The following is a 57,671-nucleotide window of genomic DNA, read 5'->3' on the forward strand; positions in this document are numbered from 1 at the left end:
TGCAACAGCACGTTGCCGAAGTCGCGGCTTATCAACATAACGATCCTACCGGTATTCCGACGCATCAGAATGCCCAAGCCACCCATCTCGATGGCAACCACAACACCGCCGAAGCTAAGGCGGCACAACAGGCTGCTTTGCAGCAACACGTTGCCGAAGTTGCGGCCTATCAACATAACGATCCTACCGGTGTTCCAACGCATCAGATTGCCGAAGCCACCCACCTCGACGGTAATCACGAAAACGCAGAATCCTTAGCGGCGCAGCAGGCAGCTTTGCAACAGCACGTTGCCGAAGTCGCGGCTTATCAACATAACGATCCTACCGGTATTCCGACGCATCAGAATGCCCAAGCCACCCATCTCGATGGCAACCACAACACCGCCGAAGCTAAGGCGGCACAGCAGGCTGCTTTGCAGCAGCACGTTGCCGAAGTCGCGGCTTATCAACATAACGATCCTACCGGTGTACCCGTTCCAGTTACCACAATGATTAGGAATTCAGGGGGTTTACCGCAGAGGCCGGTTTCAGTTGAACAGACTACTGTTGTTTCTCAACAACCTGTCGTCCAACAAGTCGTTCGCTCCGCCTATTACGACCAACAGGTAGCCGCACTGAATGCCGAAGCTGAGCAGAACCATGCAGAAGTTCTGGCTGAATCCCACAGCCGTGCAGTTGCAGATGCTCAAACCCTGGGTCAGGCAAATGACTACACAAACAAGAAATTCAACGATCTGAAATCTGAGGTTGATGGCAATAAGAAAGAAGCCGCTGCCGGTTCTGCTTCTGCTATGGCTCAGGCCAATATTCCTCAGGTGCAGGAATCTCAGCAGTTCGCGGTCGGTGCCGGCGTCGGTGGCTACGATTCAGAGAATGCAATTTCCGTCGGTGCTTCATTCCATGCAAGCCGTTCTACTATCGTGAAAATGTCAGTTTCCGACGATTCACAAAGTAACTTCGGCTACGGTGCTGGCGTGAGCGTCGGCTGGTAACAAATTCAGGGGGGACTTGTCCCCCGTCTTTCCACTCCAGGTAAAACAAAATGAAAAAACTTTTAGTTATTGCCGCCCTGACCGTCCTTGCAGGCTGCTCCACTCAGGCGTCCAGAATGGCGGATTGTCAGTCACAAGGCATTTCAAAAGACACCTGTTACATGGCCGAACAAAACCGTCAGACAGCCATTCAGAGCGTTGCGCTCAAACAGGCGATGGAAAACTCGGCGAAGCAGTATGCTCAGGCAACCAAGAAAATTGTGCATGCCCGCATTAAGGGGATTGATGTCAAAATCTTTCCCGCTGATAAGCAAGGATACATTGAAGGGACTGCAGCATATCTTGATGAAGATAACGCGGATGCTCAGGTCTATCGCAAAGGTATTTTCACAGCGATTTATTACAAACGCACCCACAAGCTGGTTTTGATGCGTGACGGACAGATTTACGGAAGGACGCCAATATGAAGAAACACCACACTGATCAGTTCAAACATCTTGCGCCCGAGCAGCAGTTTACGTGTCTCAAAATGTTGCAACGCGTTGAAGAAACCACGCTGGATCATGGCATCACTGGCGTTGCGGTGTCGGTCATGATGAAAGATGGGCATATGGCCACACTCAGTAAATTCATCGCGCAACCCGATGAAGTTTCAGTGCTGGTCAGCTGGGAAAGCGATAAAAGCAAAGTTCTCAATAATAATTAAATACGGAAATTCAGGTTTTGATGGATGTTATCGATCTTACCCAACGCCGGAATTCATCTACCGGCGTTTTGTTTTTGCATAAGTTTAAAGATGAGGGATACGTCTACCGGCTGAATATTTTGCAGGTTGAAAAACTGACAATGCGCTTGATTAAACTCAGTCATTTGAGCTACTTCGCCAGCCTTACCGGTATTCACACGTCAAAAGTATTCACGGATAAAGTAGTGGCTGCTCATAGTCTTTGCGAATTTATCGAACACGCCACTGGCGCGAAATGCACAACTGATATTTTAAAAGACGCTCAGTAACAATCTTGCCTGTTATCTCCCCTTCTTCCGCCAAACCCGCACTTCTGTCCTACTATGTAGAGGTGCGAAACGCGCCTTCCTGCATTTTTGCCCTAATTTATTGATGAGCCTGTTCAAAAATTTGCGTTTGTAACTCACGCCCTATACGCGGACGATGAACTCTCTTGCTCATGACTACCGCAATGCACGCGCAGGAGTAAATATGGGATTTTTAAGCGAATTTTTCGCCCGTATCTCTGGCTCTAAACCAGAGCGTGATACGGAAAAAACATCACCTAATGAGGAGTTGAAGATGGCGAAAGTACTGGTTCTCTACCACTCTATGTACGGTCATATTGAAACGATGGCGCAAAGTGTTGCCGAAGGCGCACGCAGCGTTTCAGGTGTTGAAGTCACAATAAAACGCGTCCCTGAAACAATGCCTGAAGAAGCGTTTAAGGCTGCCGGTGGCAAGTCTGGTCAGACGGCAGAAGTCGCTTCTCCCGCAGAACTTGGCGATTACGATGCTATCATTTTCGGCACACCTACCCGCTTTGGTAACATGACCGGCCAGATGCGCACTTTCCTCGACCAGACCGGTGGCCTGTGGGCAAAAGGCGCACTGGCAGGCAAAGTCGCCAGCGTATTCAGTTCTACCGGCACTGGCGGCGGTCAGGAAATGACCATCACCTCCACCTGGACCACCCTCGCCCATCACGGCATGATCATCGTGCCGATCGGTTACACCACGCCTGAATTGTTCGACATTTCACAGGTTCGCGGCGGCACACCTTATGGCGCGACCACTATCGCCGGTGGCGATGGATCACGTCAGCCAAGCGCAGAAGAACTGCGCATTGCCGTGCATCAAGGCAAACACGTGGCCACAATCACCAGCAAACTGGTGGGTTAATTTTTTAAAAACTCCCAAAAAAAAGGGTTCGGCATAAATTGCCGAACCCTTTTAGTTCTTACGTTTTAACGCTTATTTACCACGCGACGCAATGATGTTTTCTGCGACATTGCGTGGTGCCTCGGCATAGTGGTTGAACTCCATGCTGTAGGTTGCACGACCTTGCGACATCGACCGCAAGACGGTGGAGTAACCGAACATTTCAGATAACGGCACTTCGGCTTTGATGATTTTGCCGCCGCCGCCCGCGATCTCTTCCATGCCCTGCACCGTCCCGCGACGCGACGACAAATCGCCCATCACGCCACCGGCGTACTCTTCCGGCGTTTCCACTTCGACTTTCATCATCGGTTCCAGAATCACCGGATCTGCACGTTTAGCTGCCTCTTTGAAACCAAAGATCGCCGCCATTTTGAACGCCATTTCCGAAGAATCGACCTCGTGGTATGAACCGAAGGTCAGCGTCACTTTGACATCCACTACCGGATAACCGGCCAGAATGCCGTTGTTCAGCGCTTCCGTAACCCCTTTTTCTACCGCCGGGATATAGTCGCGCGGCACCACGCCACCTTTTGTGGCATCCACAAACTCAAAACCTGTGCCTGCCGGCAACGGTTCGAGCGTGAAGACCACATGGCCGTACTGACCTTTACCACCGGACTGCCGCACAAATTTGCCTTCGACATCTTTCACCGTTTTACGTACCGTTTCGCGGTATGTGACCTGCGGTTTACCGATGTTAGCTTCCACACCAAACTCGCGTTTCATACGGTCGACAATGATTTCCAGATGCAATTCACCCATTCCGGAAATGATCGTCTGGCCGGATTCCTCATCAGTACGGATGCGGAACGACGGGTCTTCGGATGCCAGCCGTGACAGCGCGATACCCATTTTTTCCTGGTCAGCTTTAGTCTTCGGCTCGATGGCCTGCGAAATGACCGGATCCGGGAACTCCATACGCACCAGCGTAATGATGTCCGTCGGGTCACACAGCGTTTCACCGGTTGTCACGTCTTTCAGCCCGACACAGGCGGCAATATCCCCGGCACGGATTTCATCAATCTCGATACGGTCATTCGCGTGCATCTGCACGATGCGCCCGATACGTTCTTTCTTACCGCGCACCGGGTTGTACACGCTGTCGCCTTTTTTCAGCACGCCGGAATAAACGCGGACAAACGTCAGTTGCCCGACATACGGGTCGGTCATCAGCTTGAACGCCAGCGCCGAGAATTTCTCGTCGTCATCGGAATGACGGAACACTTCATTACCGTCTTCGTCAGAACCCGCCACCGGTGGAATATCCAGCGGAGACGGCATCAGTTCGATCACGGCATCGAGCATTCGCTGCACGCCTTTATTCTTGAACGCACTGCCGCACAGCATCGGCTGGATTTCACCGGCGATGGTGCGCAGACGCAGACCTTCGGTAATTTCATCTTCGGTCAGCGTGCCTTCTTCGAGATATTTATCCATCAGGGCATCGTTGGCTTCGGCAGCGGCTGAGACCATTTTCTCACGCCATTCTTGCGCCAGCGCCTGCAATTCTGCCGGGATCGCTTCATAGGTAAAGGTCATACCTTGCGTCGCGTCGTCCCACAAAATGGCGCGCATTTTGCGCAAATCCACCACGCCGGTGAAATGCTCTTCTTTGCCGATTGGAATGACAATCGGCACCGGATTGGCTTTCAGGCGATCGACCATCATCTGGCGAACGCGGAAAAAATCTGCCCCCTGACGGTCCATTTTGTTGACGAACGCCAGACGCGGCACTTTGTATTTATTGGCCTGACGCCATACGGTTTCAGACTGTGGCTGCACGCCGCCCACGGCGTCGTACACCATCACCGCACCGTCGAGAACGCGCATGGAACGTTCCACTTCAATGGTGAAATCCACGTGCCCAGGGGTATCGATAATATTGATACGGTGCTCATCGAAAGAGTGATCCATCCCGCGCCAGAAACAGGTCACGGCAGCGGAGGTAATGGTGATCCCGCGTTCCTGTTCCTGAGCCATCCAGTCTGTGGTCGCACCGCCGTCATGCACTTCTCCCAGCTTATGATTCATGCCGGTATAGAAAAGAATACGCTCGGTGGTGGTGGTTTTACCTGCGTCGATGTGTGCTGAGATACCGATATTGCGGTAGCGCTCGATTGGCGTTTTGCGAGCCATATAACGTCCTTACTGGTTGATGGCTAAGTTGGCGGAGAGTGGTTTTCACGTCCCGTCACAAAGTAATGAGTACTAAACTTCTTAGTGCGAAGAGTATACTACAATTGTACGTGTATATTCGTACAATTATTTTATTCTATCGATGAAATTGGTCAGAGCCCGTCGCGTTGTACAGCAGTGGAGCGATAGGCTATATTGCGCGGCCCCCGATGAGTGTCGTTAAAGTAAAGGAGCAATATGATAGCCAACCACCCTGAGCGCGAGCAGATCCGCCTCGAAAATGTTCTGACTGCACTGGGTAATCCGTTACGACTGGCCGTGGTGCGAACGCTGGCGAAAGGCGGCGAGCATCCTTGCGGAACGTTATTACAAGGTCTGTCGAAATCAACACTCACCCATCACTGGCGCGTACTGCGTGACAGCGGTGTTATCTGGCAGCGCCCGGACGGCCGTGCCAATTTGCTTTCACTGCGCCGCGAAGATCTGGACGCCCGCTTCCCAGGCCTGCTCGATTCGCTGCTCAGTGCAATAGAATCTGATGGCATTACGCTGGAATCCACCCAAAAACACATTTCTGAACAGCATCTTTAATTTGCGGCCAGCTGGGTTTTCACAAGACTGCAAAACGTATTGATTATAGCCGATGAATGGCTGTCTTCCCGCCGCGCGAGATACAGCGGCGCACTGAGTTGCGTGGCCGCATCCAGCGGCAGAAATACCACGCCATCGCCGCCGAGGCGGGTCATAGACTCCGGCACAATTGAAATTCCCAGCCCTGCGCCGACCAGACTCAGACACGATGTCAGCCGCGGCGCTTCCTGCACAATATGCGGACTAAAACCTGCGCGGACATACGCTGCCAGTATGGCGTCGTACAACCCCTGTCCGGCACGACGGCGGTACAATACAAACGGCTCATTGCTGAGATCTTCAAGCTTCAGCGGTTTTGCACACTTTTGCGCTGCCAGTTTGTGTCCGGCCGGTACTGCCACCCACATCGGTTCTTCCAGCACTTTTTCCATTTCTAATTCGGGCATATCTTTGACCCGCATACGCACAAACGCCACATCCAGTTCTCCCGCCACCACTGATGCCAGTAATTCACCGCTGCCGCTTTCCTCAAGCAGCGTGCTGACCGCCGGATAAATCTCCCGGTACCGGCGTAGCAGCGCGGGCACAAAAGTGTGCAGCGCGGCGGAACTGGTGAAACCAATACGCACGCGCCCCTGCTCTCCCTGTGCGGCACGCTGCATTGCGGAGCTGAGCTGTGCGGCCCGCGCCAGCACCGCACGCGCTTCCTGCAATAACACTTCGCCCGCTTCGGTCGGGATCACGCCACGCGGTAAGCGTTGCAATAAAGGTACGCCAAATTCCTGCTCCAGCCCCTGCAACAGGCGGGTGAGTGGCGGCTGCTGGATGAACAGCAGTTCTGCGGCACGGGTAATGCTGCCTGCTTCCACCACGGTCACGAACGCATTCAGACGCTTCAGCTCAATCATATCCATACCCTCAGGGTATATTTAGGCATTAATAAAGGCATTAGACATCATGGCACATCCCCGCGCATGATCCTTAACAGAATTTACGCCTCTGGCGTCTTTGAATTACATTTGAGGGAGAGTGTGAAAATGTCGGCACAAACGCAGGATAAATTAATGCTGGATACAGAAGATGGGACCGCGCCGCAACCCGATTGCGGACAACTGTTTATGGGCTTTTTCGTCCTTGGCCTGACCGGTTTCGGCGGTGTACTGCCGATGGCGCGACATATGCTGGTGGATAAACGCCGCTGGCTGACCGGCGATCAGTTCACCGAACTGCTGGGTCTGTGCCAGTTTTTACCGGGCGGCAATATCATTAATTTGTCCGTCGCGCTGGGGATGGAATTTCGCGGGCTGCGCGGTGCTCTTTCGGCCATTCTCGGTCTGATCCTGGCACCGACAATTTGCGTTGTCCTGCTCGGCCTGGTGTATGCGCGTTATCAGAATGAACCGCTGGTAGAACATTTGTTTGCGGGAATGGCGGCGGGGGCGGCCGGTTTACTGTTATCCACCGGCATAAAAATGCTGGCGCCTTTGCGGGGGAAATGGCTGCAACTGGCGCTGGTCGCCGCCGGCGTCATCGCTATTGCAGGATTTCGCATCCCGATGCTGCCGGTCATGCTGGTGCTGGCACCGGTCAGTATTTTCATCTGCGCCAGGAGTAAATTCTGATGGCCGTTTTACTCTCACTCGCCCTGCTGTTTACCGAGCTTTCGCTGCTGGCGTTTGGCGGCGGTAATACCATTTTGCCGGAGATGCAGCGTGCCGTGGTGCAGGTGCATCACTGGATGAGTGCTCAGGAATTCAGCGCCCTGTTCGCACTTGCGCAGGCCGCACCCGGCCCGAATATGATGATCGTGCCGCTGATTGGCTGGCAGGTCGCGGGATGGTCCGGCCTGCTGGTGTCTTCGCTGGCGAAGTTTGGTCCCTCTTCTATTGTCACCCTGATCGTAATGGGCGGATGGAAACGTTACAAAAATCGTCCGTGGCGCCAGGTCATTCAGCGCGGTCTGGTGCCGGTGACCGTCGGGCTGGTGGTATCGAGCGGATTGTTAATCGCCAAAGCCTCCGCCACTACGCTGACGCTGGCGGGCGTTATTGCCCTGTGTACCTTGCTGGCGCTCAATAAACGTATTCACCCGTTATGGGTGCTGGCGGTCGGCGCAGTGCTGGGAATGGTGCTTGGCTGATAACAATTGAGAACCTGATCGCAATATCAGTCAGGCAAATAGGTTATTCCTTAAGAATTAAGTTTCTATATTTATCAACCCTTTATAGACACAAAATAATTAAGGATGATGATGAAAATCAAACCTCTGAGCCTGACTGTTTCTGCCCTGCTGCTTTCAACCCCTGCCGCTTTTGCTGATACCGCTCAGCCTGAACTGAGTCAGCGGGAAGTTACATTGCTCACCGTTGACGGGTTGCAGTTCAAAGACCTCAATCATTCCGGCAAACTCGAACCTTATGAAGACTGGCGGCTGACGCCGGAAGAACGCGCGGCCGATCTGGTAAAACGCATGACACTGGAAGAAAAAGCCGGGGTGATGATGCACGGTTCCGCACCGACGGCCAACAGTCCGATCGGTGCCGGAACACATTATGATATCGCGGCAGCGGAAAAAATGATTTCCGGCGCTAAGGTCAACAGCCTGATCACCCGTCTTTCTGCCGAAGATCCGGCGCTGATGGCGGAAGAAAATAACAAATTGCAGCAGATTGCTGAAAAGACCCGGCTCGGGATTCCGGTCACAGTCAGCAGCGACCCGCGTAACTCGTTCGAATATCTGATTGGCGCGAGCACTTCTTCCGGCAAATTCACCCAGTGGCCGGAAACCTTAGGGCTGGCGGCGATTGGTAATGAAAAACTCACCCGTCGTTATGCCGATATTGTACGTCAGGAATATCTGGCCGTCGGTATTCGTGAAGCCCTTTCTCCGCAGGCCGATCTGGCGACCGAACCGCGCTGGGCGCGAATCAGCGGTACTTTCGGCGAAGACCCGACACGGGTACATAACATGGTGCGCGGCTACATCGAAGGGATGCAAAACGGCGGCGATGGCCTTAATTCCGGCAGCGTAATTTCGGTGGTAAAACACTGGGTCGGTTACGGCGCAGCGGAAAACGGCTACGACAGCCACAACGTCTACGGCAAAAACGCCGTCTTCCCCGGCAATAATCTCAAAGAACACATCTATCCTTTTACCGGCGCGTTTGAAGCCAACGTCGCCAGTGTCATGCCCACCTATTCCATTTTAAAAAACGCGTCGTTCGAAGGCAAACCGCTGGAACAGGTCGGTGCCGGATTCAGCCATCAGTTACTGACAGATATTCTGCGCGGCCAGTATGGTTTTAAAGGTGTGATCCTCAGCGACTGGCTGATCACCAGCAACTGCGAAGACGAATGTTTGAACGGTTCGCCGGCGGGCAAAGAACCGGTACCCGGCGGTATGTCCTGGGGCGTTGAAAACTTGACGCCGCAGCAGCGTTTCGTCAAAGCCGTGAAAGCAGGTGTAGATCAGTTTGGCGGCGTGACTGACTCACAATTGCTGGTGAATGCGGTGAACGAAAAACAACTCACATCGCAGCGGCTGGATGAATCCGCAGAGCGGATCCTCGAGCAGAAATTCCGTACCGGATTGTTTGAAAATCCGTTTATCGATCCGCAGAACGCGGTGAAAACCGTCGGGCGCGCAGACTGGCAGAAAGAAGCCGACGCCGCGCAACGTCATTCCCTTGTTTTGCTGCAAAACACCGGCGATCTGTTACCGCTGAAGAAAGGCAAAAAAGTGTGGTTGTATGGCATTGACCCGAAAGCCGCACAAGACGCAGGCTTTACCGTGGTTGATGCACCCGAAAAAGCCGATATCGCTCTCATTCGCGCCCATGCGCCGTACGAACAGCCGCATACAGCCTGGTTCTTCGGCAAGCGTCACCATGAAGGCTCGCTGGCTTTCACTGACGATAATGCCGATTATCAGGCCATTGTAAAAGCCAGCAAAGCGGTGCCGACGGTGGTGACCGTGTATCTCGACCGCCCTGCCATTCTCACCAACGTGAATGACAAAGCGAAAGCGGTCATCGGTAATTTCGGGGTCAGCGATGCGGTGCTGTTCAGCCGTCTGACCAGCAGCGAAACCTATACCGGTAAACTGCCGTTCGAACTGCCTTCTTCTATGGAAGCCGTGCTGAAACAGCAGTCGGATATGCCGCACGACAGCGAAGATCCGCTGTTTGAGATTGGCTTTGGTCTCGCCCGTTAACGTCTGTGTTTAACTGTTAACCCGCGCCAGCACAAAACCGTCCCAGCCTTTGCTGCCGACGGTTTGCAGCGCGGTGGCGGACAAACGCGGTTCCTGCTCAATCATCTCAATAAAGCGGCGAACGCCCTGCACACGGGCGTCGTCGCTTTGCGGATCAACCACCGCGCCGTCCCGCACCACGTTGTCACCGATAATTAATGTACCTGGCTTCGAAAGCTTCAGCGCCCATTCCAGATAAAGCGGATTACTGGGTTTATCTGCATCAATAAAAATCAAATCAAACGGCGCTTCAGCCGTAAGCGTCGGTAAGGTTTCTGACGCCGGACCGGTGTGCAACGTAATTTTGTCCTGCAAACCGACGAGATCAATATTGGTCTGTGCAATCCGGGCATGATGCGCATCGGCCTCCAGCGTCACAACTTTGCCCAGTGCGGGCAGTGCGCGCGCCAGCCAGATTGTGCTGTAAGCGCCGAGCGTGCCGATTTCCAGCACCTTCTGGGCGCCGGTAATTTGCGCGAATAATGCCAGAAGTTTTCCCTGATTAGGTGCCACATCATGCGCGGGCAATCCGGCCTGATGATTATTGTCCAGCACCTGCTGTAATACGGGATCGTCTTCCACCAGATGGCCGACCAGATAGTTATCCACTTCGGTCCATTTTTGACTGTATTCCTGCGAACTTTCCGGTTTCATGTTGTCTCCTGCGGTGAACTTTTTCGATTTTAAAAAACTCACTTTTAAAGCTAATCCGTTACGGCGGTTTTGCCCGCCTTTTCAATGAAATTCTTCAAATTTCACGCTTCTTTAGTCAGACACGATAACCATTCCTTAAGTGAGGTTGTTTGCAAAACAACCAAAAAAACCCTTTCTTTCATAAGGATGAATATGCGCCACTTCACAGTTTTTGGAGAAAGTTCCCTTTAATTTGCAAAATAATAATGATAACAATTATCATTAAGTTTAACATTCGTCTCGTTTTCGTCAGGCCAGTACGCATGTCTGTGTCTCGGCTTTCGTGCGGAACGCTGTTGGCTTTTTGGGTTTATTACACACGCATCAATTAATCACCTGATGATTTATCAGGTTATTTATAGGGACTATGAATATGTTGTTGGCTTTCCCCCTCAAACGCTCGGTGCTTATGTGCGCCATGGCGCTGGCCGTTCCGGCTGCATCAATGGCTGCCGAAGATACGGTCGTAGTCAAAGCCGCACCTGCTGATACCGCAGATGCCCCGACGCAGGGTTACAGTGCAAAAACCAGTAAAAGCGCGACCAAAACAGATCAGCCGCTGATCACGACCGGTCAGGCCGTTTCTGTTGTGACCCGTCAACAAATGACGGACCAGAACGCCACCACGGTTAACGCTGCACTGAACTACACGCCGGGCGTATTCACCAACTTTGCCGGCGGCGCAACGCGTTATGACACGATTTCCCTGCGCGGTTTCCACGGCGGTGACGTCAACAACACCTTCCTCGATGGCCTGCGTATTCTCAGCGATGGCGCGACTTACAACTCCATTCAGGTTGATCCATGGTTCCTTGAGCGTATTGATGTGGTGAAAGGCCCGTCTTCTGCGCTTTACGGCCAGAGTATTCCGGGCGGTGTGGTGGTTGAATCCACCAAGCGTCCGCAGTTCGCTGAAGAAGGTCACTTCCAGCTTTCCGGCGGTACGCAAAATACCAAAGGCGGCGCGTTCGATTACACCAATGCGATCAACGATCAGCTTGCATTCCGTCTGACCGGTATGACCCGCAGCAGCGATACGCAGTACGATCACCAGCGCGAAGAGCGTTACGCGATTTCTCCACAGTTGCTGTGGACGCCGGATGAAAACACCTCGCTGTTACTGCGCGCTTATCTGCAAAAGGATCCGTCCGGTGGTTACCACGCCGCAGTCCCAGCTGACGGCAGCCTGTACGGCCAGAAACTGAGCCGTGGTTTCTTCGATGGCGAAAGCACCCGCAACCAGTTCAAACGCTGGGAACAAATCTACAGCTACGAATTCCAGCACGCGTTTAACGACGTGTGGTCATTCCGCCAGAACGCCAATTACACCCATTCTAATACCGAACTGGATCAGGTGTATCAGGCAGGCTGGAACGCCGACCGTACTCTGATGAATCGCTACTATTCTGGCGAGAAATCTTCTCTGGATACGTTCGCTATCGACAACCAGCTGGAAGCCGATTTCGCGACCGGCGAAGTGGCGCATAAAGTGGTACTCGGTTTCGACTATTCCCACTTTATCAACGACGTAAAATCTGATGGTGCAACCGCTGAGATGCTGAACCCGTATACCGGTGTTGGCGGCGATGCACTGAATTACTACAGTCATTCACGCGGCAAAAACCGTTACGAGCAGATGGGCACTTATCTGCAGGACGAAATGAGCTGGAACAAATGGTATCTGACCCTGTCCGGCCGTTACGACACGCTGAAAACGTCCAGCCGCAGCTATGAAAGCATTTACGGCACGCAAAGCAACAGCGAACGTAAAGACGAACACTTCAGCAGCCGCGCTTCCCTGCTTTATGCATTCGACAACGGCATTTCTCCGTACGTCAGCTACAGCCAGGCGATGACGCCATCTGCCCTGCCGGGTCAGGACGGCACATTGCTGAAACCGATGCAGAGTGAACAATACGAAGCGGGGATCAAATTCCAGCCGGTCGGCACATCCGATATGTACACCGCAGCGCTGTATGATCTGACGCAAAAAGACGTGGGCAACCGTGTCGTCGTGGGCAGCTACTACGAGCCGGCAGGTAAAATCCGTTCACAGGGTCTGGAGCTGGAAGCCAAGAAACAGGTTACTGAACGCTTCAACGTGATGGCCGGTTATACCTACAACAAAGTACGTATCCGTGATGCGGCGCAGAACAACGGCAACACGCCGTATGTGACGCCTAAGCAAATGGCTTCCATCTGGGGTCAGTACAATACGCCGGTGGGTGTGGATCTGGGACTGGGCGTTCGTTATATCGGCACGCAATGGGCTGATAACGAAAACACCCAGCACATGCCTTCCGCGACGCTGGTTGATGCTTCACTGCGTATGAATCTGGTGCAGTTTAATCCGCAGCTGAAAGGCGCGTATGTGCAGCTGAACGCCAACAACTTGCTCGACAAAAACTATGTCGCAGCCTGTTACGGCACCAGCTACTGCTACTGGGGTCAGGAACGTACCGTGGTTGCTACAGTAGGTTATGATTTCTGATTTACTCCTTCCCCTCTCACGAGGGGAAGGCTGGGATAGGGTGTGGGTTTACTACGAACTTAACCCTCGTGTTATCTTTAATATCCCACCCCAACCCTCCCCTTCGCAGGGGAGGGAACCGTCCGAATACATCTATTCGTCTGACAAATCTAACCGTGTCTTCAGCGCCTTCCGCGCACTTTCCAGCAAGGCATCGGATATCTGCCGATCCGGTTCACATCGCGCCAGCGATAAACTGCCCATCAGCTCTGCACTCACCGATATCGCCGTAGTTTGCGGATCATCAACACCTATCTCCGTCAGCTGGCGAATAATCATTCCCCGGATACGTTCGATTCCCCTGGCGAATTCCACCTGGCAAGGGGCCGGCATGCGTGGTGTTTCTGAAGCCAGCGCCGAAACCGGACAGCCTTGCGCGCGATTGTCGCGATGCCAAGGAGAAAGGTAAAAATCAATATAGCCCGCCAGCTGTTCCGGTGCGGCCAGTCCCTGATTTTTTTTCTCCCAGCGCAGCATCACCTGATTAAACATCTGTTCTATTGCTGCTTCGATTAGCGCCTCTTTCGACGCAAAGTGCGCATAAAACCCGCCGTGCGTCAGCCCGGCCTTGCTCATCACACCCGCCACACTGACCTGCAACGGCCCTTTGGCGCGGATAGCTTTCGCCGCTTCTTTCACGATCCGCTCGCGGATTTTAGGTTTATGTTCACTTTCGTAGCGCATAGTAAGGCCCTGATAATCAGAAAATTGCCGTCATAGTTTACCTGACCGCATCGGTTAACGAAACGCGGGCATCCACCGATAATCCCGGACGCAGCGCCGCCAAATCCGGCTGACCGGCATCGAGGCGAATGCGCACCGGCACCCGCTGAACAATCTTGGTAAAGTTACCCGTCCCCGGCTCAAACGGCAGCAACGCAAATGTCGAACCGGAACCCGGCGCGAGACTGTCGACTTCACCGTGAAACGTCACGCCTGGCAGCGCATCCACATGCACATCCGCCCGTTGTCCCGGCTGCATCCTGCCGGTCTGCGTTTCCTTGAAGTTGGCCGTCACATAAATCCCCTGCTCCGGTACCAGCGTCATCAGCCGCTGACCGGGCGTGACATAATCACCCACCTGCACCTGACGGTTACCCGCTACGCCATCAACCGCAGCAAAAATAGTGGTGTGATTGAGATCCTGCTGTGCCAGATCTTCTGCCGCCTGTGCTTTCATCACCGCCGCATTTGCCAGGGCCAGTGCCGCTTCAATTTCAGCCCTTTTGGCATGCGTGACCGCTGCCTGATTTTGCGCCACATCCAACATCGCTGCGGCGTGCGCCGAGGTCTGTTCCGCGGTCACGGCTGTCGTTTTATACCGATCTGCATCATTGCGAGACGTCGCACCACTGACCGCCAGAGACTGATAACGCTGTTGTTCTGCTTCGGCGTGTTGCTGTTCGGCACGTGAGGAACGGATCGCCGTGCGCGCCGCTTCAATTTGCGTCAGAGCCAGCTGTTCCTGTGCCTGCTGACTAAGTAACGCCGCCTGCTGCTGCGCCACCTGAGCGCGGGCATCTTCGAGATCCCCGCGTGCCGCGTTCAGACGTGCAGTAAATTCTTCACTGTCGATCAGCACCAGTTTATCCCCCGCATGAACCCGCTGGTTATGGCTCACCAGCACTTTGGCCACAAACCCCTTCACTTTTGGTGCAACGGTGGTTGCATCCGCCGTCAGATAGGCATCATCGGTGGATTCTGCCGCAGGCGCTGCCAGCAACCAGGCGGCACCGCCCAGGGCAACAGCCAGTGCAATGCCGCTGACTACAAAGATCCGCTTCGACCGTTTACGGGATTTTTCTTCCGGGACCGGGATCCCTTCGCCTGCTGTGGCTTCACTCATTTTCATTCTCACTCATTGCATGATGGCCATCATATTAATATGACACTCATCATACAAACAAGCCCCGGGATATCACAAAAATGTCTGCCACCCTGACTCCAGCCGCGACGCTCTCGCCTGCGGATTACCCGACATCACGCAAGTTTCTGATTTTCAGCATTATGGCGTTTGGCATGTTCCTGGCGCTGATCGACATTCAGATCGTCGCCGCTTCTTTAAATGATGTACAGGCCGGACTTTCCGCCGGTCCAGATGAAATCAGCTGGGTACAAACGTCGTACCTGATCGCCGAACTGGTGATGATCCCTTTCTCGGCATTTCTCACGCAGGCCCTTTCCACCCGCTGGCTGTTCAGTGCCTCCGCCGCGCTGTTTACGCTCAGCAGTATCGGCTGCGGATTGTCGTGGAATATTGAATCGATGATCTTCTTTCGCGCCTTACAGGGATTCACCGGCGGCGCGATGGTGCCGACCGTATTTGCCACCGGCTTTGCCATGTTTCAGGGTAAACAGCAGGCGTTGATCCCGGCGATCCTCGGCATGGTCAGCGTACTGGCGCCGACGCTCGGTCCGACGGTCGGCGGCGTAGTCACGCAACTGCTCGACTGGCGCTGGATTTTCTTCATCAATATTCTTCCGGGTATTCTGGTGGCGACCGGCGCGGTACTGTTTATCCATGTTGATAAAGCCGACTTTTCGATGCTCAAACGCATCGACTGGGTGCATTTACTGTCTATGGCGATAGCACTGGGTTGTCTGGAATATGTGCTGGAAGAAGGTCCGCGCAAAAACTGGTTCAGCGATCCGCAAATTCAGATTTCCGCCTGGTTCTCGCTGGTGGCGTTTGTCCTGTTTCTCGAGCGTTCCTTTTATTCCAAAAACCCGATCGTGCGCCTGACCCCTTTCCGCGACCCGACGTTCACCTTCGCCTGCCTGTTCAATCTGGTGGTCGGCTTCGGACTTTACGCCTCGACCTATCTGACGCCCGTTTTCCTGGGGCGCATCCGCGATTTCAACAGTCTGGAAATCGGTACGACGGTGTTTGTGGTCGGCGTCGGCCAGTTTTTCAGCACTATTATTGCTGCCAGACTCATCGGGCGCGTTGACCGCCGGTTGCTGATCGCCGTGGGATTATCCGGTTTTGCTCTCAGTCTGTGGCTAACCACCACCGTCACCCCGTTCTGGGGATCAGATCAGTTTTTCTGGCCGCAGGTCGTGCGCGGCTTATTTATAATGTTATGTATCGTACCGAGCGTGAACATGGCGCTGACCGCGTTTCAGGGGCCGGAACTGCGTTACGCGTCGGGACTGTTTAATCTGATGCGAAATCTTGGCGGTGCTATTGGTATTGCTACCGTCAATACCTGGTTGCAGGACTGGACAAGGGTGCATGCGGCCCGTTTCGGCGAAAATCTCGGACAATACGGCTATACCGCGCAGGAAGTGATTGGCTCCCTGGCGCAGAAGATTGGCCACCTGACACCGGATACGGCGCAGGCATTACTGATGGCGAAAGGTTTGTTTGGTGCGAAGGTTGCCGCGCAGTCTCTGACCCTGGCGTTTAATGACATTTTTCAGGTGATGGCCTGGATGTTTCTGGCGGCGTTGATCATGGTGCCGTTTTGCCGTAAATGAGCAAATAAATGTAAAGAAATGTGGTGTATGCATCAAAAAATGCGGTTGCTTAAGGGAACTTTTCCAACAAGATGAGAAAGCTTTGGCCTGTTTGAAATAAATCCTTATAATTAGCGGCCCTGTAAGGCGATTCGTTACATATCCTGAGTCCCTTTCAAGTGCTATGTGCAAGTACACTATCTCTCCGGCCGGTTTCGAGCGCGTCGGGGGGAATCAACATTCTGACAACAACTGCCAGTGTGGCATTAACGACCAACGAAAATATGAAAATGAGCATTCGCGCAATCCTTACCCTGGTTTTGGCAGTTGCTGCATATAGCCAGGCGTCTTTTGCTGTGGTCTACCCTCTGCCGGCCAATAATGGTCGTCTGGTCGGTGAAAACATCACAGTCACTGTTCCTCAGGGCAGCAGCCTGCCACTGGAACATTTCGCAGCACAATACCAGATGGGTTTGAGCAACATGCTCGAAGCCAACCCTGGCGTTGACCCGTTCCTGCCAACTCCAGGCACCGTGCTGACCATCCCTCAGCAGCTGATCCTGCCGGATACCCCGCATGATGGCATCGTGATCAACAGCGCTGAAATGCGTCTGTATTACTACCCGAAAGGCACTAACACCGTAGTGGTTCTGCCAATCGGTATCGGTGAACTGGGCAAAGACACCCCGATGAACTGGGTTACTACCGTTCAGCGTAAAAAAGCCGGCCCGACCTGGACTCCGACTGCGAAGATGCATGAAGAATATGCTTCCCGCGGCGAATTCCTGCCAGCAGTCTTCCCTGCTGGCCCGGATAACCCAATGGGTCTGTACGCGCTGTACGTTGGCCGTCTGTATGCCGTTCACGGCACCAACGCCAACTTCGGTATCGGTCTGCGCGTGAGCCACGGTTGTGTGCGTCTGCGTGATGCCGACATCAAATGGCTGTTTGACAACGTGCCGCAAGGCACCCGCGTTCAGTTCATCAATGAACCTGTGAAAGCGACCGTTGAGCCAGACGGTAAGCGTTACATTGAGATCCACAACCCGTTGTCTTCTAACCAGGAAGAGTTTGATTCCCAGCAGCCGCTGCCAATCACTCTGACCGGCAGTGCGAACACTGTGGCGATGGATCCTGCTGTTAACCAGACTGTGGTTCAGCGCGCAATCGAGATGCGTTCCGGTATGCCGGTTCAGGTCAACTGATTACGCCGTTGACGTTGTTGTGAAAAAGCCCCGATCTTCGGGGCTTTTTTTTTGCAAAGTGCCGATGCCAAGGGCGGCTTCTCAGTTGCACTGAAAGCTGGCCGAGAACGTTTGGGTTTCTTAACAAGGGTTATCACGCGCCCTCTCGCGCCGAAACCGACCAAAGGGGAAAGGCTTGTCCCCTCTGAACGCCCCGCGCCTGTCATTAAACCGTCACAACTCTCCCCTAACCTTCTGGTAACAAAAAATATCCATATGTGTATTTTTATTTCCGATGGTTCTTAAAAGGAGTTTTGACAATGCAACAATCTGTTTCTCTGATCGCCCGCGCCGTGACTGCCGCCCTGCTGCTTTCCACTTCTGCCACTGCCCTCGCCGCTGAAACTGACACGCTGACTGTCCGCGCGGCGAAGGGCGTGCTGACTGAACCGGGTGGCGCACGTCGTCTGAGCGGTGATCAGACCGCAGCATTGAAAGCCTCGCTGTCCGACAAAACGGTGAAAAACGTGATTCTGCTGATTGGTGACGGCATGGGTGATTCTGAAATCACCTCCGCGCGTAACTATGCAGAAGGTGCGGGCGGCTATTTCAAAGGTATTGATGCCCTGCCGCTGACCGGTCAGTACACCCATTATTCTCTGGATAAGAAAACCCAGAAACCAAGTTATGTGACTGATTCTGCTGCTTCTGCGACCGCCTGGACCACAGGGGTCAAAAGCTATAACGGTGCGATTGGCGTGGATGTAAACGGTAAAGATCACCAGACCATTCTCGAAATCGCCAAAGCTGCGGGTAAAGCCACCGGCAACGTCTCCACCGCAGAATTGCAGGACGCCACGCCAGCCGCACAAATCGCCCACGTCACCTCACGTAAATGTTACGGACCGGAAGAAACCGCCGGGAAATGTGCCAGCAACGCGCTGGAAAACGGCGGACGCGGTTCTATCACCGAACAGTTATTACACGCTCGTGCGGATGTCACACTCGGCGGCGGCAGAAAATCCTTTAGTCAGCTGGCCACAGCGGGTGAATTTAAGGATAAATCGCTGAAAGAACAGGCGCTGGCGCAGGGTTATGTGTGGGTGGAAAACGCGGAACAACTCAGCGCCATTACGCAGGCTGATCAGAAAAAACCGCTGCTGGGCTTGTTCTCCGAAGGTAATATGCCGGTTCGCTGGCAGGGCCCGAAAGCCACTTATCACGGCAATATTGATAAACCTGCCGTGATCTGCCAAGCCAATCCGCAACGCACCGCAGAAATCCCGACGCTGGCAGCAATGACCGAAAAAGCCATTGACCTGCTTAAAACCAATCAAAACGGTTTCTTCCTGCAAGTTGAAGGCGCGTCGATTGATAAGCAAGATCACGCCGCCAATCCATGCGGGCAGTTTGGTGAAACGGTTGATCTGGATGAAGCTGTGCAGAAAGCGCTGGAATTTGCCCGTCAGGACGGCAACACACTGGTTATCGTCACTGCCGACCACGCACATTCCAGTCAGATTATCGAAGCCGACGCCAAAGCACCGGGTCTGACGCAGACGCTGACCACCAAAGACGGCGCCCCGATGACCATCAGCTACGGCAACTCAGAAGATGATTCGCAGGGACATACCGGGACTCAACTGCGTATCGCCGCGTTCGGGCCACATGCAGCGAATGTTGTCGGGCTTACCGACCAGACGGATTTGTTCTATACCATGCGGGATGCCATGGCGATCAAGTAATGCAGCAGAGCCGCTGCATTTGGGCGGCTTTTCAAAAGCTTAAAATTCTAAAACCTTGGGTTGCCACCCAAACTGGCCGTAGGGTCAAGGTCGTGGGCTCGCCGCCCACACTGGCCCAAAGGGTTTTAAACGAAACCCTTTGGAATCCTGCGTTTTTTTACCTGCACGCTTCGCTCGCTGGCTATGTTTCAGTTGCCGCAGTGACAGGCTGAAATCTTGCCGCTGCGCGGTTCCTTCTCTTGGTCCTTGAGCCATGGGTCTCCAGGCCGCTCCGTTCAGCAAGATTTCTGAATCGCCCGGACGATCTTAAAATCAAAAACGGAATGGATTTATCTTTTAGATAAGTATATTGGCGTGCTCAAAAATGGCACCGAATGAACGGTTCGAGACCATAGGCTCGAAGCCTGAAATTCGGGGATCGCGCAGCGATGACATTTTGCGCCACTCACAATTGCTTCGGAACATGTCCGTCGTTCCAGCGACAGCGCGCAGTGAAAGAGCCCGGGGGGTCTTGGGGGGTGGCGGCGATAGGCCGCCCCCCCAAGTCGGTGTGGGCCGACGCCCACGACCTTAAGGCCAATTTGGGTGGCAACCCAATGCCTAAACCTTAGTGCAATAAATTATCTAACCTGTCGTCATCAATCCCGTCCGGCTCCAGATGCGCCGTTACATCCGCGGACTTAAACAGTTTGCTCACCGCCATTTCAGCTGCATCACCGATATCGTGCCCGATATCAACCGTCAGATTGCCGTCTACTTCAAGGTGGAACTCAACAAATACGCGGTCGCCGCCGTTGCGGGTACGGATGTCATGCACACCGCGCACGCCTTCGACGCCTAATACCGCCGCTTTGATGCGTTTACGATCGTCGGCGCTCAGTTCTCTGTCCAGCAATTGAGTCAGTGCGTCTGCCGCCATACCGCGGGCGTTCCAGAGCATATAGAAGGAAATCAGCAGCGCGCCGATGGAGTCAGAACGCGTCCAGCCAAAATAACGCTCGAAAATCAGCGCCAGCAGCACGGCGATATTCACCGCGACATCCGTGACGTAGTGCGCGCGGTCAGCGGCGATGGCCGTCGAACCGGTGCGTTTCACCACGTACGTTTGCATCAGCACTAAACCGGTGGCGGCGATTGAACTGCCGATGATGACCCAAATCCCGAGGCCGAGTTGCGCCAGCGGTGCGGGGTTAATGATGCGTCCGATAGATTCACCGCCCAGCACCAGCCCGGCTCCGCCCAGCAGCAGCGCCTGAACAAACGCCGCCACGGCTTCGGCTTTACCATGTCCATAACGATGACCTTTATCCGCTGGGCGGATGGCGTAACGCACGCCGATTAACGTCACCATTGAAGCCAGCACATCGACCAGACCGTCGGCGGCGGAAGTCAGCAACGCAATCGAGCCGGTGGCTGCCCAGGCCCAGACTTTGACGCACACCAGAACCAGCGCCACACACAGGGAGACCAGCGAGGCAATACGCGTCAGGCCTTTATAGGAAGGCGCCGGACGGCTCATGATTGACTCCTGTGGAGCAGATTTTTTTGGGAAGTGATCACAAGAATTTCCTGAAGCTAAGAATCAAATTTATTTGATAAATACAAATACCAGCTCCGCAGTATAACCCATTTCGTACTTTTAAGACCTTCCCTATGGTTTGGATCTTCGTGCCCTCACTAAGGTTTATTGACCTATATTTACTTGCATTTACATCAATACAATCTAGCTTAAAACATGATTTCTTTGTTCCGGCGCGCGCGCTCCGATAATCAGATGAGCATTATGACAAACGAAAAAAATAACCAGCCTTCCGCGTCCGAAGACGCACAGTCAGAACTCGATTCCAGCCAGGTAAAATCAGGAGAAGGTCACAAACAAGACGCTAAAGATCAGAAAGAGTCCGGGAAGGAGAATCAGGATAATGATGAAAAGCGCAAAGGTCCGGGCAAGAAGCCGCTGATCATCCTCGGGATTGTCGTGGTAGTGATGGTAATTGTTGCGCTGGTCTGGTGGCTGATGACCAAAGATCAGATAAGCACCGATGACGCCTTTACCGAAGGCGATGCCGTGACCATCGCGCCGAAAATCGCTGGTTATGTCACTCACCTTGCGGTGAAAGATAACCAGTTCGTCAAAAAAGGCGATCTGCTGGTGGAAATTGACCCACGTGACGCCACCGCGCAACGTGACCAGGCACAGGCGCAGCTCGGTCTGGCCGTCGCTCAGTTGCATCAGTCACAGGCGCAGTATGACCTGGCGAAAGTGCAATATCCGGCGCAACTGGCCCAGGCGAAAGCTCAGCAAACTCGTGCGGAAGCCAATTTACTGAATGCTACCGCTGATTTCCGCCGCCAGCGCGGTGTCGATCCGCGTGCGACCACGCAACAGAATATTGATACGTCCAATGCGCAGGTACGTTCTGCAGCGGCGGATCTGGAAAACGCCAAAGCGCAGGTGCAGGTTGCCGCGCAGGTGCAGCTGAATATCCGTCAGGCGGAAACTAACGTCGAAGCCCGTCAGCAACAGGTTGAGCAGGCGAAAGCCCAGCTGGAAACCGCCACGCTGAATCTTTCCTATGCGCAGGTTCGCGCACCGTTCGACGGCTATGTGACCAAGCGTAATGTGCAGCTCGGCACGCTGGTTCAGGCCGGGACTTCGCTGTTCTCCGTGGTGTCGAAAGATATCTGGATCGCCGCGAACTATAAGGAATCTCAGCTTGAACGTATGCGTCCGGGCAATAAGGTGGAAATCACCGTCGATGCCTTCCCGGACATCAAACTTCAGGGTCATGTGGACAGTATTCAGCAAGGCACCGGTTCACGCTTCTCAGCCTTCCCGGCTGAAAATGCCACCGGTAACTACGTGAAAATTGTTCAGCGCGTGCCGGTGAAAATCGTCATCGACAGCGGTCTAGATGAAAACCATCACCTGCCGCTGGGCCTGTCTGTCGAACCGACGGTGACCGTCGAATGAATGAAGATCGCAGCTACTGGAAACCCAAGGCCAATCCGTGGGCAGTTGCCGCCGTTGTAACCATTGCGGTGTTCATGGAAATCCTGGACACCACCATTGTTAACGTGGCGCTGCCGCACGTCGCCGGTTCGTTGTCTTCCAGCTACGACGAATCCACCTGGGTTCTGACGTCGTATCTGGTGGCCAACGGCATCGTGCTGCCGATATCCGCGTTTCTCAGCCGTGTAATGGGCCGCAAAACTTACTTCCTGATTTGTATCGGTATGTTCACCGTCTGCTCGTTCCTTTGCGGGGTCGCCACTGAACTGTGGCAGATGATTCTGTTCCGCATCCTGCAGGGCTTTTTCGGCGGCGGTTTGCAGCCGATCCAGCAATCGGTGCTGCTCGATTACTTTAAACCGGAAGATCGCGGCAAGGCGTTTGGTCTGTCCTCGATTGCCATCATTGTTGCGCCGGTTGTCGGCCCGACGCTGGGCGGCTACATCACCGATAACTTCAGCTGGCGCTGGGTGTTCCTTATCAACATACCGGTGGGGATTATCGCCCTGTTGGCGATTTATCAGCTGCTGGAAGATCCGCCGTGGGAGCGCAAAGCCAAAGGCAAGCTCAGTATTGATTACATCGGTATCGGGCTGATTGCGCTGGGCTTAGGTTGCTTACAGGTGATGATGGACCGTGGTGAAGATGATGACTGGTTTAATTCCGGCTTTATCGTCACGTTTGCCGTACTGGCCGCGACCGGTATCGTCGGCGCGATTTACTGGCTGTTATACGCCAAAAAGCCGGTGGTCGATTTGCGCTGTATGAAGGATAAAAACTTCGCCGTTGCAGGTCTGCTGATGGCCGGTATGGCGATGATTTTGTACGGCAGTTCGGTGGTGATCCCGCAACTGGCACAGCAGCAGCTGGGATACACTGCCACGCTTTCCGGGTTGGTGATGTCGCCGGGCGCGATACTGATCGTGTTGTCTATCCCCCTGGTGCTGAAACTGATGCCCGTGGTGCAGACGCGCTACATCATCGCGTTCGGTTTTTTCCTGCTGGCGGCCTCGTTTATCTATTCGGCGACCCTGACGCCAAATGTCGATTTCACCACGCTGGTGATGTATCGCAGTGCGCAGTCGATAGGCCTCGGTTTCCTGTTCGTGCCGCTGACGACCATCGCGTTCATCACTATTCCGCAGAAGATGAACGCGGACGCCGCCGCGCTGTTCACCATGTTCCGTAACGTCGCGGGTTCGATTGGTATTTCGCTGGCAACCGCCGGTGTGACTGAGCGAACGCAGGCGCACAGCGCCCATATGGCGCATAACATGTCGCCGCTCAACGAACAGTTTAATCAGGCGGTCAGCAAAAGCGCGGAGGCTATCCGTGATTTCGCCCATATCGTCGGCGACCCGATGCAGCTGGCGACCGTGCGGATGTATCAGGAAATGATTTCGCAGTCGCGCATTCTGGCATACATCGACGTGTTCGGTTATTGCGCCATCGTCGCCGTTATTTTGATCCCGTTTTGTTTCCTGCTTTCGCCCGTTAAGAGCGAAGGTAATGCCGGAGCACATTAAGTTGATTACGACCCGGAAGTATAAAAAGACTCATGTTATTGCCCTTTCGGCCCTTGCGGTTGCACTGGCCGGTTGCTCCGTCGGCCCGGATTATCAGAAACCTAATCCGGTGACGCCATCTGCCTATAACGATATGACGCAACCGAAAGACAAAGACGGCGCGTCCATCGCCCTGCCTTCGGAGCCGAATCCGTTATGGTGGAAAGCATTTAACGATCCGCAGCTCGACAGTCTGATCACCCGCGCCATTGCCGGGAATATTTCGCTGCAACAGGCCGTTTTACGTATCGCCGGTGCCCGTGAGCAGGTGAAACAAGCCGAAGGCGCGTGGCTGCCGTCGGTGCAGGGTAGCGCGAAAATGACCCGTCAGCAGCTCGGCCTGAAAGGTATTCTCGATTCCAGTGGGGCATCGCAGCAACTCAACGATCTGAGCCCGGAAGCCTCCGGTGCTATTGATACCGCCACGAGACCGGTGAATTTGTATCAGGGCAGTTTCGACGCCAGCTGGGAGCTGGATTTATTTGGCGGCACCCGCCGTCAGGTCGAAGCCGCGAATGCGCAGACCCGGTCTTCCATCGAACAACGCAACGATGCGCTGGTGTCGCTGGAAGCCGAAGTCGCCCGCACCTACCTTCAACTGCGTGGCGCGCAAAGCGTGACGGACGCCATCGAGACGCAAATCGACGTGGCGCAGCAGACGCTGGATCTGACACAGAATCGTCAGCAAAACGGACTGTCGCCGCAACTTGATGTGGAAAATGCCCGGGCGCAGTTAGGTTCATTGCGCGCTCAGCTGCCGCAATATCAGGCGCAGGAACGTCAGGCGATGAACGGTCTGGCAGTTTTACTCGGTCAGACGCCGGGTTCGCTGGATGCTGAGCTTTCCGCGCCGAAACCGATGCCTGCCCTGCCCGCTGCCGTGCCGGTCGGCGTGCCTTCCCAGCTGGCGCGTCGTCGCCCGGACGTGCGCAAAGCCGAAGCTGATTTACATGCGGCAACCGCCAATATCGGGGTTTCCGTCGCACAGCTTTTCCCGAGTATTTCACTGACCGGACAGTTCGGGATGCGCAATACCGACGTCAGTTATCTCGATAACTGGAGCAGCCATTTCTACTCATTTGGCCCGCAGATTTCCCTGCCGATTTTCCAGGGCGGACGTCTGGTTTCCAGCGTGCATCTTTCCCGCGCGCAACAGGCGAATGCGGCGCTGAATTACCGCCAGACCGTGCTGACGGCGTTGCAGGATGTTGATAATGCGCTGGTGAATTACCGAACTGATCAGGATCAGGTCAGCGGTTTAGATCAGACCACTGAAGCGTTGCAAACCGCGTTTGATCTGGCGAGTGACAGTTACCGTCAGGGGCTTTCGACGTTCATCAACGTGCTTGATGCACAACGTCAGCTGGCGCAGGCGCATCAGCAATCTGCTGAGGCGAAAGTGAAAACCAGCACCGATCTGGTGTCATTGTATAAAGCGCTGGGCGGCGGCTGGGAGCCGTATCAGAACGTCGATTTACCGACTTACACGGTATTTGGTCCGGCGGCCACACCGGATGTCAAAGTACAAACCACGTCCGGAGTGACACCGTAACGTATATTTCCTGAAAGGCTTAATGCGAAGAGATAAAATCTGACGGCGTGGACGAGGCAGGCAATGAAAAGTTCTGCCTCATTCGCGCCACTTCGCTGACCGGCGTCAGTCCGAATAAGCGTTTAAATTCGCGACTGAACTGCGACACACTCTCGTATCCCACCTGCGCGCTGGCCGCCGACGCGGTCAGATTATTTCGCAGCATCAGCAATCTGGCCTGATGCAAACGGGTGGACTTGAGATACTGCATCGGCGACGTATCCGTAACGGTTTTAAAGTGACTGTGAAACGTCGGCAGACTCATTCCCGCTTCTTTCGCCAGCGCATTCACATCCAGATGCGCGTCGTATTCTGCGTGTAATTTACGTAACGCTTTCACCACTTTGCCAAACTGCCCCTGCATGGTCAGCGCACTGCGCAATGTCGCGCCCTGTGCGCCGGTCAGCACGCGATAGTAAATTTCACGCATCATCGCCCTGCCGAGGATTTCTGCATCCAGCGGCGACGCCATCACCTGCAAAAATCGCAATACCGAGGCGCGCATCGCGTTATCCATTAGACTCGACACCATACTTTTCGGCGATTTCACCTGCGGCGGTTCAAAAGCATCCAGTTGTAACATCAGTTCAGCGGCCAGACTAAAATCCAGCCGCAGGTAAATCGCCAGCATAGGTTCAGCGGCGCTGGCCTGCGTTTCCATGGTGAACGGCACCGGCACCGATACCATCAGATAATGTTGGGCGTCATACAAATAGACATCATTGCCTAAAAATCCGCGCTTGCTGCCCTGCACCACAATCACAATACCCGGCTCGTATAAAACCGGCGTACGCAAAAGCGGACGGTCAGATCGCAAAAAACGCACATCCGCCAGCGCCGTGAGATTATAGCCTTCATCGGGCGTAAGCTGATTCAAAAGCGCGATCATCTGCTCAGTGTCTGTCAAAGCCGGAAACGTCATATCAACCTGAAAATACATAGCGGAAAGTGAATTCAGTGTCGCACCGGGAACCGGCTGCGTCCAGATACCTCATAGGAACAGGCAAACATCAGAGAGGATCCGGGCTACGCTTCTCCGACTCTCCGCCCTATTCTGCAAGTCCGCTTTTACGGAGGAGTTTGTATGAACCAGTCAAAATTATTCTTTATCACCGGCGTCAGCAGCGGATTTGGCCGCGCGCTGGCGCAAGAGGCTCTTAAAGCCGGACACCGTGTGGTCGGCACGTTGCGTAATCTACAAGACTGCACAGATTTCGATGCGCTGGCGCCGGGTCGTAGTTTTGGCCGCGTGCTGGATGTCACCAATTTCGATGCTATCGCCCCGCTGGCTGCGACTGTGGAGCAGGAAATCGGAGCCGTCGACATCCTGGTCAATAACGCCGGTTACGGGCATGAAGGGATTTTGGAGGAATCGCCGCTCAGCGAAGCGCTGCATCAGTTTGACGTCAATGTCTTCGGCGCGGTGGCGGTCATCAAAGCGTTTCTGCCCTATTTTCGCCCGCGTCGCGCCGGACATATTCTGAACATCACCTCGATGGGCGGATTTATCACCCTGCCCGGCATCAGCTATTACTGCGGCAGTAAATTCGCCTTGCAGGGGATTTCTGAAACGCTGTCCAAAGAGCTGAAGCCGTTCAATATTGCCGTCACCGCCATTCAGCCGGGGTCGTTCAGAACCGACTGGGCTGGACGCTCAATGGTGCGCTCTGCGCGCAGCATCAGCGATTATGACGATAGTTTCGGTCCCGTTCGCGAAACCCGTGAAAAACGCAGCGGTCACCAGCCGGGGGATCCGCAAAAAGCCGCGCAGGCTATTTTGCACCTGGTGAACTCGCCTGAACCCCCCGCTTCTCTTCTGCTGGGCAGCGACGCGGTGAAATTCGTCAGGGAAAAACTGCAACAAATGCACGCCAATATTGATGCGTGGGAAGAAGTGAGTCGTTCGACCGATGGCTGAAACAATTTTTTGCGAAACGCTTTTTGCTTAAACTCTCTTTTAAGATTCCCGGTCAGCGCTTTTCTATCAGACTGCGCTATTCTGTTCAGACACTGAAATCATCCTGCCTGCGGGCAGGATTTCCGTCTGAATAACAATCGGGTAAAACAATGAACTCCATTTCTAACGAAGATAAAAAACCCAGCTGCGATTCAGTGATCAACAGCGTGGCTTACCGCAACGGTAAGCGTTTGCAGGATGTCACGGTCGAAGACATCAGCGAAGTATTGAAAGAGCCGGATACTTTCGTCTGGCTGGGGTTATGGCAACCTGAAGATGCCTATATGCGCAGCATTCAGGAAGAATTCGGCCTGCACGACCTGGCGATTGAAGATGCGCTGACCGCCCATCAGCGGCCAAAAATCGAGCAGTACGGTGAATCGCTGTTTATCGTTACGCACACAGCCCAGAAAGTGAATGAAACCATCGAGTACGGCGAAACGCATCTGTTTCTCGGTAAAAACTTCCTGATTACCATCCGCCACGGCGCGTCATCGAGCTATAAAGAAATCCGCAAACACGCTGAAGAACGCCCTGAAATGATGAGCAAAGGGCCGGGCTACGCGCTGTATTGCGTGCTGGATTCCATCGTTGATAATTATCTGGAAATTCTGCATCAGTACACAGAGCAGTTTGATGCCATTGAAAAAATGATGTTCCAGAACACCTTTAATCAGCAGGCGGTTCAGCAGGTTTACAGCCTGAGGCGTGACCTGCTTTCACTGCGCAACGCCGCCGTGCCGATGGAAGATATCTGTAATCAGCTCAGTCATCACTTTGAAGAACTGGTTCCAAAAAGCCTGCGCGCTTATATCCGTGACGTTCAGGATCACGCCAATCAGGTGATCCGCACCACTGACGATATGCGCGAAATGTTATCGAACGCCATGCACGTCAATCTGGCGCTGGTATCGGTGCATCAGAACGAAGTGGTTCAGCGACTGGCGGGCTGGGGAGCGATTCTGGCAATCCCGACGGTCATTTTCAGCCTGTACGGCATGAACTTTAAAAACATGCCTGAGCTCAATGACTGGTGGGGATACCCGGTGACGCTCGGCGTGACCGTCGCCGGTTGCGCATGGCTTTACTGGAAACTCAAACGTTCCGGCTGGCTGTAAGGTAATTATTACCTGAAGCCACAGGTTAATTAACATGCGAATAACAGAACCGCTGTTATTCGCAATCTTTAATTTTCCTGACAATTAAGTTGGCGCTTATTCTGTTTCTTTCTTTCCTCTTCACATTATTTCCTTATATACTCGGCCACATCTTCCTTACACAAATAATATTCATCATGTCAGTACGTTTCGCGATTTCACAGTTTATGCATTCACTGCGCTTGCCTGGCAAGCGGGTCAGTGCGTTGCTGTTCGCGTTGTGCTGGCTGATTCTGAATTCCCAGCTGGCGCTCGCCAGCCACCAGTGCAATATGCGCCCGCCGGTGGAACCTACCGCGATGTCGCATAACATCACCATGCAAATGCCTGATTCCCCTGAGCATATGCAAAGTCAGTCGGTGCTGTGTGAGAAGCATTGCGTACCGGAAAGAACCCAGTCCGACAGCGGTTCTGCCCCGGTCGTTGCCCTGCCGGTTGTCCCGACATTAGCCATGATTACCGTCGATGCCAGCACTGCGGTCACCACGGCTGACTGGGTCGCACCTCGGGTTATTGCGCCTCCCGCCGAAGTCCAGTTCTGCCGATACAGAGAATAGCCCCTGCTGCCTGAGTGTTTTTTGCGCTCAATATTCAATGAAATGTATTTGCCATTTATAGGTAAAAACAATGGCTGATTTTATCTGATGACAGTATTGGAGTTATTCCCATGCGTGCAATTTTCAATTTAATTTTCGTTAGTCTTTTCTTTATTCCCTTTTATTCCTTCGCAGATTCTATGCCGATGGAAAACGCCCCTGTGGCAATGCAGCAAAATACCCAGACGTATGAGTCCGAAGGCGTGATCACTCAGTGGCAATCTGACCGCGTGAGCATTTCCCATCACGCCATTCCTGCGCTGAAATGGCCGGCGATGACCATGAATTTCCGTCTGCCGCCTGAAATAGCCACCCGTTCCCTGCCTGCCGGAACACCCGTCGCCTTTAGCTTTGTCAAAACTGAAACCGCTTATCAGTTGCAGACTCTGACACCGCTGAAACGCTGACCGGGAGTTCCATCATGTTTAACTTACCGCGTCACCCGGGGGTGACGTGGCAATGGCTGCTGGCTTTTGTGCCGGTCAGCGCCTTTGCCACACCTGTGACTTTGCCGCAGGCGCTGGTCGCCGCGCAGGATTATTCCGCCGAGCTTTCCGCCAGCCGCCATCAGATCAATGCACTGGATAACCGTGCGGATTCGGCGATGCAGCTGCCGGATCCGAAGCTGAAATTTGGTATCGAAAACGTGCCGGTCAGCGGCGGCAATACCGACCGCTTTACCCGCGAAGGTATGACGATGGAGCGTATCGGCATCATGCAGGATTACGTCAGCAGCGATAAACGCGAGCGCAAAGCCGATACGCTGCGTGCTGAATCCCGTCAGGTCGCCGCCACCAGCGAGAGTATCCGGGCACGTTTACATCGCGATGCTGCGCTGGCCTGGATGGAACTGGCCATCGGCGAGCAAAACGTCAGCCAGATACAAAAACTGGTGGATGAAAGCTCTCGTCAGATTGGCGTCTCACGCGGCAGTGTCAGCAGCGGAAGTTCGCTGCCTGCTTCCGTGCTGGATGCCCGGCTGACGCTCATCAGCATGCAGGACAAACTCACCCAGGCGGAACGTGATGTTCAGCTGGCGCGTACCCGTTTAAGCCAGCTGACCGGTATCGACCAGCCGGAGATCAACGGCGCTGTTCCGGACGTGATCGCCCTGCCGGTTCAGGTTTCACAGTCGGGCAGCGTGGAACAGCATCCTGAAATTATTCAGGCACGGCGTGAGGCGGAAGTCGCGCAGGCAAAATCCTCGCAATCGGCGATTGCCGCACTGCCGGATGTCGGCGTAGAGGTGTATTACGCTCACCGCGCTGACAGTTATGAGGATCTGGCGGGAGTGATGTTTACCGTCGATCTGCCGCTGTTTACCGCGTCGCGTCAGGATAAAGATCACGCCGCCGATCAGTCGATGGCGATGGAAAGCAACGACCGGCTGGCGCAACTGGTGCGCGACCATCAGGCGCAGCTGACCAGTTTGCTGGCGCAGTATCAGGCCGCCAGCACGCTCTGGCAGCGGCAAAAAAATGACGTAATCCCGCTGCAACGCCAGCGTATCAGCGTAATTCAGGCGCAGTACCGCGCCGGAAAAAGCAGCCTGAACGAAGTCCTCGACGCGCGCCGCTCCCTGCTGGACAGCCAGCTGGCTGAACGTAATGCCGAACTTGCGGTGGCCCGTTACTGGGTCGCCCTGCGCTATCTTGCGCCACAGGAGAATCAATAATGACGGGTACGAAAACTTACAGCCTGCTGGCTGTCGCCATTGTGGCCGCACTGGCCGCCGGTTACGTTGCAGGCCGCCACAGCCAGCCTGCAAAAACTCAGGCTTCAGCCGTTCCCGCCGAACGCAAAGTGCTGTACTGGTATGACCCTATGACGCCGGATCAGCGTTTCGATAAGCCGGGTAAATCACCGTTTATGGATATGGATCTGATGCCGCGTTATGCCGATGAAGTGGCGGATGACGGCGGAGTCACGGTCAGCGCCCGCCAGCAGCAAAATCTCGGCATGCGCAGTGAAAAGGTACAGCGCCGGAAGTTATCCGCCCCGCTGAATGTTTACGGCACGGTCAGCGCTGATGAGCGCAGCCTGCGTATGGTCGCAGCGCGGGCGAACGGTTTAGTCGAAAAGTTGTATGTCGCCGCCAGCCAGCAGCCGGTGAAAAAAGGTCAGAAACTGGCGACGCTGTGGATACCCGACTGGACCGCCGCGCAGCAGGAATATCTGGCGGTGCGTCAGCTGGGTGACCGCAATCTGTCAGCCGCCGCCCGCCAGCGTCTGGCCTTGCAGTTTATGCCGGAAGACGTTCTGCGCCGCGTCGATAAAACAGGTCACCCGCAAACCCGCATCGACGTGCTCGCGCCGGAAGACGGTTATCTCAGCCAGCTTTTCGTGCGCGAAGGCGCACAGGTCAGCGCCACTCAGCCGTTGTTCGAACTGACCAGCCTGAAACAGGTGTGGATCGTGATGGATTATCCGCCTTCCGCCGCCGGGCAGATTCAGACGGGCAGCAAAGTTACCGCCAGCACCGACAGCCAGCCGGGGGAAGTATTTCACGGCACGGTCAGCGAATTACTGCCGGATGTCGATGCCGTCAGCCGCACGCTGAAAGCCCGCGTGGTGATGGATAATCCGCGGGAGAAACTGCGTCCCGGTATGTACCTGAATTTGTCGCCGGATATCTGCGCCCAAACTGACGTTCTGGCGATTCCACAAGAGGCACTTATCCAGACCGGCAGCCGCAATAGCGTGCTGCTCGACGACGGCAACGGGCATTTCACTGCGCAGCCAGTGACCACCGGCGCGACGCGTGATGGCTGGACGCAGGTGCTTTCCGGCCTCGAAGAAGGTCAGTCTGTTGTCACTTCCGGCCAGTTCCTCATTGATTCCGAAGCCAGCCTGCGCAGCGCGTTGCCTGCTCCCGCCACGCCACCACAAGCGCATCAGCACGGAGGTGATTTATGATTGCCGCCGTGATCCGCTGGTCGCTGAAAAACCGGCTTCTGGTTCTGCTCGCCACGCTGATGATGGCGGGCTGGGGCATCTGGTCATTGCAAAAAGCACCGCTCGACGCGCTGCCGGATCTCTCTGACGTACAGGTGATCGTGCGCGTCAGTTATCCGGGCAAAGCGCCGCAAATCATCGAAGATCAGGTGACGTATCCGCTGACCACCACACTGCTGTCGGTGCCCGGCGCGAAAACCGTGCGCGGCTTTTCGATGTTCGGCGATGCCTACGTTTATGTGCTGTTCGATGACGGCACCGATCCTTACTGGGCACGTTCGCGCGTGCTGGAATATCTGAGCCAGGTGCAATCCTCGCTGCCCGCCGGAGCCAAAGCCTCGCTGGGCCCGGATGCCACCGGCGTCGGCTGGATTTATGAATATGCGCTGATCGACAAAACCGGCAAACACAGCCTCGAACAGCTGCGCGCCCTGCAGGACTGGACGCTACGTTATGACCTGAAAACCGTGCCGAATGTGTCTGAAGTTGCCAGCATCGGCGGCATGGTGCGCCAGTATCAGGTGGTGGCGGATCCACAGCGGATGCGCGCCCGTGGCGTAACGCATCAGCAGTTAGTCAGCGCATTGCAAAATGCCAATCAGGAAAGCAGCGGTTCGCTTCTGGAAATGGGCGAAGCCGAATACATGGTGCGCACTTCCGGCTATCTCAAAAGTCTGGAGGATTTCAACAATGTGGTAGTGACGGTGAACAGCGGCATTCCGGTGCTGCTCTCGGATGTCGCGACCGTGCGCACCGGGCCAGAACTGCGGCGCGGCGTGGCGGAACTCAACGGTGAAGGCGAAGTGGCGGGCGGCGTGATTGTCATGCGCTCAGGCAAAAACGCGCTGGAAACGCTGAAAGCGGTGAAAGTTCGGCTGAACGCGCTGGCCCGCACACTGCCTGCTGGCGTGGAAATCGTGCCTGTCTATGACCGCCAGCCGCTGATCGAACACGCCGTCGAAACGCTGTCGCACAAACTGCTGGAAGAATTCGTGGTCGTGGCGGTGGTCTGCGCACTGTTCCTGTTCCACTTCCGCTCAGCGCTGGTGGCGGTTATCACCCTGCCGCTTGGCATTCTCGGCGCATTTATCGTCATGCATTATCAGGGGGTCAGCGCCAATATTATGTCGCTCGGCGGTATCGCAATTGCCATCGGCGCGATGGTCGATGCGGCGATTGTGATGATCGAGAATATGCACAAGGTGCTGGAGCAATGGCGGCACGACCATCCCGGCCAGCAGCCGACGTCTGCCGATTACTGGAAAGTGTCTGAGCGAGCAGCCACGGAAGTGGGTCCTGCGCTGTTTTGCAGTCTGCTGATCATCACCCTGTCGTTTATTCCGGTGTTTTCACTCGAGGCACAGGAAGGCCGGATGTTCTCACCGCTGGCATTCACTAAAACCTACGCGATGGCGGTGTCTGCCGGGCTGGGGATTACGCTGGTACCGGTGCTGATGGGCTATTTTATTCGCGGAAAAATCCCTGATGAAAACGCCAGCCCGATCAACCGCTGGCTGATTGCCGTCTATCAGCCGGTGCTTACGGCGGTGCTGAAACACCCGAAAACCACGCTGTTATGCAGCGGCCTGTTTCTGCTGATATCGCTGTATCCGCTGGCGAAACTTGGCAGTGAATTTATGCCGCCGCTCGATGAAGGCGACCTGCTGTATATGCCCTCGACGCTGCCGGGGATTTCTGCCCGTGAAGCCGCGCATTTATTGCAGCAGACGGACCGGTTAATCAAAACCGTGCCGGAAGTCGCCAGCGTATTGGGTAAAGCCGGACGCGCCGACAGCGCCACCGACCCCGCGCCGCTGACCATGATCGAAACCACCATCCGCTTTAAACCCCATGACCAGTGGCGGCCGGGCATGACGCCGGACAAACTGGTGACCGAGCTGGATAACGCGGTGAAATTACCCGGCATCGCCAACGTCTGGGTGCCACCTATCCGTAACCGTCTCGACATGCTGGCGACCGGTATCAAAAGTCCGGTAGGCATCAAGGTAAACGGCAATAACATCGCGCAAATCGAAGCCGTTGCGCAGCAGATTGAGCATATCGTGAAGCAGGTGCCTGGTGTGACCTCCGCACTGGCGGAAAGGCTGGAAGGCGGACGTTATGTCGATATTGATATCAACCGTCGCGAAGCTGCACGTTACGGTGTCACGGTTAGCGAACTGCAATCGCTGGTCTCGACGCTGGTCGGCGGGGAAAATATCGGCGAGACGCTGGAAGGCCGTGAGCGATATCCGATAAATCTGCGTTATCCGCGTGAACTGCGCGACAACGTACAGTCGCTGCGTGATTTACCGGTGCTGACCGCTTCCGGCGCGCAGGTGCCACTGTCGGCGCTGGCGTCGGTCAACATCACCGATGGCCCGCCGATGCTGAAAAGCGAAAACGCCCGTTTGTCAGACTGGATCTATGTGGATTTACGCGGCCGCGATTTGAAATCTGCCGTCGAAGATATGCAGCAGGCGGTGAATCAGCAGGTGAAATTGCCGGAAGGCGTGACGGTAAGCTGGTCGGGGCAATTCGAATATCTTGAACGCGCCACGGCAAAACTGAAAATTGTGCTGCCGGTAACGCTGCTGATCATCTTCGTACTGTTGTATGTCACGTTCAGCAGCGTGCGCGATGCCCTGCTTATCATGGTGACGCTGCCGTTCGCCCTGACCGGCGGGGTCTGGCTGTTGTATCTGCTGAACTTCAATTTATCGGTCGCCGCCGCCGTAGGTTTTATCGCCCTGGCCGGTGTCGCCGCTGAATTCGGGGTGATCATGGTGCTGTATCTGAATCAGGCGGTGCAGCGCCAGCAAGCAGCCGGTAAAGAGATGACCGAAGCTGAATTGTGCGATGCCATACACCACGGCGCGGTATTGCGCGTGCGACCAAAAGCCATGACCGTCGCGACCATTATGGCGGGGTTGCTGCCGATCATGTGGGGCGGCGGAACCGGTTCAGAAGTGATGCAACGCATTGCCGCACCGATGATCGGCGGGATGGTGAGCGCCCCGTTGCTGTCGATGCTGGTGATCCCGGTGGTTTATTTGCTGGTGCACAGGAGGCGGGGAAACAAAAATAAATAGTTTTTTCAGTTGCACTGAACGCTGCTGATGTCAACACCTTGGGATTGCAGCCTCAGGTCTGCAACCTCTCATTCAGCAAGCTTTCTGAAACGCCCGTACGATCTTAAATTCAACGGCAGAATGTTTTTATCTTTGCTCCTCCCCCTGCGAAGGGGGAGGAGCTGACCGGATGATTCATTGGATTTTACTCCTCCACCGGAACAACCCTCACTGCCGGTTTTTCCAAAATCATCGTCTGCGTCTGACTCAGACTGATCCCCGCTGCGCGCAGCATTTTGAGGATTTCATACAGCAAATCACTGCGCGTGCCGCTGACCATGCGCGGGCTGTTTACGTAGCCCGTCACGCTCAGCACAATCCCTGTCGGCCCCAGCTCTTTGAAACTCACCGACGCCGGTGGATTTTCCAAAATGGCTTCATGCAGATTGTAGGCTTCCAGCAGCAATGTCTTCACCTGTTCCGGATCGATATCCAGCGGGAAAGTCAGCGCGATAGTCGCCACGCCCTGCGCGTTACCCATCGTGGCGTTACGCACGTTCTGCGAAATCAGCTGGGAGTTCGGCACAATCACGGTGGATTTGTCGCTCAGCTGAATTTCAGTGGCGCGGACATTGATACGACGAATATCCCCTTCCACGCCGCTGATGCTTATCAAATCACCCACTTTTACCGGACGCTCAGTCAGCAGGATCAGACCGGAGATAAAGTTCTTCACAATCTCCTGCAAGCCAAAACCGATACCGACCGACAACGCACTGACGATCCACGCCAGTTTGTTCCATTCGATGCCCAGCGACGACAGCGTCAGCAGGATAATCAGTACATAGCCCACGTTGGTGAACAGCGTCACCAGCGAGGCACGCATACCGCGATCCATCATGGTTTTTGGCAGGAAATCGTTATCGAGCCAGCGGCGTGCAGAACGCAGAATATACCAGCCGACCACCAGACACAGCACCGCGTTAACCGCGTGCGCCGGAATGATGTTCATGCTTTCCAGGCCCTTTCCGCCCCAGATATCGACAATTTTCGCCAGCAATTCCAGCGGCGTAGTCGTTCCGAATGTGCCGTTCAGCAGCGCAACGGCGGCCATCAGCAGCAGCGCGGTTTTGCCGATTGCTGAGAACAAAGTCGCAGCCAGCGACAGATGGCGATCATTGACGCTCAGCGTGCCTTTGAGGATTTTGCCGCTGTGTGTAGTCGGCGAGAACACGCTTTCGCAGAGATCGACAACAAAGTGGATCAGCAGATACAGGCAGCTGACCACCAGACCAATCCACAGCAGTTCGAAGGTGACGAAACGCGCCAGCGGGATGTAACCAATCAGCAGCGCCATCAGAATGACAAACGCCGTCAGGCTGATGACCAGATGGATAAGCCCTGCCAGCGTGGAACGCGCTTCGGTCTGCTCGCCATCGGCTTTCATTTTACGACGCATCCGGTTCACGCGAACCGGCGCAATCAGGCAGTTGAGCGCCACCAGCAACGCTGCGAGTCCGTTACCAAATAACGTAGCGGCAACGCTGGCACCGACCAGATTATTCAGCTGTTCGATGATACCGAACAGGAAGATAAAGCCCGCCAGCAGTATCGGAAACGACGCCAGCGTTTTAGCCAGCGGATCCGCAATCCCCGGCAGACGCCAGGACGGATGATTGTTCGAAAGCAGCGCAATGCCCAGACCGGCTATCACTGCCGAGAAATAAGTCAGCTCGACCAGTTGCCCGGCAAACTCAATCACCCACGGTGAGGTGTCCGGCAGGCGGGTGAAAATATACCCCAGCAGCTGGACGCTGATCCCAAGCGTCAGCGTGGTACTCAGCGTGGTGAAACAGGCGAGGAAACTGCGACGAAAACGCCCCTGCGGCAACCAGCGCGGCAGGATCCAGTTCATCGGTTTATCCAGCAGATATCGCCCCGCCAGACCAATCACCAGCGCCAGCAGCAGGTAAATTGCGGTCCCGATGCGCCAGTCATCACTCCATGCCTGAGTCCAGGCGTCTTTAACCTGCGAACCAAAATCATCAAAACGCGCCGCATCGTTATCATTCGGATTGATAAGCGGTGCCCAGAAATTGCCGCCAAGAATACTGCCGGTGTTGAGCGCAATTTGGGTTTTCAGCGCGTCACGGCGTAAGCCTAAAATCTGCGAGGAAAGGTTACGAGCGCCCACGCCAATCGCTTTGGTCTGCTCAATTTGGGTGGTCAGCAGGGTTTTGCTGTTATTGAGCTTGTTGCGCTGGCTGATTACCTGCGGCGTTTCCGTCAGGGTACCCGGCGCAGGGGCTGGCCCCAGTACATCAAGCTGTGCCTGAACCTGCGTCAGCTGCGGTTCCAGCGCCACGGTCAGTTTATCGGCGTCGTCAGCCAGCTTGATGGCTTCGTCACTCAGACCGGTGAATTTCTTATCGGATTTAGCCGCAGAAACCTGCTGTTTAAGCGAATCCAGACGTTTTTGTAACGCCGGTAAAGCGGTGCTGGCATTCACTTTAACCGGTTGTTCAGCCGCTGGCTGGCCGGTGCTGTCGTCCGCGTAACTCAGTACCGGCGTCAGGAATAAACATGACAACAATGCCAGCAACAACGGCACTCTTAACATTTTTTGCATAGAAGGATGATTCCGGGAGCTCGAAAAATTATTGTTTTAGAAAAGCGGGAGAAGAATACTCTTTCTTATTAAGAAGAATAGTAGGGATTGTCTGTTTGTTTCACTGTATGAAAACGGACAGCCCGCAGAAGGGGCTGTCCGTTTTCAGATCAGTCTTTTTTACCCAACATCTGGCGCAGGATCGCTGCGGAATCCGCTGGCTGAAGCGCCAGAATTCCTGAATAAAGGCTGATGGAAATTTCGCAGACTTTTTCGCGATCCACATCAGGTTTGGTCAGATCGCTGAACATCTGCAATTGTTCGCCGTACATATTTGCCAGCGCCTCGCGTACCGGGGCCATCATCTGCACCACTTTTTCGGTGCTGACGGCATCAGGTTCCGCGGTCTGCCCGTTGCCGGTCGCCAGCAGTAAATCGTTCATGGTGTTGAGATCTTTCTGGAACAATTCCGGAGGCAAAACCTGCGTGGTGTTAATGCCGCCGCTGACCTGCGGATAAAGGAATTTAAAGCAGCTGCCATCTTTGCGCGCCTGCAATGTCTGCATTTCTTCCAGATTGACCTGCATCGCCTCGTTCACATTGGCGTCCGGCGCGTGGGTGATACGCTGCGAGAGCAACACGGACACCATAGGTTTCACGGTGTCGATGGCTTCCTGCTGCGTCTTGCCCTCTTTCTTCATGTTCAGAATATTACTGCGGATCTGCGCGTACAGCGCCGGTTCCTGCATTTTGATGGTGTTATACAGCGGCAGGGCTTCCAGCGCCTGATCAATTTTCTGCTCTTCGTCCGCACCAGCCAGACGCGGTTTGATCACCCCGCCCCACAAAATATTGCCGCCGACGATCAACACCAGAAATAAAACGACCGCCGGGATACGCCCGATTTTGCCTTTTTTGTGTAACGCCCCAAGCAGCGAGCCAACCACCACGCCGCTGATGCCCCACACCATCACTTCTGTCCAGTTCATAATCCGTTGCCTTCAGAAAAATTAATGACTTCCAATTTGTGCGACCGCATCACGGCTGGCATCAATACGCGCCTGCCCGTGTAGCTCTGTCAGTTTGCCCGTCCGCATTTCCAGCAGGCGGTCAGCGTGTTCAAAATAGTGATCATCGTGGCTGATTGCCAGCACGGTTTTCCCCATATCACGCAATTGCGGCAACAGCTCACGATAGAACGTCCGGCGGAATTGCGGATCCTGATCTGCCGCCCATTCGTCGAGCAACAGGAAATCACGCCCTTCCGCCGCCGCCAGCAATAACGCCACTCGCTTGCGCTGCCCTTGTGACAGTTGCAGGTTGGTTACTTCGTTGCCGCTGAACTGCAGTTTTTCTTTCATTTTCAGACGTTGCAACCAGTCTTCCACAATCTGAGGATCCGGCTGGCCGCCCTGCGGGCCGATCAGCTGCCCAAACAGGTGGAAATCGGTAAAGACTGCCGAGAAAATCTGGCGATACTGTTCGGCATTTTCTGCAGTGACCGGCACGCCGTCGAGAAGGATTTGCCCTGAACGCGGCTGATACAGGCCGGTCAGCAACATTGCCATCGTGGATTTTCCGCTGCCGTTGCCGCCAATCAGGAATACCAGTTCGCCACGGGTGATGGTCAGATTCAGCGGGCCGACGCCAAAACCGGCGCCTTCTGCTTTGCCCTCATAGCTGAACATCAGGTCGCGCAGTTCCAGCGTCTGCCAGGCTTTTGCCGCCACAGCGGGCGTAAACGCTTCGTTGTATTCCGCCAGTTTCAGCGATTTCAGTTTGCCAAAGGCAACCTGCGCGCTGAGCAGCGTCGGCAGTGCACCGACAGCCTGCAACATCGGTGTTCGCAGGAACAGCAGCGTCAGGGAATACGTCGCCGCCACTTCGGTATTGGACCACCCCATGCCATTGGCCATAAAGAACACCAGGCCGATAGCGCCCAGCATCATGATATTCGACCAGTTCACGGCACTCAGATGGAAGGTATCGGCGCGGATAATATGGTGGCGGTATTCTTCGGCATCTTTACGGTAAACCTCGTCAAACAAATGACGCGCCCGCTCGCGGTTCAGCGCCAGCTCTTTGCGTCCTTCAATCACTTTCTGATAATCGGTTTGCAGTTTGTCTTCTGCATCGCGCACTTTCGCCAGATGGCGGTAAACGTGTGACACCAGCTTAAAGCCGCCAAAGATAGTGATCACCAGCCAGATAACCGTCACCAGCAGCATTTCCGGCGACAGCCACGCCAGATATCCGGCGCAACCGATGGTCAGGATAATTCCCTGCACCAGTTCCGGCAGGCGCACGAACGCCAGCGTGATATTGCGGATGTCGCTGCCCAGACTGGCAAGCAGTTGCGCGTTACCGATTTGCTCGATGCGCTCGATATCGGTATCTAAAATACGTTTGATGAATTGTCCGCGCAGGCGGTAAATGAAGTGGTGGCCGAGCACAGTCAGGGCCAGCTGGGAGCCTAATGTCACGGCCATCAGCAGCAGTAATAAACCGAGAAATTCCGGCAGAACAATTAAGGAAGCCTGCGTGGTTTCAATCAGTTTCAGATTAATAAATGCGATCAGGCCAATGCCCAGAATGGCGCTGAGCAAACTCAGCGCCATTACACCTAAAAACGGCCAGCGGTATTGCTTAAAAACGACGCGTAACAACTCCATGAATTTTTCTCGTTCTGAATGCAGGAAAATGATGCTGCACGCAGTTTAATGACACATCTTGTCATATCAAGAACAATTCTCATTTTCCCTGTTATCCGGTTTTATGACCATGCGCTCAAACTTACCGGCCACCACCAGATAGCCGAACATGCCGAGCAAACCGTGCGCCCCGACAAACCACAGCGCGAGGTTAAAGGAACCGGTCGCCGCGACGATATAGCCGATGACCACAGGCGTGATAATCCCCGCCACGTTGCCCAGACAGTTAAACACCCCGCCGCTGAGTCCGATCATTTTCTCCGGCGCGGTATCGGACATCACCGCCCAGCCAATCGCTGATAAACCTTTACCGAAGAACGCCAGCGTCATCAGCGCAATCACCGCCGCATCCGTCGATACAAAGTTCGCCATCGCCAGCATGGCGGCGAAAAACATGCCCAGCACGAACGGTGTTTTACGCGCTTTCGAAGGGCTGACACCACGGCGGATCATGTAATCCGACATCACGCCGCCCAGCACCCCGCCGGTAAATCCGCAAATCGCCGGTAAAGCTACCACCCAGCCCGCCTGCATGACCGTCATTCCGCGCCCTTTGATCAGGTAAATCGGGAACCAGGTCATGAAGAAATAACTCATCGACGTAATGCAGTACTGGCCGATGTAAATGCCCCACAGCGTGCGGCTCTGGAACAGTTGCATCACTTCGCGGAAGGTGAATTTCTGGCGCGAAGCACGGCGGTTCAGCTCCAGATCGACCAGCGCGCCGTTGGCACGGATATGTTCGAGTTCGGCGGGTTTGATGTGCGGACTGCTGTGCGGCTCTTTATAAAAGGCGAACCACAAAATCCCGGCGAAGAGCCCGACAGCACCCATCCACAGGAACACATGTTCCCAGCCAAGCGCGTGAGTCAGCCACGCCATAATCGGCGTGAACACGCCAATCGCCATGTACTGCGCGGAGTTAAAAAGTGACGTCGCCGTGCCGCGTTCGTTGGTCGGGAACCAGCAGGCGACAATGCGCGCATTGGCGGGAAAAGCCGGAGACTCCACCAATCCGAGCATAAAGCGCAGGAAGAACAGCATAATGGCCGCTGAAATACCGCTTACGCCGAACCACCCGACGGTGCCCTGTAACATCGTAAACACCGACCACAGCACCAGGCTGCAACCGTAGACCCGCCGTGCGCCAAATTTATCCAGCAGCCAGCCGCCGGGGATTTGGCCGATCATATACGCCCAGGCAAACGCCGAGAAAACCATGCCGAGCATGACCGGATCGAGGTTCAGAACCCGCGATACTTCGGTACCGGCTATCGACAGCGTGGCGCGGTCGGCGTAGTTGATCACCGTGATGGCGAAGATCATACCGAGCACCACGTAACGGAAGTGACCCGGTTTCGCCGCTTCGGCTGCCGATTCGCGGACAAGCGGTTTGGCGTTATCTGACACATCTGTAGGGGACGTCATGTTTTCTCTCCAGACTTATGATTGCACTCCCTGCTTTTTGTGACCGGATGCACAGTTTTTGCGGTTTCGGTCACGCCATTTAGATCTAAAAAATCCAAATTAATTAACAGAGTAGAAACATTTGGCGATACGGTCTAAGTTAAAAAGACAATGGAACAAGTCAAAAATTGAATGATTGAATTAAACCAGTTGCGCTGTTTTGTGGCGGTTGCAGAGGAATTACATTTCGGCCGGGCGGCGAAAAGATTGTTCATGACGCAGCCTCCGCTGAGCCGGCAGATTCAGTTGCTTGAGCATGCGCTGGGTGCCTGTTTGCTGGAACGAACCAACCGGCATGTCAGCCTGACCGCTTCGGGAAAGACGTTTCTGCGCGACGCAAAACTGATCCTCGAATTCACCGGGCAGGCGCAGGAAACCGTCAGACGCGTCGAGAAAGGCGAAATCGGGCGGCTGATGCTCGGCTTCACGGCGGTCAGCGGCTACTGGCAAATTCCGCAGATTATCGCTCTGGCAGCGCAGGAATTACCTGAAATCACGTTGGTGCTCAAAGAGATGGTGTCGTCCGCACAGTTGCAGGCGCTGGCGGCGCGTACGCTGGATATCGGCTTTGTCCGCCAGCCGGTGGCGTTATTTCCGCTGGCCTATCAGTGCGTACTGCGTGAGCCGTTATGCGTGGCGCTGCCCGTATCATCACCGCTGGCAGCCAGACCGCGACTGCGTCTGCGCGACTTTGCCGGACAACCTTTCATCATGTATTCCGCCACCGAAGGCAAATACTTTTACGACTGCGTGGCCGGACTGTTTGCGCAGGCCAACGTCGTGCCGCATTACGTGCAACATTGCAGCCAGACCCACACCATTCTGGGGCTGGTGCGCGCCGGTATCGGGCTGGCGATTGTGCCCGAAAGCGCCCGTCAGCTGGGGTTTCCTGACATTCTATTTCGCCCGCTCAGTCATCCCGATGCGTTTGCGGAAATCTACATGGCCTGGCGGCAGGACGGTGAAACTCCGGCGCTGGCCGCTTTCCGTCAGTTGGTGACGATGCACAGCACCGCCAGTGGCGCTATCGCAAGAAAAAAGCTGACAGGCCGCCGTGCGCTTCCTAAACTGAGGTAATGGATAAAGAACAAGAACTTCGCCGAAGTAAACGTAACGCGCTCGGGCTGCTGCTGATTGCCGCCGCCCTGTTTGTCATCACCCTTTTCCTGTCGCCCAACTTCTGGGTTTCCGGGCTGAAAGCCATTTCCGAAGCCGCGATGGTCGGCGCGATGGCCGACTGGTTCGCCGTCGTGGCGCTGTTCCGTCGCGTGCCGGTGCCGTTCGTCGCCTCGCATACGGCGATCATTCCCAAAAACAAAGACAAAATTGCCGACAATCTGGCGGTCTTCGTGCAGGAAAAATTCCTCGCCCCCGCGACACTTATTACGCTCATCCGCCAGCACGATCCGGCACGGATGCTGACAGACTGGCTGAACGCGCCGGATAATGCGCAGCGGTTCGCAAAATATGCCGTGAAGATGATCCGCGGCTTTCTGGATGTCACTGACGATCAGCGTATCGCGCAGCTTATCCGCCGCGCGCTGTACCGCGTAATCGACAAAATCGATTTATCGGCCTCAATAGCCACGCTGCTGGAAAGCCTGACCAAAAACGGACGTCATCAGGAACTGCTAGATCAGGCGATGGATCAGCTGGAAATCTTGCTGGCGAAAGACAGTACGCGACAGTTTATCTCCGCGCAGATTGTCGGCTGGATGAAACGTGAACATCCGCTGACCGCAAAACTGCTTCCGACCGGCTGGCTGGGCCGTAATGGTGCGGATCTGGTTTCCAATGCGGTGAATTCTGTCCTCGATGATATGGGCAACGATAAAACCCATGCCTTCCGCAAAGGGTTCGACCGCTCGGTACAGAACTTTATCTGGAAGCTGCAAAACGACCCGGCGACCGCGCAGAAAGCCGAAGACATCAAGCAATACCTGAAAGATGACGAGAAGCTCAATGCATATGTCCTGCAACTGTGGGGCGATATGCGCAACTGGCTGAAAGAAGATTTAGAAAGTGAAGATTCGCGGGTTTTCGCCAAAGTGACCGAGTCCGGGCAATGGCTGGGCAATGCGCTGGCGCAGGATGAAAAACTGCGTATCTCACTGAATCAGCAAATGGAAACTATCGCGGAGAAAGTCGCGCCGGAATTCGCAGAGTTCCTGACGCGTCATATCAGCGACACGGTGAAAGGCTGGGATCCGCGCGATATGTCACGGCAAATTGAGCTCAATATCGGCAAGGATTTACAGTTTATCCGCATCAATGGCACGCTGGTCGGTGCGTTTATCGGCCTGACGCTGTATCTGCTGTCACAATTACCCATCGCTATTCCGTGGGTGATGGCGAGGATGTAATAGTTTGCTCCCTCCCCTGCGAAGGGGAGGGTTGTCGGGGATATGAAAGACAAATCACAAAGCCAAAATATGCACCCACCATTATTTTAACTGCTCACCTTATTGCCCGACTAATTCTATTGGAATAGAATCATCCGACTTAAATATAACAAAACACTTTTTATTCGGATTTTTATTACCAGCAAGGATGCGTAAAAATGATTTATTCGAGCAGGACGCTGTTTCTGTCCTCTGTTGTTTTTTTATCAGGATGCAGTTCTCAGACTAATATCACTCAGCAGGCGGAATTACAGCCTTCTGTCAGTAAAACCACCCTGCATATGCAAAGAATTTCCACTCTGGAAGATAAAGACGCCGTCACGATTAATGCCGGACAACTTCAGCCGGGAGATATCCTGCTTTCCTCGTCAACCGGCGTGACGTCGCTGGGCATCAGATTATTCAGTATGACTGGCGTCAGCCATGCTTCGGTTTATCTGGGCAACGGCGAAGTCGCTGAAGCGGTCGGAGATGGCGTACAAATTATTTCTCTTGAAACCGCATTAACTCACAGTAATTCGATGGTGAGTTTACGCAAACAGAAATTAACGGATTTGCAGGCGGCTAAATTAAGAATTTTCTCTCAGAATAATCAAGGCAGAAAATATAACTACAAAGGCATTATTATCATCGCGCCTTATACACTGACTCGCAGAGTTTGTGATTTACCGCTGTTTTTCGGAAAGGGAAGAAGCACCTGTATAGACACCCTCGCGACGGTACAAATTGGCAGTACACCAGAAACTCAGAAAACTTTTTTCTGTTCCCAGTTTGTTATTGAAGCCTTTAACTTTGCAGGCAGTCCGATTACCGCATCTGACGCACTGTGGATATCGCCTGCGGATCTGCTGCATATGCGCGAAGGGGATGTTTCTTCTTTCGTTCCGGTTCAGCCGTTGCATTATGTCGGCCATCTGAAAAAGTGGAATTTGTACGACGCCGTCTTTGGATAAAAACCAGTAAATGTAAGTGCCTCCCTTTGGCGGGAGGCACTTACCGACAATTACTTCACAGATTTACTGAACGCATCCACAGCCAGTATGGCGTTCGCCACGTCTTCGGCAGAAAGATTGCGATTCAGGTTACCCAGCGTATCGCCCTCGCCGCCTGCCAGTGCACCAACTTTCACCAGATTGGCAAACGATTCATTTTCCAGATGCATTTCTTTCAGCGTTGTTGGCATTTTGATGGAACGGTAGAAACGCACATACTTCGCGATTTCTTCGTCAGGACGCTGTTCCAGCACCATTTGGGTCAGCGTTCCGTACGCCACTTTTTCGCCGTGGGTCAGATGATGAATGTCACCGGAAATCGCGGTAAAACCGTTGTGGATAGCATGCGCGCCTGCCAGACCGGCGTTTTCGAAACCGAGTCCGGAAAGCAACGTGTTAGCTTCCACCACGGCTTCCACCGCTGGCGTGACCAATTTCTGCTCCACCGAGGTATAAGCACTGTAACCATAGGTCAGCAGCGTTTTCTCGCAAGCTTCAGCGATTGCCATACCCGCAATCGTCGGGTCGCCGCCTACCATTGAGTGAGAATGCGAACGCAGAACAGCCTGCGCCTCAACAAACGTCGCCAGACCATCAGCAATACCGGAAGCAAACAAACGCACCGGGGCCTGCGCGCAGACATGCGTATCGACCAGCACCAGGTCCGGGTTTTTGTTATAGAAGCGGTAAGACTCGAACACGCCTTCGTCCGAATAGATAACGGACAGCGCGCTGCACGGTGCATCGGTTGAGGCGACAGTCGGTACAATCACCACATTTTGTTTGAGTTCATCAGCAATGGCTTTCACGGTATCGAGCGTTTTTCCGCCCCCGAGACCGACCACCACCTGTGTTCCGGCATCACGGGCAATGGCCGCAAGACGGGAAATTTCGTTCGCGGAAGCTTCTCCGTTAAAACGTTCATAATGGAATTCAACGTTGGCTTTTTTCAGTGAAGCTTTAACGCGATCACCGATAATTCCCCAGACGACATCATCAGCTATCAGGAATGACTTTCCGCCCAAAGCCGGCAGATAATCCCCTAATTCATCCAGAACACCGCTGCCCTGAACGTATTTCCTTGGCGAAGAGAAGATAAATTTACTCATGATAAAAACCTCTTTTCGTTGATAATGTTTACGTGAATGACTTCCCTGAGGGTACTCCAGCGCAGCACGAAGCCCAACCCTTTTAATTCACATTAACAGCATGACTTGCAAAGAAAATTTTCAAATAATGAGGATGTTTAGAATATTAAGCGCAATTATTTTCCATCAATTTAATACCCCAAAATGATTATATAAATTGGCATGATTTTCCCTCGGATTTACTCAACCAGTTGTTAGCTTTCATCTATTGAATACATCCATAAAAGCGACTTCCACTTATCAGTCAGTCCCGTAGAATTCACGTCATTGGCAGCACGTCGTAAGCAGTGGTCATTAGCCAGCTCGCTGTTAGCCATTCCATTAATATTCCAGACGTTAATAAGGGAACAGCATGTATAACTTTCAGCGCTACAACGCCAAAGAACTGGCGCTTGCCTACATGAGCAGCAAACCACACGATTTTTCGCCAAATGAATTTTTACAGCAGTTGAAAGAGGTCGAAAAATCTTTCGACGCTGCGCTGAGAAACCCTCAGCAACACCCGCAGAACGGAATGCTGGTGAAGGCGTTTTGATTGCCATCTTGGCCTTCATCAGTTGAGTACCGTGCGTTACCCTTGCTTTACCCTTTGAAGTTTTTTTGCAAGATCCTGTGTCTGGTTCAACTGCAAAATAAGATAATGTAAAAAAGCAAAAGCCCCGAATTATCGGGGCTTTTTGTCTTGTTGAATGACGTCTTACTAAGGGACTACTTCGTCATCTGGCGGTCATCAATGTACTTGCGTTTTTCCGGCGCTGGCGGGAAATACTGATACAGCCAGGTTTCTGACAACGCGGTCTGCCCGTTGCGCAGGAACATGCGCAGCTCAACCGGAGCTACAGAATCGCTGTCCGGATACCAGTCGAACAGAATGCGATAGCCATCGAACGGCTGTACATACAGAATTTCGATGTTTTTGATTTTACCGTGAGAGACGTTGATGACCGGTTCGATACCTTTATCAGCAAACGCTTTCAGCTCACCACCGATGAAATCAATGGCGAAACGACGCGCCCAGACTTGCGGATAGTTCTCGCCCGGTGCCCATCCTTCCGGGAAACCGCCCATACCGGTTCGCGTCGCCAGCACATTGGCCAGCGGACTGCGGTGCGGCGGCTCGGAACTCCAGTACAGCTTGTAACTGAAGCTGAATTCAGCCCCGGATTTCACCGGTTTTTCCGGTTGCCAGAAGCACACCACGTTATCCAGCGTTTCGCCGGTGGTCGGAATCTCCATCAGATTGACAGCGCCCTTCCCCCAGTCTCCGACCGGTTCGACCCACAGACTCGGACGCTTGTTGTACCAGCCAATCACGTCCTGATAATTGTTGAAATCATGATCAAGCTGCAACAGGCCAAATCCTTTCGGGCTGTTATCGCTGAAAGCATTGAACTGCAAACTTTGCGGGTTATTCAGTGGACGACAAATCCATTCACCAGAACCGGTCCACATTTCCAGACGATCTGAATCATGAATTTGCGGATGAATGGTATCGCAGCGCCCGCGCTCACTGGTGCCACAGCTGAACATACTGGTCATCGGAGAAATACCCAGCTGTTTGATATCCTCGCGGGCATGCAGGTGATTTTCAATTTCCATGACGACGCGGGTCGGTTCGCAGCGGATCACGAATTTATAAGCACCCGTGATACTCATACCGTCCAGCAATGCATAAACAGTAAATGTGGTATCGCCAGGTTTCGGAGTATCAAACCAGAACGCGGTGAAATCCGGGAACTCTTCCGGCTGGTCAGTGAAGGTATCCACCGCCACACCGCGGGCTGACAGGCCGTACTGATAGGTATCATCCACCGCACGGAAATAGCTGGCGCCCAGGAAAGAAACCACGTCGCGGCGCGTCAGCTCCGGCGCTTTGTTGACTTTAAAACCGGCGAATCCGAGGTTAGAGAAGCCTTCCAGCTGTTTGGTATCCACACCTGCATCGTGATAGTTAAACAGTTCCGGGCGGAAATGAATTTCACGCGCCAGATGTTTCACCGGATCCACGGAATACATGCGCACGCGGCGTTTAAAGCCCATACCGACGTGGAACAATTCCACATCCAGCTGGCGGTCTGGCAGACCATTCCACAGTGAATGTGCATGATCGTACTGAATAGCGTTGTAAGCCTGGGGTGTCAGTTCAGCCAGCGTTTTAGGCAATGGCTGCGGTGCGCCACCGTAGGGCTTATCCGCCAAATCTTTCGCCATTTTTTTCAGCGCATTGAAATCAAACGGCAATTCGCCGCCGTCTGCCACATTCGCCTCTGCCGCTTCTGCGGAACGGGTGAACAGTGTGGACATTGCCGGCACACCACACCAGGCGGCGAATGCCATAGATGCTTTAATAAATGCTCTTCGTTCCATGCCAGAATCGTTTCCTGTACTGGGCAAAAAATCTGGGAACTTCGTCACAAAACGCAGTCCCCGCGTAGTCAGTATTTTCTGACCCTAAGGCTAACGTAAAATTCACAAGCCGAGTACAAGAAATTGAATGCATTCAGCTAATATTTTGCTTGAAAAAGTCAGCGCATATGACTGTGCTCATGCCGCGTATGGCAGGGGCTGAGGCGGTTTTTGGAAACGGAAACTCCAGTAACAATTACAGCCACTATTTGATGATAAAGCCGTGGCGAATTTAGGAGCATTCTGTTACCGGAGCCTTACTATTCTTCAACTCGCAGACAAGCAGACAATATAACACCGGCGTCTGTAGGGATAAGACTCCCGGTAAAGCCTATGTTCAAGAGATAAACTGAATTCGGATTATATACACGAATTATTAATAATACCGCCACAGACATTTATTATCTGTTAAGTGAATATATTAATTTCATACATTATCCTGATGATTACATTTAATTTGGATTAAATTTTAATACTACGGCGGAGATCAATAATGTGTATTCCTATGCGAATATCATAAGACCTTATCAATGAAATATAAGGTCAGAACAAATGAAGGATGAACTGGGAGTCCCTGTGCCGGTAGATGAACTCAGGGGAACGGCGGCCGGGTATTTTGGTGATTACCTGCGGGGCAACGTTCCTGTTAATCAACTTATACCTAAACATGAGTATATACAGGACACAATAGGGTTGGAGAGCGCGTTTAATAAAAACAATCAACATTTAATGTTACTGACACTTGAAGAGGCCGACTCGGTCCTGAATCAATTACTCACGGGAATTGATTCTACCGCAACATACGCAGGAAATATAAAAGATGGCAACACCGGCCTCAAAAACATCAAAAACCTCACAACGTATTATAACGATTCTAACAAACTCGTTTTCAATTTTAAAGGTTTAGGCATTAAAGCAATCCTCTACAAAATTAAAGGAGTCGAATATGTGAAAATTACCGGCCGCGCAGGTATCCGCAGGATTCTTAAAGGTACCCGATATGCCATTAATAACCCACAGGTGCTTGAATTAGGCATAGGTAAAGCGGGGATAAACTCTGGGATTATCTCGGGCATACACTTCAGTATTTGGTTTTCGCTTGCATACAGAACCATAGAGTTAATATTCAAAGATGAGTATAACATTGTGGATTTCATTGGCGACATTACCATGGATATGGCAAAAGTTATTGCAATCGTCTTCGTGACAAAATTAATGGTATTAGCAGGAGGATGGTTAATTACTGCAGCAACAACTGTCGTTATTCCTGTTGCGTTGGGTATCGTTGCGATAGTGGTTATCGGTGTTGTCATCACTTATTCCTTAGATACTATTGACCGGCATATGAAACTTTCAGAAAAATTAAAGAAAATGATTAAAGATGGCTTAGCTGAAAGAAATTCAATTGAGAAGTGGAATTTAATGCACCACTCGCCTTTTAACTCATCTTTACACTTCGGAGGCTAGATGCCAATCAGGAATTTTATCGTCATCCTCATTTTCACACTAATTTTTCCTGTTACACTCTTTTTCCTTTATAAATTTTGCCTGGTAGATGCCATGCTGTTATTCAGGTTCAGCGATGCCATTTACTTCAACTGGCGAGTTTTCCCAATATTGACCACGATACCTATGGCAGTATATTTTGAAGTTCTGTTTGTTAGTTGCTTTTTCACCAAAAATAAAAAGGCAAGCCCTGCATTAGAGAAGTACATTTTACGTATGACAGCGATAACCGTTTTAATGTTTTTCCCTGTATTGCTGGCATGCCCGCTTGTTAACTTAGGATTTGCTTTCTCCTCTTATCATAACTGTGCTGTTGGTGGAGCTTTTACCGGAGTTTTCTATGTTAAGGATGAAAACCAGTGTTACACACTCACCGGAGTTAAATCCTGGAATAAGAGTCACGAGAAATTTAATCTGGAACATAAGCTTGGAATAGATGACTAGAAGTGCCGGACTTCAGGCCTGACAGGTGATAAACCGCTCACCCGTCAGGCATTTGAATTTTACATCACTCTGTCATTCCATAAACTATATGCACTAGTTCCCGCTGAAACATGTTCCCATGTAATCGTTTCATAGGAGAAAGTAATGGCTTCCTGTGGCTGTCCTTGGCTATCGTGAAGAACATGCGGAAGCAAAATATGCAAATCGGTAATTCTCGCACCTGTTAACTTGAATTTATAAAATAGCTCGTTAATATCAAATTGATTTATGCGGTACACGTCAATATCACAGGTGAGAACTTCATTTTCGGAAATTGCTTTCCCAATTAATGGGGAGGACTTATCCAACGGTTTAGTGATAATGACCGGATGGTGTGCAGCATTCTGTTCACGTGAAATCGAGTGGCTTAATTCATAAACCATGATCTGATCTAAATGGGCTAATTGTGCTTTGTTGCCAATAGAGTCCAGCGACGAGCATCCTGATGATATTAACCCCTGAGTTTTACCATTTAGAGTTAGATAGATTTCATTAGCCATAAGGTTATTTCTTTAAGTTTAATATTTTACAAAAAAATATTTCCATCCCGAATAATAAGTCATATTAATGTTTATAATTCATAGTAAGCATGAAGCCGGATGAATATAACATCCATTCATTAGTTAAACTGTGACAAAAAGCTAAAACAAATTTTCTTAGTTAATTTTTAACCTCATGGTTCGCAGTAAAATAAGATATTAAATTATTATGTCGTTGCTATCAGCAATCCCAGCCCTGCCATGCTAAATTGTTATTGTTCTGTAATTCCTATGCTTCACATATTGAGGTTAACGCATGTCAGATGAACCTATCCAGCAAAAAGCACGGGCGTTGTACGCTCAGCTCACCGGCGAGATTTCACTTCCCTGCTCGCTTCATATTAACGGCGCAGGAAATCTGACATCTTATTATCCGGTTACGCCGCTCATCACCGCGTCTGTCGCATTAGCCGTGATGGCGTTAACGCGTTTACTGGCGCTTCAAGACGGCGGACACGAAACCGTTACAGTCGACCGGCGGCTTGCGTCGCTTTGGTGTAAAACCAGTATAAAACCAGAGGGTTGGGAAATCCCGCCCGCGTGGGACAGTCTGGCGGGGGATTACGCCACCGCTGATGGCTGGATCCGGCTGCATACCAATGCTCCGGCGCATCGCAAAGTGGTGGAATCCCTGCTCGGTAAGGCGCAAAACCGCGAAGCCCTGGCACAGCGGGTAATAATGTGGAAAAAGGCTGAACTGGAACAGGCCGTGGTTCTGGCGGGCGGATGCGCCGCGCAGATGCTCAGCCCGGATGAATGGCAGCAGCATGTGCAGGGGAAATCCCTGCAAAATGAGCCGTTGTTTCAGCGCTCTTTATCCCCTGCCACGGCACTACCTGAGTGGGCGTTATCCCGTGAAAAGCCGCTGGCAGGCATAAAAGTTCTCGACCTGACTCGGATTATCGCCGGGCCCGTCGCCACACGTTTTCTGGCCGGACTAGGCGCGGATGTGCTGCGTATCGATCCCTTCGGCTGGGATGAAACCAGTCAGGAAGCTGACCTCACATTAGGCAAACACTGCGCCCGGCTCAATCTGCATAACCCGCAGGACCGTCATCGTTTCGAAGAATTATTACGCGATGCGGATGTGATCGTCCATGGCTACCGTGCCGGTGCGTTGCATAAACTCGGCTATGGCAGCGAGCAGCGCCGTGCGATCGCGCCGGGTGTGGTGGATGTTTGTCTGAATGCCTATGGCTGGAGCGGGCCGTGGCGCGAGCGGCGCGGCTTTGACAGTCTGGTGCAGATGAGTTGCGGTATTGCACAACAGGGAATGACACTGTCAGGCAGTAATAAACCGGTGCCTTTACCGGTTCAGGCGCTCGATCACACCACCGGTTATCTGATGGCGGCAGCAGTTTTGCAGGGTTTAGCGCAACGAATGGAAAACGGTCAGGGCAGCGAATCCCGCCTGTCGCTAGCACGTACCGCACGGGAACTGATGGAAAACGGTGCAACAGCCGTCAGCGACGAACCGCTGACTGAATCCGCACATCAGGCCGACTTCTCACCTGAACAGGAAATCACTGTCTGGGGCAATGCACGACGTTTACTTGCGCCCGTCTGGCTGGAAAACACCTTGCTGCAATGGCATCTACCGGCATTACCGCTCGGTTCTGCCTCTGCCAGCTGGCAATCCGATTCGTCGGGAAAATGAGGTTTGACGCGGTCTGGTCACCTTTAAGACAACAATGAAAACGCCGCTTTGCGATATTGCAGCGGTGTTTTGCCAATCATTTTCTTGAAACGGGTGATGAAGTACGGGGCGTCTGAAAAGCCGCATTGCAACCCAATTTCTTCGACCGAACGGTCGGTTGAGCGCAGCAGTTCGCAGGCGCGCTTGACCCGCCGCGTGGCGAGGTAATCCTGAATCGAGCCCCCGGTTTCCTGCCCGAATACCCGCGATATATAGCTTTCAGAAAGACCAAGAGCCGCCGCAAGGTCTGCCAGTGAAAACTTCTGCACGTAATTTTCTTCTATCCACTGCATCACTTTCGAGGCCGTTGTGCGGCTGATGGTTTTCGGCTGCCCGTCTTCCGCAGGCATAAAGACCATCAGTTGCAGGATTAACAGGGTGATTTCTTCCCACTGATCCGCCTGCGATTCGGACAGCTGATTAAACTGTTCGAGGATCACTTCAATATGGCTGGCGTGTTCGCTCAGATCGAAAATAGGCGCGGCGCGGTCGGCATCCCATAAACTGGCGAAGCGTCTGCGACGCTGGGGGAAAGATTGCAGACAACCATCCAGCAGCTGGTGATCGAGATGGATTGTTGTGCGCAGATAGGCGTTTTTCTCGTCTGCTTCCACAAAAACTTTATGCAGTTTGAAGGGTGGAAAGACAAACATCCGGCCAGGCCGCAGCGTGTATTGCTGGTTATCAACAATCACAATGCCATAGCCCTGACTGACAAAAAGTAATTCCAGGCACTGATGCCAGTGAAAATAATTAGCGCTTCCGCGGTTCATCCGGTTAAAAGAAACCTGACGTTCGTTAAGGGCAATACGTTCGAGATAATCAGATGCCGGCATTATGGTGGATCCCCCTTCATGGTTTTTTACGTCTTTTTATTCAGGACAACAAAACACAATTTTCAGTCTGATTTTTATAATTTAAGCCCTTTTACCCGCCATTTAATAAGCACAATTTCAAAAATCACGCCATTCTGTGAAGCAGTTAACAATCAGCGCCGTTCACTTCTCTATATTTCAATCTCAATGCAGAGAATTGAAATAATATTTCAAATTAATAAACCCCTATTTCTGGTTCCCACTCAGTCTCCGGGAGAGTCTTGATGACCCTGAATATTGTGAACATCGATAATCCGTTGTGTACCCGCGACGATATGCAGAAACTGCTCAATGACTTGCTTTCAGCGGTTTCACCGTATACCGAAGAAGGTAAAAGCGGCATTGATCTCGGAAATACCACCACACATTACGGTAAAGAGATTGCCAAAATGGAAGCGCTGTCGCGCATGTTGTGGGGGATTTTCCCGCTGCTGGCCGGTGGCGGTGAATGCGCGAACCTGCCCTTCTATCTCAATGCGATTCGCTTTGGTACCGACCCGCAACATCCGCAGTACTGGGGAAAGATCCGCGATTTTGACCAGCGTTGCGTAGAAATGGCCGCTTTCGGTGTCGGGCTCACGCTGCTCAACACGCAGTTGTTGCAGCATTTCACTGCACAGGAACAGCAAAATCTGGCGGACTGGCTTAATCAGGGACGCGACGCGACCATTCCCAACAATAACTGGAATTTCTTCCCGGTCATGGTGCAGATGGGCTTTAAGCAGTCCGGTCTGCCCTGGGATCCGGCTGCCGTGGCTGCCCGATTTGAGCTGATGGAAAGCTATTATCTCGGTGATGGCTGGTATTCAGACGGCCCCGGTCGTCCGCGTGATTACTATATTTCGATGGCGTTTCATTATTACGGGCTGCTCTACGCACAAAATATGGCGGATGTGGATGCGCCGCGTGCCGCTATGCTGCGTGAACGTGCTCAGCGCTTCGCACAGGATTTCATTACCCTGTTCTCCGCTGGCGGTGCGGCCGTGCCTTTCGGGCGCAGCCTGACTTATCGCTTCGCGGAAGCCGCGTTCTGGAGCGCTGCTGCGTACAGCAAGCTGGACGTGTTTACACCAGGCATCATCAAAGGAGTGATTCTGCGCCATCTGCGCCACTGGCTGAAAGAGCCGATTTTTGACCGTGACGGCGTGCTCAGTATTGGTTATCACACACCAAACCTGGTGATGGCCGAAGACTATAACGCGCCGGGTTCACCTTACTGGGCGTGCAAACTGTTTCTGGTGCTGGCGTTGCCGCAGGACGATGCATTCTGGCAGGCCGAAGAAGCGCCGTTGCCGGAATTGGCCCGCGCCCACTGTATTCCTCATGCCAGCCAGATCCTGACACGCGACGGGGAAAGTCAGCATGTGGTGATGCTCACTAGCGGACAGCTTGAGCTGAATAATTTCGTCAATACCGAAGCCAAATACACCAAGTTCGCCTATTCCAGCCAGTTCGGTTTTACCCTCGACCGTGGTCGTTACGGGCTGAAACACGCCGGTTGTGATTCGATGCTGATGTTCTCAGAAGGTGACGGGTATTTCCGCGGACGCCGCGACTGCGCCGAAACCAAAATTACCGGCTCGATGATCTATTCCCGCTGGTTACCGTGGCATGACGTTTGCGTGCGCACCTGGCTTATCCCCTGTGGCGACTGGCATTTACGTGTTCACCATATTGAAAATCAGCGTCAGCTTGATACAGCTGAAGGCGGTTTCGCGGTTATTCAGGATCCTTCTACACAAACCGAAAACACCGGTGATCGCCGTGCTATGACGGTCACCGCACGTAACGGCATCAGCCGGATTGTCAGCCTGGAAAGGCTGGCCGCACGCGAAGCCGGAGCGGTTATCACCCCGCCGAACAGTAGCATTATGTTTGCCGAAACCGCCGTTATTCCGGTGCTGCAAAACACCCTTCCCGCAGGTTCTCACTGGCTGATCACCGCCGTGTGTGCCTCTGCAACAGCGGATATCAGCCACAAAGACGTGCCGGAAGTCAGCCTTGAGGGTGAGCAGCTGCGCTGGCAATCTCCGGGCCACAGCGGCCATATCACGTTGGATTAACCGTCAGAGTCCGTTTCAGGAGTCACTATGAAAGCCATAAAAACCGCCAGTAAAACGGCTTACTATAAAATGAGCAGCTTTATATTCCTGTATTTCTTCACCTGGTCTTCGAGCTTCGGATTGTATGCCCTGTGGCTTGGCCAAAAGGCCGGACTAGACAGCGTCAGTATCGGCACCGTGTTTGCCATCAACGGCGTGTTCGCGGTGATCATGAAGCCGGTATATGGCTACATCATGGACAAAATAGGGATGAGCAAATCCCTGCTCTATTTTGTCGTGCTGGTTTCCGCGCTGATGGCTCCGTTCTTTATTTTCGTCTATCAGCCGCTGCTGGACAGCCATCTGATGCTCGGAATTATCGTCGGCGCACTGTATCTGAGCCTCGGCTGGTACGCCGGTGTGGCCGCTTCGGAATCCTACGCCGATCGCTTCAGCCGTCTGTACCACATGGAATTCGGACAGGTGCGTATGTGGGGCTCGCTCGGCTGGGCGCTGGCGGCCTCGTTTTCCGGCGTGCTGTTCAATCTTTCTCCCGCCTGGAACTTTGGTCTGAGCAGCGCCACATCGCTGGTTATGTTAGTGGTTCTGTTGTCACTGAAGATTGGTGATGAAGAACTTAAAAATAATGACGTAATTTCTTCGCAAAAAATCATGTTCGGCGACGTTATTTTGCTGCTCAAAAACCGCAAATTCTGGATGTTCTCGATGTATGTCGCGGGCGTGGCCTGGATGATGTTTGTCGCCGAACAACAGTTCTCACGTTATTTTGTCACGTTCTTCGACACCAAAGAACAAGGCAACGCGTGGTACGGCTATCTGAGCACCGTGCAGTCCGGCATGGAATTCCTGATGATGATGGTGATCCCTTTCCTGGTGAATTATTTTGGCGCCAAGAAAGGCTTGCTGTTTGTGGGTGCGCTGGTGGGATTACGGCTGATCGCTTCCGGGCTGACTCACGATCCGCTGCTTATCTCGATTATCAAACCGTTCTACGGGCTTGAAATCGCCCTGCTGCTGGTGTCGGTATTTAAATATATCGCTGAGCATTTCAGCAAACGTGTCAACGCCACCATGTATCTGCTGGGCTATCAGGCGATGATTTATGTTGGCTCAATCGTGGTCGCCCCGCCTGCCGGTTACTTCTACGATCGCATTGGTTTCGAACACACCTATCTGGTCATGGGCGGCATTGCGCTGTGCTTTACGCTGATTTCCGCTTTCACTTTATCGGCCTGCCACAGCCTGCGTTCCGGCGTGCCTGCCCCGGCAGCATCCGCCGAAAGCAACGGCGAGCTCGCGCCGCTGAAACGGTGATCGCCACAATCCAATTCATAGAAATC

The 57,671-nt window shown here is 53.4% G+C and carries 47 protein-coding genes; 32 read left to right on the forward strand and 15 right to left on the reverse strand.

The annotated features are described in order from the left end of the window. The 5 genes from J1784_RS26460 to wrbA all read left to right on the forward strand — a co-directional run. The coding region (locus J1784_RS26460) for a YadA C-terminal domain-containing protein (protein WP_238485404.1) at positions 1-992 on the forward strand (992 nt) is incomplete at its 5' end. Between the two features lie 50 nt (positions 993-1,042). Next, positions 1,043-1,459, forward strand: coding sequence for a hypothetical protein (locus J1784_RS05310; protein WP_217148336.1), 417 nt, complete (start codon positions 1,043-1,045; stop codon positions 1,457-1,459). Then, on the forward strand, positions 1,456-1,698 hold the full coding sequence (locus tag J1784_RS05315) for a hypothetical protein (RefSeq protein ID WP_217148337.1): 243 nt from the start codon (positions 1,456-1,458) through the stop codon (positions 1,696-1,698). Before J1784_RS05310 ends, J1784_RS05315 begins: the two co-directional genes overlap by 4 nt. 20 nt (positions 1,699-1,718) lie before the next feature. Further along, the gene (locus J1784_RS05320) at positions 1,719-2,006 is read left to right on the forward strand and encodes a hypothetical protein (RefSeq protein WP_217148338.1); all 288 of its coding nucleotides are present in this window, start codon (positions 1,719-1,721) and stop codon (positions 2,004-2,006) included. Between the two features lie 292 nt (positions 2,007-2,298). Continuing rightward, positions 2,299-2,898 carry an NAD(P)H:quinone oxidoreductase gene (wrbA, locus tag J1784_RS05325; RefSeq protein ID WP_217148339.1) on the forward strand — a complete coding sequence of 200 codons (600 nt, stop codon included), beginning with the start codon at positions 2,299-2,301 and terminating at the stop codon, positions 2,896-2,898. A 72-nt stretch (positions 2,899-2,970) separates the two neighbouring features. On the opposite strand, the gene fusA is transcribed toward wrbA, so the two are convergent. Then, on the reverse strand, positions 2,971-5,076 hold the full coding sequence (gene fusA / locus J1784_RS05330; RefSeq protein WP_217148340.1) for an elongation factor G: 2,106 nt from the start codon (positions 5,074-5,076) through the stop codon (positions 2,971-2,973). Positions 5,077-5,313: 237 nt separating this feature from the next. Here fusA and J1784_RS05335 point away from each other — a divergent pair, with 237 nt between their 5' ends. Beyond that, the gene (locus tag J1784_RS05335) at positions 5,314-5,667 is read left to right on the forward strand and encodes an ArsR/SmtB family transcription factor (protein ID WP_013575288.1); all 354 of its coding nucleotides are present in this window, start codon (positions 5,314-5,316) and stop codon (positions 5,665-5,667) included. Here the strand turns inward: J1784_RS05335 and J1784_RS05340 are convergent. After that, positions 5,664-6,581: a LysR family transcriptional regulator gene (locus J1784_RS05340; protein WP_217148341.1), complete on the reverse strand. Its 918-nt coding sequence runs from the start codon at positions 6,579-6,581 to the stop codon at positions 5,664-5,666. The genes J1784_RS05335 and J1784_RS05340 overlap by 4 nt on opposite strands. A gap of 150 nt (positions 6,582-6,731) precedes the next feature. On the opposite strand from J1784_RS05340, the gene J1784_RS05345 reads away from it, so the two are divergent. From J1784_RS05345 to J1784_RS05355, 3 genes are all read left to right on the forward strand, one after another. Further along, entirely contained in the window at positions 6,732-7,289 is a 558-nt protein-coding gene (locus J1784_RS05345) for a chromate transporter (protein ID WP_217148399.1), read from the forward strand. Continuing rightward, complete coding sequence (locus J1784_RS05350) at positions 7,289-7,807, forward strand: chromate transporter (protein WP_420803955.1); 519 nt, start codon at positions 7,289-7,291, stop codon at positions 7,805-7,807. The genes J1784_RS05345 and J1784_RS05350 overlap by 1 nt, the downstream gene beginning before the upstream one ends. A 111-nt stretch (positions 7,808-7,918) precedes the next feature. Further along, positions 7,919-9,880, forward strand: a complete 1,962-nt coding sequence (locus J1784_RS05355) for a glycoside hydrolase family 3 protein (RefSeq protein ID WP_217148342.1) — start codon at positions 7,919-7,921, stop codon at positions 9,878-9,880. Between the two features lie 9 nt (positions 9,881-9,889). Here the strand turns inward: J1784_RS05355 and J1784_RS05360 are convergent, their stop codons facing one another. Then, complete coding sequence (locus J1784_RS05360; RefSeq protein WP_217148343.1) at positions 9,890-10,573, reverse strand: O-methyltransferase; 684 nt, start codon at positions 10,571-10,573, stop codon at positions 9,890-9,892. Between the two features lie 412 nt (positions 10,574-10,985). Here J1784_RS05360 and J1784_RS05365 point away from each other — a divergent pair, with 412 nt between their 5' ends. Beyond that, complete coding sequence (locus J1784_RS05365; RefSeq protein ID WP_217148344.1) at positions 10,986-13,103, forward strand: TonB-dependent siderophore receptor; 2,118 nt, start codon at positions 10,986-10,988, stop codon at positions 13,101-13,103. 132 nt (positions 13,104-13,235) lie between these two features. Here J1784_RS05365 and J1784_RS05370 read toward each other — a convergent pair whose 3' ends face one another. Together J1784_RS05370 and J1784_RS05375 are read right to left on the reverse strand one after the other, a co-directional pair. Further along, on the reverse strand, positions 13,236-13,826 hold the full coding sequence (locus J1784_RS05370; RefSeq protein WP_217148345.1) for a TetR/AcrR family transcriptional regulator: 591 nt from the start codon (positions 13,824-13,826) through the stop codon (positions 13,236-13,238). A gap of 37 nt (positions 13,827-13,863) precedes the next feature. Beyond that, positions 13,864-14,994 carry an HlyD family secretion protein gene (locus J1784_RS05375; protein ID WP_238485405.1) on the reverse strand — a complete coding sequence of 377 codons (1,131 nt, stop codon included), beginning with the start codon at positions 14,992-14,994 and terminating at the stop codon, positions 13,864-13,866. Between the two features lie 74 nt (positions 14,995-15,068). Between J1784_RS05375 and J1784_RS05380 the strand changes: the two genes are divergently transcribed. The 3 genes from J1784_RS05380 (at position 15,069) to phoA (ending at position 19,530) form a co-directional block, all read left to right on the forward strand. Beyond that, positions 15,069-16,622, forward strand: a complete 1,554-nt coding sequence (locus J1784_RS05380; protein ID WP_217148346.1) for a DHA2 family efflux MFS transporter permease subunit — start codon at positions 15,069-15,071, stop codon at positions 16,620-16,622. Positions 16,623-16,885: 263 nt separating this feature from the next. After that, positions 16,886-17,806 (forward strand): L,D-transpeptidase family protein, encoded by a 921-nt coding sequence (locus J1784_RS05385; RefSeq protein ID WP_217148347.1) that lies wholly within the window; start codon positions 16,886-16,888, stop codon positions 17,804-17,806. A 299-nt stretch (positions 17,807-18,105) separates the two neighbouring features. Next, positions 18,106-19,530: an alkaline phosphatase gene (phoA, locus tag J1784_RS05390; RefSeq protein WP_217148348.1), complete on the forward strand. Its 1,425-nt coding sequence runs from the start codon at positions 18,106-18,108 to the stop codon at positions 19,528-19,530. Between the two features lie 607 nt (positions 19,531-20,137). On the opposite strand, the gene J1784_RS05395 is transcribed toward phoA, so the two are convergent. Further along, positions 20,138-21,049 (reverse strand): cation diffusion facilitator family transporter, encoded by a 912-nt coding sequence (locus tag J1784_RS05395; RefSeq protein ID WP_217148349.1) that lies wholly within the window; start codon positions 21,047-21,049, stop codon positions 20,138-20,140. A gap of 264 nt (positions 21,050-21,313) precedes the next feature. Between J1784_RS05395 and J1784_RS05400 the strand changes: the two genes are divergently transcribed. The 3 genes from J1784_RS05400 to J1784_RS05410 are packed head-to-tail and all read left to right on the forward strand — an operon-like array spanning position 21,314 to position 25,660. Further along, complete coding sequence (locus J1784_RS05400) at positions 21,314-22,504, forward strand: HlyD family secretion protein (protein WP_217148350.1); 1,191 nt, start codon at positions 21,314-21,316, stop codon at positions 22,502-22,504. Further along, positions 22,501-24,069: a DHA2 family efflux MFS transporter permease subunit gene (locus tag J1784_RS05405; RefSeq protein ID WP_217148351.1), complete on the forward strand. Its 1,569-nt coding sequence runs from the start codon at positions 22,501-22,503 to the stop codon at positions 24,067-24,069. Before J1784_RS05400 ends, J1784_RS05405 begins: the two co-directional genes overlap by 4 nt. Beyond that, positions 24,053-25,660: an efflux transporter outer membrane subunit gene (locus J1784_RS05410; RefSeq protein WP_217148352.1), complete on the forward strand. Its 1,608-nt coding sequence runs from the start codon at positions 24,053-24,055 to the stop codon at positions 25,658-25,660. The genes J1784_RS05405 and J1784_RS05410 overlap by 17 nt, the downstream gene beginning before the upstream one ends. 19 nt (positions 25,661-25,679) lie before the next feature. Here the strand turns inward: J1784_RS05410 and J1784_RS05415 are convergent, their stop codons facing one another. After that, positions 25,680-26,621, reverse strand: a complete 942-nt coding sequence (locus J1784_RS05415; RefSeq protein ID WP_217148353.1) for an AraC family transcriptional regulator — start codon at positions 26,619-26,621, stop codon at positions 25,680-25,682. A gap of 162 nt (positions 26,622-26,783) precedes the next feature. On the opposite strand from J1784_RS05415, the gene J1784_RS05420 reads away from it, so the two are divergent. The 7 genes from J1784_RS05420 (at position 26,784) to J1784_RS05450 (ending at position 35,456) form a co-directional block, all read left to right on the forward strand. Beyond that, the gene (locus J1784_RS05420; protein ID WP_217148354.1) at positions 26,784-27,617 is read left to right on the forward strand and encodes an oxidoreductase; all 834 of its coding nucleotides are present in this window, start codon (positions 26,784-26,786) and stop codon (positions 27,615-27,617) included. A 149-nt stretch (positions 27,618-27,766) separates the two neighbouring features. Then, the gene (corA, locus tag J1784_RS05425) at positions 27,767-28,774 is read left to right on the forward strand and encodes a magnesium/cobalt transporter CorA (protein WP_217148355.1); all 1,008 of its coding nucleotides are present in this window, start codon (positions 27,767-27,769) and stop codon (positions 28,772-28,774) included. A 176-nt stretch (positions 28,775-28,950) separates the two neighbouring features. Further along, the gene (locus tag J1784_RS05430; protein WP_217148356.1) at positions 28,951-29,370 is read left to right on the forward strand and encodes a hypothetical protein; all 420 of its coding nucleotides are present in this window, start codon (positions 28,951-28,953) and stop codon (positions 29,368-29,370) included. A gap of 185 nt (positions 29,371-29,555) precedes the next feature. Beyond that, the gene (locus tag J1784_RS05435; RefSeq protein ID WP_238485406.1) at positions 29,556-29,816 is read left to right on the forward strand and encodes a copper-binding protein; all 261 of its coding nucleotides are present in this window, start codon (positions 29,556-29,558) and stop codon (positions 29,814-29,816) included. Between the two features lie 14 nt (positions 29,817-29,830). Next, positions 29,831-31,084 (forward strand): TolC family protein, encoded by a 1,254-nt coding sequence (locus J1784_RS05440; protein WP_217148358.1) that lies wholly within the window; start codon positions 29,831-29,833, stop codon positions 31,082-31,084. Then, on the forward strand, positions 31,084-32,325 hold the full coding sequence (locus J1784_RS05445; protein WP_217148359.1) for an efflux RND transporter periplasmic adaptor subunit: 1,242 nt from the start codon (positions 31,084-31,086) through the stop codon (positions 32,323-32,325). Before J1784_RS05440 ends, J1784_RS05445 begins: the two co-directional genes overlap by 1 nt. Further along, positions 32,322-35,456, forward strand: coding sequence for an efflux RND transporter permease subunit (locus J1784_RS05450; RefSeq protein WP_217148360.1), 3,135 nt, complete (start codon positions 32,322-32,324; stop codon positions 35,454-35,456). Before J1784_RS05445 ends, J1784_RS05450 begins: the two co-directional genes overlap by 4 nt. A 184-nt stretch (positions 35,457-35,640) precedes the next feature. On the opposite strand, the gene J1784_RS05455 is transcribed toward J1784_RS05450, so the two are convergent. The 4 genes from J1784_RS05455 to J1784_RS05470 all read right to left on the reverse strand — a co-directional run bounded on the left by J1784_RS05455 (position 35,641) and on the right by J1784_RS05470 (position 42,182). Next, positions 35,641-38,064 (reverse strand): DUF3772 domain-containing protein, encoded by a 2,424-nt coding sequence (locus tag J1784_RS05455; protein WP_217148361.1) that lies wholly within the window; start codon positions 38,062-38,064, stop codon positions 35,641-35,643. Between the two features lie 149 nt (positions 38,065-38,213). After that, positions 38,214-39,032, reverse strand: coding sequence for a hypothetical protein (locus tag J1784_RS05460; protein WP_217148362.1), 819 nt, complete (start codon positions 39,030-39,032; stop codon positions 38,214-38,216). A gap of 21 nt (positions 39,033-39,053) precedes the next feature. Then, positions 39,054-40,715: a multidrug ABC transporter permease/ATP-binding protein gene (locus J1784_RS05465; protein ID WP_217148363.1), complete on the reverse strand. Its 1,662-nt coding sequence runs from the start codon at positions 40,713-40,715 to the stop codon at positions 39,054-39,056. Positions 40,716-40,781: 66 nt separating this feature from the next. Continuing rightward, on the reverse strand, positions 40,782-42,182 hold the full coding sequence (locus J1784_RS05470) for an MFS transporter (protein ID WP_238485407.1): 1,401 nt from the start codon (positions 42,180-42,182) through the stop codon (positions 40,782-40,784). Positions 42,183-42,353: 171 nt separating this feature from the next. Here J1784_RS05470 and J1784_RS05475 point away from each other — a divergent pair, with 171 nt between their 5' ends. From J1784_RS05475 to J1784_RS05485, 3 genes are all read left to right on the forward strand, one after another. After that, on the forward strand, positions 42,354-43,298 hold the full coding sequence (locus J1784_RS05475) for a LysR family transcriptional regulator (protein WP_217148364.1): 945 nt from the start codon (positions 42,354-42,356) through the stop codon (positions 43,296-43,298). After that, positions 43,298-44,584 carry a DUF445 domain-containing protein gene (locus J1784_RS05480; protein ID WP_217148365.1) on the forward strand — a complete coding sequence of 429 codons (1,287 nt, stop codon included), beginning with the start codon at positions 43,298-43,300 and terminating at the stop codon, positions 44,582-44,584. The genes J1784_RS05475 and J1784_RS05480 overlap by 1 nt, the downstream gene beginning before the upstream one ends. Before the next feature lie 197 nt (positions 44,585-44,781). Further along, positions 44,782-45,576 carry a YaeF family permuted papain-like enzyme gene (locus tag J1784_RS05485; RefSeq protein WP_217148366.1) on the forward strand — a complete coding sequence of 265 codons (795 nt, stop codon included), beginning with the start codon at positions 44,782-44,784 and terminating at the stop codon, positions 45,574-45,576. A 50-nt stretch (positions 45,577-45,626) separates the two neighbouring features. On the opposite strand, the gene J1784_RS05490 is transcribed toward J1784_RS05485, so the two are convergent. Continuing rightward, positions 45,627-46,724, reverse strand: a complete 1,098-nt coding sequence (locus tag J1784_RS05490) for a glycerol dehydrogenase (protein WP_217148367.1) — start codon at positions 46,722-46,724, stop codon at positions 45,627-45,629. A gap of 391 nt (positions 46,725-47,115) precedes the next feature. Here J1784_RS05490 and J1784_RS05495 point away from each other — a divergent pair, with 391 nt between their 5' ends. Then, entirely contained in the window at positions 47,116-47,298 is a 183-nt protein-coding gene (locus J1784_RS05495; RefSeq protein WP_217148368.1) for a hypothetical protein, read from the forward strand. Between the two features lie 173 nt (positions 47,299-47,471). Here J1784_RS05495 and J1784_RS05500 read toward each other — a convergent pair whose 3' ends face one another. Next, positions 47,472-49,130, reverse strand: a complete 1,659-nt coding sequence (locus J1784_RS05500; protein WP_217148369.1) for a glucan biosynthesis protein D — start codon at positions 49,128-49,130, stop codon at positions 47,472-47,474. 591 nt (positions 49,131-49,721) lie between these two features. Between J1784_RS05500 and J1784_RS05505 the strand changes: the two genes are divergently transcribed. Next, positions 49,722-50,636 carry a hypothetical protein gene (locus tag J1784_RS05505; RefSeq protein ID WP_217148370.1) on the forward strand — a complete coding sequence of 305 codons (915 nt, stop codon included), beginning with the start codon at positions 49,722-49,724 and terminating at the stop codon, positions 50,634-50,636. Then, positions 50,637-51,119, forward strand: coding sequence for a DUF1240 domain-containing protein (locus J1784_RS05510; RefSeq protein WP_120508137.1), 483 nt, complete (start codon positions 50,637-50,639; stop codon positions 51,117-51,119). It begins immediately after the preceding gene. 59 nt (positions 51,120-51,178) lie between these two features. Here J1784_RS05510 and J1784_RS05515 read toward each other — a convergent pair whose 3' ends face one another. Continuing rightward, entirely contained in the window at positions 51,179-51,658 is a 480-nt protein-coding gene (locus J1784_RS05515; protein WP_217148371.1) for an Hcp family type VI secretion system effector, read from the reverse strand. Positions 51,659-51,953: 295 nt separating this feature from the next. Here J1784_RS05515 and J1784_RS05520 point away from each other — a divergent pair, with 295 nt between their 5' ends. Continuing rightward, positions 51,954-53,354 (forward strand): CoA transferase, encoded by a 1,401-nt coding sequence (locus J1784_RS05520; protein ID WP_217148372.1) that lies wholly within the window; start codon positions 51,954-51,956, stop codon positions 53,352-53,354. A gap of 23 nt (positions 53,355-53,377) precedes the next feature. On the opposite strand, the gene J1784_RS05525 is transcribed toward J1784_RS05520, so the two are convergent. After that, a complete protein-coding gene (locus J1784_RS05525; protein ID WP_217148373.1) occupies positions 53,378-54,229 on the reverse strand; it encodes an AraC family transcriptional regulator in 852 nt (283 codons plus the stop codon). Positions 54,230-54,492: 263 nt separating this feature from the next. Between J1784_RS05525 and J1784_RS05530 the strand changes: the two genes are divergently transcribed. Both J1784_RS05530 and J1784_RS05535 read left to right on the forward strand, forming a co-directional pair. Beyond that, a complete protein-coding gene (locus J1784_RS05530; protein WP_217148374.1) occupies positions 54,493-56,331 on the forward strand; it encodes a DUF2264 domain-containing protein in 1,839 nt (612 codons plus the stop codon). 27 nt (positions 56,332-56,358) lie between these two features. Further along, positions 56,359-57,645 carry an oligosaccharide MFS transporter gene (locus tag J1784_RS05535; protein WP_217148375.1) on the forward strand — a complete coding sequence of 429 codons (1,287 nt, stop codon included), beginning with the start codon at positions 56,359-56,361 and terminating at the stop codon, positions 57,643-57,645. Positions 57,646-57,671 lie beyond the last annotated feature (26 nt).

It is taken from the genome of Rahnella ecdela, from assembly GCF_019049625.1.
GTDB classification, from domain to species: domain Bacteria; phylum Pseudomonadota; class Gammaproteobacteria; order Enterobacterales; family Enterobacteriaceae; genus Rahnella; species Rahnella ecdela.

Bases quoted from the DNA above. Each gene is read 5' to 3' on its own strand.
- J1784_RS05310 (WP_217148336.1), top strand. From the start codon at position 1,043: ATGAAAAAACTTTTAGTTATTGCCGCCCTGACCGTCCTTGCAGGCTGC.
- J1784_RS05375 (WP_238485405.1), bottom strand. From the start codon at position 14,994: ATGAAAATGAGTGAAGCCACAGCAGGCGAAGGGATCCCGGTCCCGGAA.
- J1784_RS05455 (WP_217148361.1), bottom strand. From the start codon at position 38,064: ATGCAAAAAATGTTAAGAGTGCCGTTGTTGCTGGCATTGTTGTCATGT.
- J1784_RS05430 (WP_217148356.1), top strand. From the start codon at position 28,951: ATGTCAGTACGTTTCGCGATTTCACAGTTTATGCATTCACTGCGCTTG.
- corA (WP_217148355.1), top strand. From the start codon at position 27,767: ATGAACTCCATTTCTAACGAAGATAAAAAACCCAGCTGCGATTCAGTG.
- phoA (WP_217148348.1), top strand. From the start codon at position 18,106: ATGCAACAATCTGTTTCTCTGATCGCCCGCGCCGTGACTGCCGCCCTG.
- J1784_RS05525 (WP_217148373.1), bottom strand. From the start codon at position 54,229: ATGCCGGCATCTGATTATCTCGAACGTATTGCCCTTAACGAACGTCAG.
- J1784_RS05385 (WP_217148347.1), top strand. From the start codon at position 16,886: ATGAAAATGAGCATTCGCGCAATCCTTACCCTGGTTTTGGCAGTTGCT.
- J1784_RS05400 (WP_217148350.1), top strand. From the start codon at position 21,314: ATGACAAACGAAAAAAATAACCAGCCTTCCGCGTCCGAAGACGCACAG.
- J1784_RS05345 (WP_217148399.1), top strand. From the start codon at position 6,732: ATGCTGGATACAGAAGATGGGACCGCGCCGCAACCCGATTGCGGACAA.
- J1784_RS05505 (WP_217148370.1), top strand. From the start codon at position 49,722: ATGAAGGATGAACTGGGAGTCCCTGTGCCGGTAGATGAACTCAGGGGA.
- J1784_RS05365 (WP_217148344.1), top strand. From the start codon at position 10,986: ATGTTGTTGGCTTTCCCCCTCAAACGCTCGGTGCTTATGTGCGCCATG.
- J1784_RS05370 (WP_217148345.1), bottom strand. From the start codon at position 13,826: ATGCGCTACGAAAGTGAACATAAACCTAAAATCCGCGAGCGGATCGTG.
- J1784_RS05440 (WP_217148358.1), top strand. From the start codon at position 29,831: ATGTTTAACTTACCGCGTCACCCGGGGGTGACGTGGCAATGGCTGCTG.
- J1784_RS05490 (WP_217148367.1), bottom strand. From the start codon at position 46,724: ATGAGTAAATTTATCTTCTCTTCGCCAAGGAAATACGTTCAGGGCAGC.
- J1784_RS05515 (WP_217148371.1), bottom strand. From the start codon at position 51,658: ATGGCTAATGAAATCTATCTAACTCTAAATGGTAAAACTCAGGGGTTA.
- J1784_RS05335 (WP_013575288.1), top strand. From the start codon at position 5,314: ATGATAGCCAACCACCCTGAGCGCGAGCAGATCCGCCTCGAAAATGTT.
- J1784_RS05520 (WP_217148372.1), top strand. From the start codon at position 51,954: ATGTCAGATGAACCTATCCAGCAAAAAGCACGGGCGTTGTACGCTCAG.
- J1784_RS05450 (WP_217148360.1), top strand. From the start codon at position 32,322: ATGATTGCCGCCGTGATCCGCTGGTCGCTGAAAAACCGGCTTCTGGTT.
- wrbA (WP_217148339.1), top strand. From the start codon at position 2,299: ATGGCGAAAGTACTGGTTCTCTACCACTCTATGTACGGTCATATTGAA.
- J1784_RS05320 (WP_217148338.1), top strand. From the start codon at position 1,719: ATGGATGTTATCGATCTTACCCAACGCCGGAATTCATCTACCGGCGTT.
- J1784_RS05495 (WP_217148368.1), top strand. From the start codon at position 47,116: ATGTATAACTTTCAGCGCTACAACGCCAAAGAACTGGCGCTTGCCTAC.
- J1784_RS05315 (WP_217148337.1), top strand. From the start codon at position 1,456: ATGAAGAAACACCACACTGATCAGTTCAAACATCTTGCGCCCGAGCAG.
- J1784_RS05410 (WP_217148352.1), top strand. From the start codon at position 24,053: ATGCCGGAGCACATTAAGTTGATTACGACCCGGAAGTATAAAAAGACT.
- J1784_RS05350 (WP_420803955.1), top strand. From the start codon at position 7,289: ATGGCCGTTTTACTCTCACTCGCCCTGCTGTTTACCGAGCTTTCGCTG.
- J1784_RS05435 (WP_238485406.1), top strand. From the start codon at position 29,556: ATGGAAAACGCCCCTGTGGCAATGCAGCAAAATACCCAGACGTATGAG.
- J1784_RS05355 (WP_217148342.1), top strand. From the start codon at position 7,919: ATGAAAATCAAACCTCTGAGCCTGACTGTTTCTGCCCTGCTGCTTTCA.
- J1784_RS05465 (WP_217148363.1), bottom strand. From the start codon at position 40,715: ATGGAGTTGTTACGCGTCGTTTTTAAGCAATACCGCTGGCCGTTTTTA.
- J1784_RS05480 (WP_217148365.1), top strand. From the start codon at position 43,298: ATGGATAAAGAACAAGAACTTCGCCGAAGTAAACGTAACGCGCTCGGG.
- J1784_RS05530 (WP_217148374.1), top strand. From the start codon at position 54,493: ATGACCCTGAATATTGTGAACATCGATAATCCGTTGTGTACCCGCGAC.
- J1784_RS05460 (WP_217148362.1), bottom strand. From the start codon at position 39,032: ATGAACTGGACAGAAGTGATGGTGTGGGGCATCAGCGGCGTGGTGGTT.
- J1784_RS05340 (WP_217148341.1), bottom strand. From the start codon at position 6,581: ATGGATATGATTGAGCTGAAGCGTCTGAATGCGTTCGTGACCGTGGTG.
- J1784_RS05445 (WP_217148359.1), top strand. From the start codon at position 31,084: ATGACGGGTACGAAAACTTACAGCCTGCTGGCTGTCGCCATTGTGGCC.
- J1784_RS05500 (WP_217148369.1), bottom strand. From the start codon at position 49,130: ATGGAACGAAGAGCATTTATTAAAGCATCTATGGCATTCGCCGCCTGG.
- J1784_RS05475 (WP_217148364.1), top strand. From the start codon at position 42,354: ATGATTGAATTAAACCAGTTGCGCTGTTTTGTGGCGGTTGCAGAGGAA.
- J1784_RS05380 (WP_217148346.1), top strand. From the start codon at position 15,069: ATGTCTGCCACCCTGACTCCAGCCGCGACGCTCTCGCCTGCGGATTAC.
- J1784_RS05395 (WP_217148349.1), bottom strand. From the start codon at position 21,049: ATGAGCCGTCCGGCGCCTTCCTATAAAGGCCTGACGCGTATTGCCTCG.
- J1784_RS05405 (WP_217148351.1), top strand. From the start codon at position 22,501: ATGAATGAAGATCGCAGCTACTGGAAACCCAAGGCCAATCCGTGGGCA.
- fusA (WP_217148340.1), bottom strand. From the start codon at position 5,076: ATGGCTCGCAAAACGCCAATCGAGCGCTACCGCAATATCGGTATCTCA.
- J1784_RS05510 (WP_120508137.1), top strand. From the start codon at position 50,637: ATGCCAATCAGGAATTTTATCGTCATCCTCATTTTCACACTAATTTTT.
- J1784_RS05535 (WP_217148375.1), top strand. From the start codon at position 56,359: ATGAAAGCCATAAAAACCGCCAGTAAAACGGCTTACTATAAAATGAGC.
- J1784_RS05415 (WP_217148353.1), bottom strand. From the start codon at position 26,621: ATGACGTTTCCGGCTTTGACAGACACTGAGCAGATGATCGCGCTTTTG.
- J1784_RS05470 (WP_238485407.1), bottom strand. From the start codon at position 42,182: ATGACGTCCCCTACAGATGTGTCAGATAACGCCAAACCGCTTGTCCGC.
- J1784_RS05360 (WP_217148343.1), bottom strand. From the start codon at position 10,573: ATGAAACCGGAAAGTTCGCAGGAATACAGTCAAAAATGGACCGAAGTG.
- J1784_RS05420 (WP_217148354.1), top strand. From the start codon at position 26,784: ATGAACCAGTCAAAATTATTCTTTATCACCGGCGTCAGCAGCGGATTT.
- J1784_RS05485 (WP_217148366.1), top strand. From the start codon at position 44,782: ATGATTTATTCGAGCAGGACGCTGTTTCTGTCCTCTGTTGTTTTTTTA.